Raw genomic sequence first — 56,757 nt, 5'->3', positions numbered from 1 at the left:
GGGCGAGCGGGCCAAAAAGAGAAGCAGCTCATATTCTTTCGGCGTTAAGCTGACTTTCTTGCCGTCGACCGTCACCCGGTGGGCGTCGTTGTCAATCGTCAAATGCGGAAACACAAGCACGTCTTTCGCCGTCGTCTCCACCGGCGCGTAAGCGGCATTCGCCGCGCGGCGCAACAGCGCTTTTACGCGCAGCACGACTTCGCGCGGGCTGAACGGCTTGACAATATAGTCGTCCGTGCCGACTTCAAATCCTTGAACGCGGTTCGACTCCTCGCCTTTGGCCGTCAGCATAATGATCGGCGTCGTTTTTTGCTCGCGAATTTCTTTGCAGACGTCAATGCCGTCTTTGCCCGGCAGCATCAAATCCAGCAATATAACATCGTAGTCGTTGGTCAACGCCTTCACCAACGCTTCATTGCCGTCGCCGGCCTCATCGATCACATAGTTTTCCCGCTCCAAATACATTCTCAACAGCCGGCGGATGCGCTCCTCATCATCCACCACCAAAATACGAACCGGCTTTTCTTGCTTTTCCATGCCAAAGCACCCTCCTTCATCAGCTATATAGATGCAACAAAGAAGTTTAACATATCCTTGACAGAAAAGAGGTTTGCCCATTTTCGACTGTCGAAGGCAAGCGTGTGGCTTGCCTCCGTCACGCCTTAGCGTGACGGAAGACCGAACAACGACTCGCTTCACAGACCCATTCATGGGTCTTTAAGCGGCGTTGTTCGGTCACTCGACAGTTGGATGCAATGACCGGTCAAAACGAAAAATGTTAAAGCATTAAATTGCATCTATATAAGTTGAAACTTTGTTTTACATCCAGTAGAGCGCCCACCGCATTCTATCAAAATGACTTGTTATGAAGGAAAACAGAATCGCACAATCGGAAAATCTTTATTGCAACTTATATATCCTGAAAATACCCGAACTCCAAAATGTGTAAAGTTGTAAAATTCAACATAGAGGTCTTTTCATCCTTCCGATGGTGACGAAATTTTTTTGTCATGGGAGTCTATATAGAAACAGTCCCCCATTTTCTAGTTTACTGAAAAAACGGATGCCCGCCAATAGGACATCCGTTTGCCTTGTGCTTACATTCCAGCGTACGAGTGCAGTCCCGCGATGACGAGGTTGACCGCTACTAAGTTGAACATGATGATGGCAAAGCCGATGACAGCAAGCCATGCCGACTTTTCCCCATGCCAGCCTTTTGACAGCCGGAGGTGCAAAAAAGCGGCGTAAAACAGCCACGTAATGAGCGCCCACACTTCCTTCGGGTCCCAGCCCCAAAAGCGGGTCCAGGCGATTTGCGCCCAAATCATCGCGAAAATGAGCGCCCCGAGCGTAAACACCGGAAAGCCGATCGCCACCGCCCGGTAGCCGATTTCATCGGTCAAATCCAAGTTGACGTTTTTCACAAGCGGCTTGAGCGCGGCGGCGATGCGCTTGCGCAACACAAGACGAAAAGCGGCATACAGCACCGCACCGGCCATGAGCGACCAAATGACCGTGTTCAGTTTTTTCGCGTTGATGATCGCCGGCATTTCAACAAGCGGCTCCATGCGGCCGGCGCTTTCTTTCACCAGCTCTCCTTTATGCGGCCCGACAAGCGCCGGCATATGGTACTCGACTTCGGCCGCCTGGCCGTTTTTATCAACCCACGTGAACTTCGCTTCGTACCCGGAAAGCCTAAACGCTGTTGAGACGATGACAAAGCCGAGCGTCGCCACAAGGCAAAACATGACGACTTCCAGCCAAAACGTGCGCTTGGACGGCTTCGACTGATCGACGACGCGAATCAAATAAATCAAACCCGCGACAAAACTGATCGCCAAAATCGCTTCCCCGGCGGCCGCCGTCGTCACATGGATGTGCAGCCAATCGCTTTGCAAGGCGGGAATGAGCGGCGAAATTTCCCGCGGAAACATGCTCGCATAGGCGATGATCAGCAACGCGACCGGAAGCGCAAACAGGCCGAGCACGCTCAACCGGTAAATGAAATAAACAATGATAAAAGCAGCGACAAGCATCATGCCGAAAAACGTTGTAAACTCGAACAAATTGCTCACCGGAGCATGCCCGGCAGCGATCCAACGCGTGATGAAATACCCGACCTGGGTGAGAAAACCGATGATCGTCACGGCAATGCCAAGCTGCGACCAACGATCCTTTCCTTGCCGCTCCTTCCGTTTGTCGCGAATGGCGCCGCCAAAAAAAAACGTGCCGATCAAATATAACACAAACGAAATATAGAGCAATGTGCTGCTAAGCTGTGTCATGTCCATGAGCTTGCCCCCCTTGTCCGGCCTGTTTCCCTTCTTCGAGCTGATCGGCCGGCATATTCACACCAGTGCCGTCAAGCAAACGGCGCAGCTCGTTTTTCAAGCCGAACCAATTTTTATTTGTGTGCGCGGCGATCCATAGCTCGCCGTTGACCCGTTGCACCCAAATGCGGCGGTGGTTCCAATACATCCCTTGGATGAGCCCGATCATGAAAATCGCGCCGCCTACCCCTAAAATCCAAAGCGTGAAATCGCGGCGGACGGTCAAGCCGGAGACATTGCGCGTCTCAAGCCCCGCGAACGCCATTTTGTACTTGTTGTTGCCAAACGGTTCGATCGTTTGTTGGATGGCGACGAAGCTGACTTCCCCTTTCGGACGGTCCGGCGCGTACATTTTGAACACGAACGCCGGATTGTTCGGCACGCGCGACTTCGTTGACGGATTGCCGTCTTCATCAAACTCAAAATCAGGAAAATAGCTTAATAGCTCAACGCGATACCCATGTCCGAGATTGTACAACTCTTTCGGATCATACAAATCGACCGTCACCGTGCCGAACGTTTTCCCCGACTGCTTGTCCGCCAACTGAAATGACATCGCTTTCGGCTCATTCAAGCGGAAATCGACTTGATAGAGCGCATAATGGTCGAACTCCAGCGGCTCGTTGACGCGAATCGGATACTCCTTCACTTTTTCAAGCTTCGGCTTGGCGCCGGGGATCACAGGACCGACGCGCTTATACAACACAACGTTTGTTTGATAGTTTTTGGCGATCATCCCGTTGCCGACGCGGTCGATGGCAGCGTTGAACACTTCGTTGTCTTTGCCTTTCTCATATGTTTCAAAAATAAATTTTTCACTCTTTAAAAAGTAGCGGCCGTTTGTCCCCGGAATTTCTTTCGTCTCCCCTTCCGGAATCCACATCACCCGATCGATGTACATGCCGGGAACGGAACGAAGCATTGCCCCGATCAAGAAAATGATGAGGCCGATATGATTGACGTACGGCCCCCAACGGGAAAAACGCCCTTTTTCAGCGAGCAAATGCCCGTCTTCCTCACAGACATGGTAGCGCCGCGCAGCCAGCCGTTCTTTCAACACGGCCATCGTTTTGTCGAGATCGCTCACATGCGAGACGCCAAACAACCGCTGCCGCTCCAAGAAATGCGGATGGCGCTTCACCCCTTGCCGCTTCAAGGCGCGATATAGCGGCACGACCCGGTCCAAGCTGCAAATGACAAGCGAAACGCCGATTAAAGCGATGAGCAGGACGTACCACCATGAGCCGTACAAGTTGTTAAAGCCGAGCTCATAATACAGCTTCCCTGCCCAACCGTACTGCTGCTTATAATACTCCGCCGGATCGACGTTCGGCGGAATATACATTTGCTGAGGGAAAATCGTGCCGATCGCCGAAGCAATGAGCGTAATGACGATGAGTGCCACTCCGACTTTGACCGACGAGAAAAACGCCCAAATTTGATCGATGAATGTTCGCTTGTACGTTTGCGACCGGCGCGCGCTTCCTTCGTAGCGCATGTCCAAAAGCGTTTTCCCCGCCCACTCCTCGAGCGGTTTGCCGCATGATTCGCAAAACGCCGTGCCATGCGGGTTGACGTGCCCGCATTCACATTTGACTTGTTTCATGATGCAAAACTCCTTACGGTTTAATGCTTTCCAAATGGCGCTGAATGTCTGCTTTTGTCATCGTGCCGGTGATGATTTTCTTCACTTCGCCGTTTTTGTCAATCAAAAACGTGGTTGGCAGCGGGCCGACATTATAGGCGTTCAACACTTGATCTTGACGGTCGATCACAATCGGAAAGGTCAGACCAAACCGCTCCGCAAATTTCTCGACGCTCAGCTTCGGTTCGCCGACATTGACCGCCAAAATTTCGACACCTTGCTTTTGATAGAGCGGGTACAGTTCGTTCATATACGGCATTTCCCGCTCACACGGTTTGCACCACGTCCCCCAAAAATTCAAAAAGACACCTTTGCCGCGATAGTCTGAGAGGCGGTGCTCCCGGCCTTTCAAGTCGGTCAGCACAAAGTCAGGCGCCGTCGTTCCAACGGCGACTGCCTGTTTCTCAGTAAAAAAGTTGGCGTAAATCGTATAGCCGATCGCCGCGAGCAACACGAGCAAAATCGCTGTCCTCATCACTAAGCGCTGTTGCTTTTTCATCGTTCAAACCCCTTTACGCTTCTCCTCCCCCACAGCCAACGCTAGAGGGGGAGGCAAGCGGTTCACAATCTACCATTTTCCATTATAGCAAAGTCCCTCGCTCGTTTATGCGCAAGGATTGAACGTTATGTGACAATCTTCGTCATTTTCTTCCCCCGGATTGGGCAAGGACGCGCAGCAACTTCACCTCATGCGGTGTCAGCTCGCGGTATTCGCCGGGGCGCAGCCCTTTCAAATCGAGAAACGCGTACCGCTCCCGCTTCAGCTTCAGCACCTCGCAGCCGATCGCCTCAAACATGCGGCGCACTTGCCGGTTTCGTCCTTCGTGGATACGGATTTCCACAATGGCTGTCCCCTTCTTCCGGTCGGCGGAGAGCAGCTTCACTTTGGCTGGCGCCGTCATGCCATCTTCCAACTGCACTCCTTGTTCGAGCCGTTTCAGCTGCTCGTGCGTTGGAATGCCTTTCACTTTGGCAATGTACACTTTTTCAATTTCATACCGCGGGTGCATAAGCAGGTTGGCAAAGTCGCCGTCATTCGTCAACAAAAGCAGTCCAGACGTATCGTAGTCAAGCCGCCCGATCGGATAAATGCGTTTGTCCAGATCTTTGAAAAAATCGGTCACCACTTTGCGGCCTCTGTCATCTTTGACGCTGGAAATCACCCCGCGCGGCTTGTACAGCAAATAATACACCGGCTCTTCGCGCTCGATCGGGATGCCGTCGACTTCGACATCATCGCGCGGCCCGACCTTGACGCCAAGCTCCTTGACGACTCGGCCGTTCACTTTCACCCGCCCTTGCAAAATGAGTTCTTCCGCCTTGCGCCTTGACGCGATGCCGGCGCGGGCGATCACTTTTTGCAACCGTTCCATTCTCTCTCACCTCTTTCATCATCTTACCCTTTCCGTCTAACAGATACAAGTGCGGCACTTTTATTTTTCACCTTTCCCGTCCCCTTTGCAAACAAAAAACCCGCCGGACGGCGGGAACGAAAAAAGGCGCCGCTAGCGCCCGAATACAAACAAAACGATGAAAACAGAAACAATAAAGCTGAGAATGTCGGCCAAAATGCCGACTTTTAACGCATCGCCCATTTTTTTGACGCCGACGGCGCCAAAATAGACGGTGAGCACGTAAAGCGTCGTCTCCGTACTGCCTTGGATCGTAGAAGCAAGGCGCCCGATGAACGAATCCGGGCCGTAAGTAGCGATCAAATCGGTCGTCATGCCGAGCGCCGCCGTGCCGGAAAGCGTGCGGAGAGCCGCAAGCGGAACGACTTCGGCCGGCAGTCCAATGGCATCAGCCAGCGGTTTGATCACTTCCATCATGGCATCAAGCGCCCCTGAGGCTCGGAAAATGGCGACCGACACCAACATGCCGACCAAATACGGGATGAGCGAAAACGCGATCTCGATCCCTTCCTTGCCGCCTTCCACAAACGCTTCGTACGTCGGCACTTTCTTTGCTGTACCGTAAAGCAAAATAAAAGCAATGAGCGCAGGGATCAGCCAAACAGAAAGAAGTTGGACGATAGCCATTATGGCTTCCTGCCTTTCCGCATCCGTTTCCAATAATAGTACCGGTCAATCAATACCGCCCCAATCGTCGAAATCGTCGAAGCGACGATCGTCGTCCCAATGATCTCGCTCGGCGCCGCTGAACCGTACGTCATGCGAATCGAGATGACGGTCGTCGGAATGAGCGTAATGCCTGATGTGTTCATGGCCAAAAACGTCACCATCGACCGGCTAGCCTCGTCGCGGCCGCCGTTGAGCTTTTTTAGCTGCTCCATCGCCTTTATGCCCATCGGCGTCGCCGCATTGCCAAGGCCGAACATGTTGGCGACCATATTCGAGACGATATAGCCGAGCGCGGGATGGCCGGGCGGCACCTCTGGAAACAAGCGGCGTACGAGCGGCATAAACAGGCGCGCCGCTTTGTCAAGCAAGCCGGCGCGTTCAGCGATCGCCATCAGCCCGAGCCAAAACACTAAAATGCTGACCATGCCGATGCTGATCGTCACCGCTTCTTTGGCGCTTTCAAACACCGCTTTGTTCACTTCGTCCATCGTGCCGTTGGCCGCCGCAAAGACGATGCCAATGACCGCCATCATCACCCAAATGAGGTTAACCATCGCTTCTCACACCTAAAAAGCGAAATACTTGCCATAAAAACCCTCGGCCGCTTTCTTCCTTTCCCGGTTCATACAGCAGCGGCACCGAATCAACCGCCTTTTGATGCAAATAAAGCACCGCCTTTCCGACCTCTGTCGGTGCCTTTTCTGGGTATTTTTTCCATTCTTTGCGCGGCTTCAGCAAATACACTTTCACCCGCAGCCCGCTCTCCTCTTTATCGGTCACCGGATATCGCAAATCGCGGACCGCCTGCAGCCGCCCGCGGTAAAACGGATCAGAAATTTTGTCGACCACCCGCTCGCTGCTCACTTTGGCGATGTGATAATGAGAAAATCCATATTCGTACATAGCGATATGGTCATTCCAATCGTCCGGTGCATCCAACGTCACGGCGATCAAATCGATGCCGCCTTTGGACGCCGTTGTCACGAGCGTGCGATGGGCCCGTTTCGTATAGCCGGTTTTGCCGCCGGTGCAATATTCGTAAAGACTTGTCAACAACTTGTTTTTATTTCGCCACACACGCGCGCCGTCTTCGCCGGGCGGAGCGGGGGCGCGGTACACTTTCGTTCCGGAAATGCGGCGAAACTCTTCGTTTTTCATCGCGTATTGCATGAGCAACGCCATATCATAGGCCGTTGAGTAATGGTTTTCCGCATCGTCCAATCCGTGCGGATTGGCAAACTCTGTGTCGCGCATCCCGATTTCAGCCGCCTTTTTGTTCATTAAAAACACAAACCCCTCGACGCTGCCGCCGACATGTTCAGCGATGGCCACCGCCGCGTCGTTGCCGGAACGAAGCATCAGCCCATATACCAAATCGCGCAGTTTGATTTTCTCCCCTTGGCGCAAGTAAATTGACGACCCTTCGGTCCGGACAGCGCGGGCGCTGACCGTCACCGTGTCGTCCATCTTCCCCGATTCAATCGCCAAAATGGCGGTCATAATTTTCGTAATGCTGGCGATGCGCCGTTTTGTATAGGCATCCTTGGCAAACAAAACCCGCCCGGAATGCTGCTCTATCAAAATCGCGCTTTTTGCGCTCACCCCATCCATAGCGTGCATCCGCTCTGGAACAAATGCCATAATCCCCGCAGCGAGTGCAAGAATGAGCGCAATGAGCCGCTTCTTCTTATTCAATCTCATATCGGCGAGGATCCCCCTCCTTTAAGGAGCGGAGAGGAATCGCCTGTTCCTCCTTTCCATTCAACCTGAAATGAGTGCAATAGAGGGAAGATCGCGACATACCAAGGCCATGTTCTGTACAAGTGTATGCGCCGGTGGGACAAATATGATGAAAAATTGCGGCAAAACCTACCGGGGCGGCGCTTCCGGCGAACTACCCCCGAAACGGCCTTCATCTAAAAAAAGAAGCGGGGTCTTCCCCGCTCGGGTGAACTCCCCACCGCCTACGCTTCGCTTAGAGGCGGGGGACTTCAAGCGACTTGTGCGTGTTCGCCGAATGGTAAGCCACACACAATTACGCTTCCCTTCATTCCGAAGGTGTCCGTTCTAACCATATTCAATCGTATGGATTGGCTAAAGCCTACCAACATTCAGCTGAGGCTGTCCCAAAAGATCGTCCTCTTTGAGAGAGATACAATATATCGTGTCACCGAAGTGATTTGTTCCTACCTCTTGTAATAAAAAAAGGTGTCCCGTTGTGTTTGGGACACCCTCAGACTTCTTTCGGAAAGATGTTAAAACGGCTGCCAGCGCAACTTCCGCGCCTCATGAAAACGCGCTTCGACATCGCGCCAATTGACGACGTTCCACCAATGTTCGATGTATGCCGCTCGGTCGTTTTTATATTGCAAGTAATAGGCGTGCTCCCACACATCGAGCACAAGAAGCGGAATCACATCCCATTGCGCCATGTGCTGGTGTTTTTCCGCCTGCAAAATTTCCAGACGGTGCGCTCGCGGCGCCCAAACGAGCAGCGCCCAGCCGACCCCTTCGGCGCTTTTCGCCGCTTCGGTGAAATGACGGCGAAAGGCGGTAAAACTGCCAAAATCGCGCTCGATTTGCGCCCGCAGCTCCCCGCGCGGCTCGCCGCCGCCCTCTGGATGCATATTGTACCAAAAGATTGTATGCAAATAATGCCCGGAGCCGTGGAACGCCGCTTCCCGCTCCCAATGCTTCAGCAGTTCAAAATTGTTCGTCCGGCGCGCTTCGGCCATCATGCGCACCGCCTTGTTCAGACCATCGACGTAGCTTTGATGATGCTTCGTATGGTGAAGGCGCATAATTTCTTCGGAAATATGAGGTTCAAGCGCATCATAGCTGTACGGCAAAGGCGGCAGCACATGCCTGCCGGGCGGGATCGGCTGTTGCCGCTCTTCGTCATGAAGGTCCGAAGGGAGCGACGAAGCCGGTTCTGCCTGTGCTGTTGCCGAATCAAAAGGCTGCTCCGACTCTTCCTCCCGCTTCCCCTCTTCGCCGACGTCCAGCCGTTCTTCCTCGCCGTCTTCGCCAACACCGCCCGATTCAACCAGCGGCGCTTCCTCTTCCAGAAACAGCGCCTCTTCGTCTTTTTCGGCGGCCGAAAAGTCCGCAAGACGGACGGCCCGGTTGTACACGTCGTCAACAAGACGCTGGAGTTCGGAAACCGCTTCCTCTGTCCACGCACCGTTCCGTTCGTCAATATACGCCAACAAGGAAGAAAGGCCAACATCCTCAGCTACCCCACGCACGGACAAGGCATGCTCCACCTGCCTTCCCCATTCGGCCGACTCTTCGGCATAGCGGCAAAGCGCGGCGGCGTATACGTCATCAACAAGGCGCTGAAGCTCGCGGACGGCCTCTTCCGTCCACTCGCCGTCATGCTCGGCAATAAACTCGAGCATCGACGAAGCGCCATCCGTGCTTGCCCCACGCAAAGCGAGCGTCTCCTTGACTTGATTTCCCCATTCGTTCACCCTAGCCACATATTGGGCGAACAACACCTGATCGTCCATTTGGTAAAAACCTCCTCCTGTTTTGTTCGCCATATCGTATGCTGTCATGGGGAAATCGTTCTTGTCCGCATTCACCCAAATTCCCGGCCGCTCATACATAGAGGAGCGAGGGCAGTCATCATAGAAAAGACAGCAAGGAAGAACAGAATCGCCGCAATGCTTCCCTGCGGCGGGTCTGCAAATGAGCCATAGATAAACCGCTCAAAAAAATCGGGCTGACCCAAAACATATTCGCGTTTTGGGTCAGCCCCCCTTTTTTCTGAAAAAGGCAGGCTACTTTGGCAAACCGCCGGCTGCACCAAACGGTTTCCTTGTCCGGACGCACAGAAAACGCGGCGCCAACCGCATTTTCTCGTTACGCCGACCGTTCAGGCAAGCGGCATTCGCCGGTTTCCGCCCATTCGCTGACAAGCGCCTGCAGCGTTTTGGCGTCTACCTCAGCAAAATAACGGCGCAATTCCTCTTCATCATGAATGTAGACGCGCTTTCGCTTCCGATACGCCGGATTTTTCCATAAACAGACAAAAGCAATGATGTCGCGCAAACGAATGTCGCGCCCGTTAGCCGTAAACAGTGGATCGCTTTCATACGGCAGCCAATCAAGCAGCTCCGCCTCAAAATGGCGCAAATACAACACAGACAGCGTCCGCTCTTCGCCGCCGTCGCGGTACGTGACTTCCGATCGGTTGAAGTAGTCCTCAAACGTATTCGACTGCGATTTTTGCAATTCTTCGCCGTGCAGGCGGCAAATGTTCATGAGCGCACCCCTTCCCGGTCAGCCGTTTTTTCTTTAGTTTACCATATTACGGCTGTCCGTCGCTCAAATTTTCCGCCAATTTTCCGAAAAACAAGTCAGCTTCCCGCTCAACCTCGACATCGTCCGTCCATTCTGGCAGCGGCGGCAGTTCTTCAATCGTTTTCAGGCCGAAATAGTCGAGAAATTCGGCCGTCGTCCCGTATAAAATCGGCCGCCCGGTCCCTTCGGCGCGGCCGACTTCTTTAATGAGCGCCCGCGCCATGAGTGTCTGCAGCGGCTTGTCGCTTTTCACGCCGCGGATTTCCTCGATTTCAGCGCGCGTAATCGGCTGGCGGTAGGCGATAATGGCGAGCGTCTCGAGCGCCGCCTGCGACAGCGGCGACGCTCCCGGCGCTTCGACCAGCTTTTTCAAATACGGAGCATACTCTTTCTTCGTCGCCAATAAAAACACGCCGCCCAGCTCGACCAGCTGAATGCCGCGTTCTTCGCGGCAGAAGTCTTCCTGGAGCGCCGCCATCACTGCTTTCGCCTCCGGCTCGCCAATATCCAAAACAGCGGCAATTTGGGCAAGCGACAGCCCCTCGTCGCCAGCGGCAAACAACAGCGCTTCCACGATCGCTTTGAATGGAGCCGGCGCACCAGCAGCGCTGTTTGTTTTCATTTCCTTTTGGTCCATTCTCCCTTCTCCCCTTTCCTTTTTCACCGTTTTGATCGCAACTGCAGCCATCTTGCGGCTTCCCGGCATTTTCCTCGAAAATGCAGGACTGGCGCGTGATTTTCATCCCCGGGTGAAGGGCAAAACGTTGCCCATGAGACTTTTTCATGAAGATGCGCATGCCTTGAGCAGACATTTTCACGCCTGGGCGAAGAGCAAAACTTGCTCATGAGCCTTTTCCGAACCAGCAGCTGTCCGTCTCGCCTTCGCACCGACCATCAGCCGATGGGCCCAGCAGGCAAAAGGAAAGCGGTCCGCCATCGCGAACCGCCTCAACCGGCCAGATGATTGGCGGCGAGAAACAAATCGCTGAAATTCCGCTCTTGCTCAACGATGATTTTATTTTGTTTCATTAATTCCAAAATAGCCAAAAAAGTGACAACGATATACGAACGGTCGCAGGACGGAAATAACTCATAAAAGTTTTTCCGTTCTTTCGCCTGCTGCAGTTCATGCAAAATTTCCGCCATCCGCTTTTCAACGGAAATATCTTGGCGGGCAATTTTCGTCCGCATCGGTTTTTGCAGTTTTTTGCGGCGCAACAGTTTTGACAGGGCGCCGAGCATATCGTAGACGTTGACATCAAGCGGCGCGGACGCTTTTTTTTCATCGGCGTACGCGCTCAAGTCACTCGGGGGTTTTGTAAACAGAAGCGCCCGTTCTTCTTCGCGCCGCTTCAGCTCGCGTGCAGCTTCCTTAAACTTTTTGTACTCAAGAAGCCGCTGCATCAGCTCTTCGCGCGGATCGTCCGCCTCGGCGAATTCCAAGCTGTCGTCTTCGGCGTGTTCGTCGGACACCGGCAGCAGCATTTTGCTTTTCATCGCCAACAGCGTAGCCGCCATAACCAAATATTCGCTGGCGATATCAAGCTCAAGCTCTTGCATGGCGTGAATGTACGCCATATACTGTTCCGTAATTTGCGCCACCGGAATGTTGTAAATATCGATCTCATAGCGGTTGATTAAATGCAAAAGCAAGTCAAGCGGCCCTTCAAACGCTTCAATTTTGACGTTATACGGCACTTGCACATCCATCCCACCATTTTTCCGCAGCCATTCCCCGCGCCGATGCGCACATTGGAGAACCTTGCTGGCAATATACTTATTGTATCATAATTCCGCGGCGAAGCGAACGGAAATGAGACGGTTTTTGCCTCGAACGCCATGAAAACGTATAATACAAGGAGAGCCCTGCCGCAGCGCCGGCAGTTGCACGGCTTTGCCTGGCAACAAGGTCGCCTACCGCGAAACACGCCTCGGCGAAAGGAACGATGGCCCATGTATCCAAAAGCATATATCGACTATTTAGTCCATTTCCATGGCAACCGCGATTATTTCGAATGTCATGAGATTTTAGAAGAACAATGGAAGCGCGACGGACGGAAACGGGAATGGCTCATTCTCATCCAAATTGCCGTCGCCTTTTACCACTACCGGCGCGGCAACAGTTCCGGCGCGCTCCGCCTTATCAAACGGGCGCGGACGTTGCTTGAGGAGGCGCGCGGGATGATCCGCCGGCTCGGCCTTGACGAGAAGGAGTTGGCCGTGCTGCTTGAAGAGGCAGCCGAGCGGATTGCCCGCGGCGAACCGTATGAAAGCATTGAGCTGCCGATTCGCGACCGCTCCCTGTACGAACAGTGCCAAGCCGCCTGCGCCGAGCGGCAGCTTGTTTGGGGGCAGGCGAGCGATCTCACTGATATCGACCTTGTAGACAAACACCGGCGGCGCGACCGTTCGGACGTCATCGCCGCCCGCGAACAAAAAAAGCGGGCGAAAGCAGAAGGGACATAACCCCTCTGCCGCCCGCAACAGCGCGGCGTTGCGCCGATTTGTCTCGTTGGGCTAGCACGTTTGGCATTTATCGAAAAACGAGGCGGTCCACTCGTTCGCGCATAGCCGACGGTCGGGGTACGCCTCTTTCAACGCCTTGACCATCTGTTTTCCGATCCCTTGGTGGCGATGCGATGGATTGACGCTGATGTGCTGGATTTGCACAACATCAGGAGCGCACAACAGGACGCCGATAATGCCGACGATATCGTCCCCTTCCTTCCATAAAAACAGCTGCCAGTCGCTGTTCGTTTCATACTGTTTGATCGTCTGCTGGAGCCGTTTCAAATCTTTTTCCGTCGGCATAAACGACAACAGTCCCATGGCGATTTTCTCATAGTTTTTTCGATAACGGATCAACATAAAAATCCCTCATTATCGACAAACGCTTTTCCGAAAAGGAAAACACGTTGTCATTTTCTCTATACGTATTATAAACATTCTCACTGATATTGTGAACCATTTCATGCCTTTTTACACAAATGTCCGCAAAACGTTCGCCATCTCAATGGCCGAAACGGCCGCTTCCCAGCCTTTATTGCCCGCCTTTGTGCCGGCCCGTTCAATGGCTTGCTCGATCGTATCGGTCGTCAATACGCCGAAAATGACCGGGACGCCGCTTGAGAGCGCGGCGTGGGAGACGCCTTTGGCCGCCTCGCTGCACACGTAGTCAAAATGGCTCGTCGCCCCGCGGATGACGGCGCCGAGCGCAATGACGGCATCAAACTGCTTCGATTCCGCCATTTTTTTCACGAGGAGCGGAATTTCAAATGCGCCCGGCACCCAGGCGACCGTGATGTCATTGTCGCTGACGCCATGGCGCGTCAAACCGTCGATCGCCCCTGACAAAAGCTTGCCCGTAATGAATTCATTAAAACGAGAAACGACGATGCCGATTTTCAACCCGGTGCCGACTAAATTTCCCTCAAGAACCCGCATGTTTTTTCTCCTCCTGTTTTCAAAAATGAAGCATATGCCCTAGTTTTTCATATTTCGTGCGCAAGTATTTTTCATTTTCTTTTTTCGCTGGCATTTGAAGCGGCACCCGTTCGACAACTTCAAGCCCGTGCCCTTTCAAGCCGGCGATTTTGCGCGGATTGTTCGTGAGCAGACGCATTTTCGTGACGCCAAGGTCTTTTAAAATTTGCGCACCAATGCCGTAGTCGCGCAAATCGGCCGGGAAGCCGAGCTTTTCGTTCGCCTCGACCGTATCGTAGCCTTGCTCTTGCAGCTTATAGGCGCGCAGTTTGTTCATCAGGCCGATGCCGCGCCCCTCTTGACGCATGTAAAGCAGCACCCCACGCCCCTCGGCTTCGATTTGCCGCAGCGCCGCATGCAGCTGCGGACCGCAGTCGCACCGATACGAACCGAACACATCACCGGTTAAACACTCGGAGTGGACGCGCACAAGAATCGGTTCGTCGGGAATAATGTCTCCCTTGACGAGCGCCACATGCTCCTTGCCATCAAGCACGTTCGTGTAGCCGACGGCGCGAAACTCGCCGAACTCAGTCGGCAGCCAAATGTCGACCTCGCGCTTCACTAGTTTTTCCCGCTGGCTCCGATAGGCGATCAAATCTTTGATCGTGATCATTTTCAATCCGAATTGGTCGGCGATTTGCCGCAAATCCGGAACGCGCGCCATCGTTCCGTCCTCTTTCATGATTTCGCAAATGACGCCAGCCGGCTTCGCCCCGCAAAGGCGGGCCAAATCGACCGCCGCTTCCGTATGGCCGGCGCGCCGCAGGACGCCGCCTTGTTTGGCAATCAATGGAAAAATATGGCCAGGCCGTTTAAAATCGCTCGCTTTCACATTTGGATCGAGCAACGCCCGAATGGTCGCCGCCCGCTCGTAGGCGCTGATTCCGGTCGTCGTCGTCTTGTAGTCGATGCTGACGGTAAACGCCGTCCCATGAGCGTCGGTGTTATGCGCGACCATCGGCTCAAGCCCGAGCCGCGCCGCCAACTCTTCCGTAATCGGCACGCACACAAGCCCGCGGCCATGGGTGATCATAAAATTAACGACATCCGGCGTCGCTTTTTCAGCCAATGCGACAAAATCGCCCTCATTTTCCCGGTCTTCGTCGTCGCAGACGATGATCACTTCGCCGTTTTTCAGCGCGTCCAGTGCCGCTTCAATCGTGTCAAACATCTGAAGTTGCCCCCTATCCCGTTTATTTATAGCCATGCCGCTCCAAAAATTCGCTCGTCACTCCAGAAGGCAGCTCCTCTTTCGCGGCAAGAAAAGCAGCGACGTATTTGCCGATCATATCGCACTCGATATTGACGAGGTCGCCCGGCTGCTTTTCGCCTAAAATCGTCGCTTCACGCGTATGCGGAATGAGCGAAATGGTGAACGTGCGCTCGCTCAGACCGAAAATCGTCAAGCTCGTCCCATCGACGGCGACCGATCCTTTATAAATCATGTACGGGCGAAGCGGGGGAGGCGCTTCAATTTCATAGTAGACGGCGTTCGCCTTCGGCCATCGGCGGACGATGCGCCCGACGCCGTCCACATGACCGGTGACGAAATGGCCGCCAAACCGCCCGCCAGCCGCCATCGCCCGCTCTAAGTTCACTTTCGATCCCGGCTTCAATGTTTTGAGCGCCGTCGCCTTGACGGTCTCCGGCATGACATCGACGGTAAACCGCCGGTCAGTAAACGACGTGACGGTCAGGCAGACGCCGTTGACGGCGATGCTGTCGCCGAGGCGAACGTCTTCGAGCACCCGGCGGGCGCCAATCGCCATCACGATGGCGTCGCCCGTTTGCCTCATTTGTTCAACCGTGCCGACCTCTTCAATAATACCGGTAAACATCCTTACTCCCCCCTCTTTTTCACCGCAGCAACGACTTTTATATCCGGGCCGACCATCTCCAACTGCCGGATGTCAAGCTCCATCGCCTCTTCAAGGCGCGAGAAGCCGAGGCCGCCGACCGGCGTCGGCGCTTCGCGGCCGCCGATCAGCTTCGGGGCGATGTAGGCGACCACTTCATTGACCGCCCCTGCCCGGAGGAAACTGTCATGAACGCGCGAGCCGCCTTCCACAAACAGCGACGTAATGCGCTGCTCACCGAGCAGCCGGAGCACGTCGCGCACATGAATGTGCGCAGCCGCCATCGGGATGATGCGCACCCCGAGGCGCTCGTATGCCTCGGCCTTTTCCCAGCTGATGCCGCTCCCGGTGATGATCCACGTTTCCGCCTCCCGGTCGGTGACGACATGGGCGTCAAGCGGCGTATGCAAGTTTGTATCCAAAATGATGCGGAGCGGATTTTTCCGTTGCTCCCCGATGCGGACCGTCAACTTCGGATTGTCCGCCAACACGGTGTTGACGCCGACCAAAATGGCGTCATGCTGGGCGCGAAGGCGGTGCACATCTTGGCGCGCCGCCTCGGACGTAATCCATTTGCTTTCCCCGGTCGCCGTCGCAATTTTCCCATCGAGGCTGCACGCGTATTTTAACGTCACAAACGGCGTTTTTGCCGCGATATAGTGAAAAAACACCCGGTTGAGCTCATCCGCCTCTTCTTTCAGCAGCCCGACATCGACCTCAATGCCCGCCCGTCGCAGCTTGTCGATCCCTTTCCCGGCGACGAGCGGATTCGGGTCGGTTGTCGCGATGACGACGCGGCGGACGCCGGCTTGAATGAGCAAATCCACGCATGGAGGCGTTTTGCCGTAATGGCTGCACGGCTCAAGCGTCACGTACACCGTTGCCCCGCGCGCCTTCTCGCCGGCCATGCGGATCGCATGCACTTCCGCATGCGGCTCTCCCGCTTTTAAATGGGCGCCAAGCCCGACGACCGCTCCGCCATTGACCACAACAGCACCGACGACAGGATTGGGGGATGTTTGCCCGATTCCGGCTTTCGCGACATCGAGCGCAAGCCGCATATAATGTTCATCGCGATACACCACACTCCCCCCTTTTTTCTAAAAAAATAAACCCCCGGAACTTCCCCGGGGGTTCGTTGATGAGAGAATGAACCATGATGTGCAGCCAAACAAACAAGAACACTTGTTCGTTAACTATGTCATACCGACCGACACAAAGCGGCCGCCGCTACACCAAACCGGCGCCGGCCGTCCAGGCCGGCCGAAAACAACCGTGCGCACATCGCCATCCTTCTCCCATCCAGACTATACTGTCGGCTCCGGAATCACACCGGATCGTGCCGATACGGCTCGCGGGCTGAGAGGCATAGCGCCTCATCACCGCCGGTCGGGAATTTCACCCTGCCCCGAAGGAGGCTTCACTATATTGTTAGGTTTATTATACCACAAGAGCGGCCGGAAATCATCATTGTACGACCCAAAACCAGTACGCCGCTCCCCACAATAGGCTCATCCCCAGCAAAATGAAAAACAAAAGCCAATTGTTCCGGCTTGTCCGCTCCTCGTCTTCCGTCCGTTGCTTACGGTTCGTCAAATACTTTCACTTCTTTCATCACGTCGCCGTTTTTCATCGTCTTCACGACGTCCATGCCCGATGTCACTTGGCCAAAGACGGTGTGCACCCCATCCAAGTGCGGCTGCGGCTCGTGGACGATAAAGAACTGGCAGCTGCCGGTGTCGCGGCCGCGGTGCGCCATGGACATCGCGCCGATGACATGTCGGTGTGGATTGTTGTCCGTCTCGCACGGGATCGTATAGCCGGCATCGCCCGTTCCATTGCCGCGTGGACATCCTCCTTGGCTGACAAATCCAGGGATGACGCGGTGGAACGTCAACCCGTTATAAAAGCCTTCGTTTGCGAGCTTCTCAAAATTGGCCACCGTCACCGGCGCTTCGTTCGGGAATAGTTCAAATTCGATTTTCCCACCGTTTTCCATCAAAATATATCCTTTTTTCGCCATGGTACTTCAGCTCCTTTTTTACGCTTCAACCGCTTTTATCATATCATGATTCGAAAGGGAAAGAAAGCCAAAATGCCGCCTCGTCGAACTGCTCATTGTTTTTTTAATATAATATATTTATTATAATTATTTATATGGAATCGGAATGGGTACACTAGTGATGAATGATAGACGTAGCAAAACTGGCAAGGGGGCGTCCGACGGTGTTGTTGATGGCGGTGACGGTAATCGTCTTTTCTGTTTCGTTTCTCCTCATGCCAAAACGGCTTTCAGGCCTTGAAATGTATACAACTTCGCTGTTTGCGGTTTTCTTCGGCCTTTCAACGGATTTGTTTCTCGATGTCAAGTACCATTTATACGGGTATTTTGATGTTGGAGTCGACGGACTGGCCTATGTATTTATTGTTTTCATTTACGTCACCGTCAACCTCCTTGTTTTTAAACGGATACCCGATACATCATCCGATTTGGGTGCAGGCCGCCTATATCGGCGGATGGTCGCTCTTTTCCTTTTTGTATGAAATGGGGCGCTGAGGACAGAAATTTTTTACTACCACGGCTGAAAGCTTTCCTATTCAGCCGCCTTATATCCGCTTCTGTTTCTGATTTTGCTTTGGCATTTGTTGTTCGTGCGCCGCTTGGCGGCGAAGGCAAAGCGCCGTTCCGAATAGAAATTCACGCCAGCGTACGTTATAATGGTAGTGCATGGTTGGTAGATAGGAGGCGAGCAATGTGAAACGAACGATTGCTTCATCGCTGCTTTGGGCGATGCTGCTGGCGTTTCCGGCCATCGCAGCCGCCGATGCCGCGCCGGGTGATGTCATCGTCACGCTTGGTGAAAATTTGACCGCTGAACAAAAACAAAAAGTGCTGGAAGAAATGAAAGCGCCGGACGGAGCGCAGACAATCACGGTCTCGAACGCCGAGGAGCATAAATATTTGGATGGACTCATCCCGAAGGCACAAATCGGCACGCGCGCCATCTCATCGTCCATGATCACCATCGGTGAACCGGGCTCAGGGCTTCACGTTGAGACGCACAACATCACATGGGTGACGAAAGAGATGTATACAAACGCCTTGATCACCGCTGGGGTGAAAGATGCCGATATTTATATCACGGCTCCGTTTCCGGTTTCCGGCACCGCAGCGCTGACGGGGCTGATGAAGGCGTACGAAATTTCGTCCGACAAGGTGATTCCAGATGACGTAAAAAAGGTAGCCAACGAGGAAATGGTGCAAACGGCCAAGCTCGCTGATTCGATCGGCGCGGACAAAGCGGTCGCCTTGCTGGCGAAAATCAAAGAGGAAATCGCCAACAACCCGCCGCAAACGGACGCTGACTTGCGCGCCTTGATTGAAAAAATCGCCAATGATCTTGGCATCACATTAAGCGCCGATGAAATCAACGCTCTCGTCTCCCTTTTTCACAAAATGCAAAACGCCGACATCAATTGGGACCAAGTGAACGACCAGCTGAGCAAGGCGAAAGAGCAGCTGTCTGCGTTTTTGCAGTCAGAAGAAGGGAAAACATTCATCCAAAATTTGATCGACATCCTCAAAGAAATTTGGAATGCCATCAAATCGGCCTTTTCCGCCAACCAACAATGAGAGAAGGCGCCCTGCTGCATTAGGGCGCCTTCTCTTCTTGGCGGCGGCCGTTCTTTTCCAGGGCCGCCTTCATTGGTTGACTTTCGCCTTCAACGGCAAGTCATATTGGATCAAGTCTTCATACGTTTCCCGTTTGACGACGAGCTGGGCGTCGCCGTTTTCGACGAATACGACCGCCGGACGCGGCAGACGGTTGTAGTTGTTCGCCATCGAATAGCCATAAGCACCGGTGCAAAAGACGGCTAAATAATCGCCCGGTTTCGCTTCCGGAAGTGCGATGTCCCAAATGAGCATGTCGCCTGATTCACAACACTTCCCTGCAATGGACACAACTTCCATCCGATCGCCCAACACCCGGTTGGCCAGCACCGCTTCGTATTTCGCTCCATACAGCGCCGGGCGGATGTTGTCGCTCATGCCGCCGTCAACGGCGATATAGGTGCGGACGTTCGGCACCTCTTTTCGCGAGCCGATCGTATAAATCGTCGTTCCGGCATCCCCCACGAGCGAGCGGCCGGGCTCAATCCAAATTTCCGGCATCGGAAGTTGATGCACTTCCGCCTGTGTTTTCACCTCATCCACGATACAGTCGACATACGCTGACACCGGAATCGGGTCGTCTTCATCCGTATAGCGGATGCCAAAGCCGCCGCCAAGGTTGACGACCGCAGGAACGAACCCACACGTTTTGTGCCATTCGGCCAGCTTCGCAAACACTTTTCGTGCGGCGAGCACAAAGCCGGTCGTTTCAAAAATTTGCGATCCGATATGGCAATGGACGCCGAGCAGTTGAAACGCAGCCGACGCCATGACGCGCCGGAACGCTTCATCCGCTTGACCGTTATTCAAATCAAAGCCGAACTTCGAGTCTTCCTGTCCGGTTAAAATGTAATCGTGCGTATGCGCCTCAACCCCTGGCGTCACGCGAAGCAAAACCGGAACCGCTCGACCGGATGGCCCCACCAATTGTTCAATCAGCTCGAGCTCGTAAAAGTTGTCGGCCACGATGCAGCCGACCCCGTGTTCAAGCGCCATCGCCAGTTCATCCCAACTTTTGTTGTTGCCATGGAAATGGATGCGCTCCGGCGGGAACCCGCCGGCCAAAGCCGTATACAGCTCTCCGCCTGAGACGACATCGAGCGACAATTGTTCCTCAGCGGCCAGCTGCACCATGGCAACTGAAGAAAACGCCTTGCTGGCGTAGGCGACTTGCGCCTGCACGCCATGGCGGCGGAACGCTCCCTTAAACGCGCGCGCCCGCGCGCGGATCAAAGCAACGTCATAAATATAAAGCGGCGTTCCATACGTTTTCGCCAACTCGACCGTATCGACGCCGCCAATTTCCAAGTGCCCTTTTTCATTGACGCGGCTCGTCCCATGAAAAAACATTGAAATCCCTCATTCCTCATCAAAGTGGCGCAAACATGCATACCAAAAGCAAAAAAGACAGTTTCGCAACCGGCGCCTGCCTTGAAAAAAACAAAGCCGCAGAGCAATCAGCCCCGCCGCATGGCAGGCTGTCATACAGCCGCGTGCGCCCTCTGCATCGAGCGCCCGCCCTCCTTAGGCGGACGGACGACTTGCCAATGGCGCTTGCAAAGGTGCGAAACGTCAAGTATAACGTATCATAATTATAAAAAAGTTTCAATAGCGCCAAAAGGGAGAAAGCGGCCGTCCATATATGCCAATGGAAACGGCCGCTTGTGCGATGACGACCTGCGTCATGTCGGTTGCTTTCGCACGTCCTGCGGATGAACGATGCTCGGACGCACTTTCGCCCCGGCCGCCGAGCGGCGGACGACAATTTGCATAAATGCCGCCGGGTCAAACGGAATGAACGGCCATAAGTACGGCGTGTTGAGGGAACGGATGCTAACGAGCCAAAGCAAATAAACCGTCGCGCCGATGACGAATCCGGGCACCTTAAACAAGAAGACGAGCACGACGAGCGCCAGGCGGGAAATTTTATTGGCCACGCTCAGCTCATAGCTCGGCGTTGCAAATGAACCGATCGCCGCGACGGAAACATACAAGATGACTTCCGACACAAACAGCCCAACGTCAATCGCGATTTGCCCGATCAAGACAGCGGCGATCAAGCCCATCGCCGTAGAGAGCGGCGTCGGCGTATGAATGGCTGCCATCCGCAAAAGCTCAATTCCAAAATCAGCGATCAAAATTTGCACGATGATCGGAATATTCGTTTGCTTGTTCGGACCGATGAACCCCCACTCTTTCGGCAGCAGTTCAGGCTCAAGGACAAACAGCACCCAAAGCGGCAGCAAAAACAACGACGTTAAAATGCCTAAAAACCGCACCCAGCGCACAAACGTCCCGACCCCTGGCGACTGCCGGTATTCCTCGGCATGCTGGACGTGGTGAAAAAATGTTGTCGGCGTGATGATGACGCTTGGCGATGTATCAACCATAATGAGCACGTGCCCTTCAAGCAGGTGCGTCGCTGCTACATCTGGCCTCTCGGTGTAACGGACGAGCGGGTACGGGTTGTATCCTTGCTTGACTAAAAACTCTTCAACTGTTTTGTCGCCCATCGTCAGTCCATCGACGTTGATTTGCTGCAACTCTTTCTTGACGAGTTCAACAAGCCCCGGGTCAGCGACGTCTTTAATATAGGCGATGCATACGTCCGTTTTTGACCGCTCGCCGACTTGCAAAATTTCAAAGCGCAGCCGCTCGTCGCGGATGCGGCGGCGGGTGAGCGCCGTGTTGACAATGATGTTCTCGACATAGCCGTCGCGGGCACCGCGCACAACTTTTTCCGTATCCGGCTCTTGCGGCTGCCGACCCGGATAGCTGCGGACGTCGACAGCAAATCCGGTCGATTCGCCTTCAATTAAGACGATGATCAAGCCCGACAGCAGCTTGTCAACCGCTTCGTCGAGGCTCGTCACCGGACTGACTTGCTGATGAACGAGTCGATTTTCGATGATCTGCCACGCTTGGGACGCCTGGCGTTCATCATCGTTGACGTGCACAATTTGTTTTAACAATTCGATAATGTATTGCGTATCGCATAAACCGTTGCAGTAGTAAATATGTACTTCCCGGTTTAGGATATAGATTTTCCGCACGCCTAAATCAAAGCTTGTCCCGACGCCGATCCGCTGTTGCAAAAACTTCGCGTTGTCAACGAGCCGCTTCGCGATCGGCGCTTTCGGTTTCTTTTCTTTTTCCGGCATGTCCACCACTCCTTTCGAGAATCAACTCGACCGCCTTGCGCGTAATCGGCGCTCCGTATTTCGCATGGTCTCGATATCCCATTTTGCCGATGTCGCCGATGCCGACGATGAGCGGAATGTTCAGCCGGTCAAGGCAGTAGACGGTATCGCCATTGATCCGCCCGATCTCGAGGTCCCGGACGCCTTCTTTATCGACCCCATATTCGGTCATCACGCCGTCACGGTCGATGCTCACATGCACTTTTGTCCATTCATGCTGGTGCGTATTGGAGGCAACCGCCAGCGCCCCGAGCACTTGGATTTGCTCATGCGTCGCCACATAGCGAAGCGCCTGCTCTCCGGCCCCCTCCCCGAGGGCGCCGCAATCGTCAAACATGACAAACACTGGATCGTGCGGCGTTTGCAAAATGAGTTCGACCAACTGTTCACCGCTCAGTTTCGTCGGATTGCCTTGCGAGCGAGAAATGCAACGGCCGCCGATTTCGGCTGCAACCCGCTCAATCGCCCGGCAGGCGAACTCGTCCCCATCCGTTACTAAAATGACTCGTCGTTTTTCCATCATCTCTACCCTTTCGGTTTGCAAGTGAGCGCCGCGGCAAAAGAGCCAGCCACGATAAAAGCGAACAAGGCGCCGGCAAATCGGAACACCGCTGCTCCGGTTTCGACAAATCCCTCCGGCCGCGGTTCTACCATGGCCCCTTTCGCCAACCAATACCCAAATCCGCATAGCGGCATCGTCGCCCCGGCGCCAGCCCAAGCGACGAATGGATCATAGACGCCGCCAAAGCCAAGGAGTACGCCAAAGACGACAAGCGAACCGGCGACGCCAGCCGGCGTCCATTTGCCGCGGTCGATGATGAGCTGAACGATGGCGCACAGCAGCCCGCCGGCGAGAAAGGCACGGACGTATTCCATATCACATTCCCTCCTGATCGTTCCCAAATAAAAGACGTCCTACGGCGGCAAATCCGACTCCTGTCGAGCCGCTTCGATGACGACGCCGTGAGCGATCGCTGGGATCGACTGTTTTTGCTGCACCATCGTTTGACTCAAGAGCGCCCCGGTAGCGACGACAAACAGGCGTCGAAACGTTCCGCGGGCGAGCTCTTGAAGCAAATACCCGTACGTGACGACCGCCGAGCAGGCGCAGCCGCTGCCGCCGGCGAACACCTTTTGATCTGGCCGGTAAATCATCATCCCGCAATCGTTGTAAACGTCGGTCACATCGTAGCCTGATTCAGCAAGCAACTCGCGGACGATGACGCTGCCGACGCGCGACAAGTCGCCGGTGACAATCAAATCGTAATCGCCCGGCGAGACGCCTAAGTCACGGAAATGCTGCTCGATCGTATCGGCCGCCGCCGGGGCCATCGCCGCCCCCATGTCGAGTGGGTTTTTCAGCCCGGCGTCAACGACTTTGCCGATCGTCGCCGCCCGGACGCGCCAACGTCCCGGCGCGCGGCCAACGAGCGCGGCACCGGCGCCCGTGACGGTGAACGTCGCCGTTTTCGGCTTTTGCACCCCCAGTTCAGTCGGGTAGCGAAACTGCCGTTCGGCCGTCGCGTTATGACTGCTTGTCGCCGCAAGCGCCCGATCAGCCAATCCACCAGCGACAAACGCAGCGGCTGCCGCCAACGTTTGCATCGAGGTCGAACAGGCGCCGAACAAGCATAAAAACGGAATCGGCAGCTCGCGGGCGACATAGTTCGATGTCGCATTTTGGTTTAACAAATCACCGGCCAAAAATAGATCGACTTCTTCGGCAGAGACGCCCGCCTTTTGCAAGCAGCAATCCACCGCCTCCCGCATCAGCCTCCGCTCGGCCAGCTCCCACGTCGCTTCGCCGCAATATAAGTCGCGATGACAAACATCAAAATAACTTCCGAGCGGCCCGTCGGCTTCAAGCGGCCCGACTGCGGCAGCGGCCGCTTGGATGTAAACACCATCGTCAAACACCCATGTCTGCTTTCCGACACGTTTCATGGCCAATCCCTCTTTTCGTCACGGCCAAACAAGGCCAAGCACATAGGCGGCAATCAGACCATAAATGACCGCTGCCCCACCGGCTTTCAACATCTGCCCGGCCACCCCGGCCGTCCATCCTTCGCTGCGATGTTCGATGGCAGCGCTCGCGATGGCATTGGCCAGCCCTGTAATGAGCATCGTCGCCCCCGCACCGGCAAATTGGCTGAAATCATCATATTTCCCGACGGCCGTCAGCACAATCGCCAATCCGGCCATCACCATAGACGCCCACAGATGAGCCTCGAGCGGCGAAGCGGCAAACGTGCCGCCATACCAATCAACGAGCCATTGCGCCAACGCACAAAGCGCCCCGCCGACAAGAAACGCTTTTACCGCATTGGCGGCGTATGGGGGAGAAGGCTGAAACGCCTTCACCTCGCGGACATAATCGGACTTTAATCCCACGTTTCCTTCCCCCTTTGTCAGCGAAAGTGATCGACAAAATAAAGCCAATGAAACAACGAACCGGCCACTTTGCCAAAGGCGATGGCCATAAGTAAAATGACGATTTTATCATCGACGCCGATCCGCTTCGCTAAAATCGGCCAAACGTTCAACACCTCTGTTAAAGCGGCAGCGAGCATTCCGATAAACACACCATGAAACAATCCGATCGGCACAAGCCAATATTTGGATAAATGCCACACCGAATGGCACAGGCTCATCCAGCCGCCGACAATGGCACCCGCGACAGCACTCCACTCATAGGCGTGAATGCGCTTCGTCGTTTTCGTCAGCTGCGTCAAGCGCGGAATGACGCCAAGCACAACCAAAAAGGCGACAAACCCGGTTCCGACCGCCAGCCCTCCAGCAAAGCCGACGAACACTACCAGCAACACCTTAAGCGTCGTCAAGATGCCTCATGCTTTCTTTGTTTTCGTGCAAAATGACGTATTGATCGATCGCCTGCTGGTAGTTGAACATTTCGACTTCAAGAGGGCTGGGCTCCTCGTTGATTCGTTTGCGGAACCAATGGTTGAAAAATAAAATCATCCCGATGCCGAGCCCAAGCGAATATGGAATTTGCAAAAGCAGCGGTTTATCGACCGATTGGCCGGTCATCATCTGGTAAAGATGGCGATGCGCTTGCTGCATGCTCACATCTTCGTGGAAATTCATGATCGCCATGGCTGAACCGACGAACAAAAGAAGCCAAACGAGAAGAAAAGAAGCCATTGAAAACCGCCGTTTTTCGTACACAACTTCCACGATCGTCTGTGAGGGGCCGACCATCTGCACATCAAGCGACGGGTCGGCATCAAGCACAGCTCGAACAATGTGCATCATATCGATAATGACGATGTTCTTGTCGCTCGGCTGGATGCGGTAGAGCGGAATCGCCTTCAGCCGGCGAATCAGCCCGCCATCTCCTCCCGTCATTTGGGCCACTTCTCCGAGCGTGACGACCGCTCCCGGTTTCACTTGCACGCGATGGCGCGGCTTAATAAACACAGTGGTTGCCATCTGCTTCACACCTTTATCCCCATTTTGTTTTTCTTTAGTTTGGTTGGCAAAAACACCGATCATGCGGCCTGTCGACGTTCACCATCGATTTCATAAAAATAGAAAAGAATGGGCAAAAAATGCCCATTCTTTTCTAGACTTTTGTTGCTTGCTCTGGAAAAAGCGTTCCAAAATGCGCTTACAGACCAAAAGACGGATGCGATTCATGGTTCACCGCCGATGAATTGACATCCGTCCATTTTGGGAACACCTTGTGCAGACAAAATGGACTATCCGTCCATTTTGTTGCCCACTCCGTGCGGACAAAATGGACTATCCGTCCATTTTGTTGCCCACTCCGTGCGGACAAAATGGACTATCCGTCCATTTTGTTGCCCACTCCGTGCGGACAAAATGGACTATCCGTCCATTTTGTCCTTTATGTGCTGCAATATTTTCTTTTCCAGCCGGGATACTTGCACTTGAGAGATGCCGAGCCTCGATGCCACTTCGGACTGGGTTTGGTCTTTGTAATAGCGCAAATAGACGATCAGCCTCTCACGCTCGTCGAGTTCTTCGATCGCTTTTTTTAAGGCGATTTTGTCAAACCATGACGCCTCGTCGGCGTCAGCAATTTGATCAAGCAACGTAATCGGATCGCCGTCGTTTTCGTACACCGTTTCGTGAATCGATGTCGGCAAGCGGACCGCCTCTTGAGCCAGAACAACGTCTTCTGGCGAAATGCCTAAATGGTCGGCGATTTCCGTAACCGTCGGCGCCCGCCCGCGCGTTTTCGACAGCTCATCTTTCGCCTTGCGGATTTTGTTGCCCATCTCTTTCAGCGAACGGCTCACTTTGACGGTGCCGTCGTCGCGAAGAAACCGCTGAATCTCCCCAATGATCATCGGCACGGCGTACGTCGAAAACTTGACGTCATATGACAGGTCAAACTTGTCGACCGACTTTAACAAGCCGATGCAGCCGATTTGAAACAAGTCATCCGCTTCATAGCCGCGGTTTAAAAAACGTTGAACGACCGACCAGACGAGGCGCATGTTTTTTTCAATAATTTCATCACGCGCTTCTTGATCGCCTTCTTGGCTGCGGCGGATCAGCTCTTTCATCTCCTGATCTTTGATTGGCGACTGACCTTGCTTGACATCGACATCCATAGGCATGTCTCCCTCAGTTACATAACGCTTTGCTTTTCACAATATGCTTTTTCAAATACACAGTCGTCCCTTTATTCACTTCCGATTCGACGATGACTTCGTCCATGAAGTTTTCCATAATGGTAAAGCCCATCCCTGACCGCTCGAGCTCGGGCTTTGTCGTAAACAACGGCTGGCGCGCTTCTTCGATGTCAGGAATGCCGACTCCTTCGTCTCTCACCGTCAAATGGACGACACCGTCTTCAATGATGACCGAAATGGAGACGATGCCGTTCGGATCGTTGTTGTAGCCGTGAATGATCGCGTTTGTCACCGCCTCAGAGACAACCGTTTTAATTTCCGTCAGTTCGTCCATCGTCGGGTCAAGCTGGGCGACGAACGCCGCCACAGTCACACGGGCGAACGATTCATTTTCGCTGCGGGCAGAAAATTGGAGGTGCATTTCGTTGCGCATTTACGCCACCCCCAATGCTTGCAAGGCGAATTGCTCATCCGCCTCAACGCGGATGATTTTAAACAGACCCGACATGTCAAACAGCCGTTTGACGGCCGGCGATACGGCGCATACAACCATCTGCCCGCCGACGTTTTTGATTTGTTTATAGCGTCCGAGAATGACGCCGAGGCCAGAGCTGTCCATGAACGTCAATTGTCCTAAATTGAGCACGATATGGCGGATCGCTCGGTTTTCGAGCACATCCGTCACTTGTTCACGCAATTCTTCGGCTGTATGATGGTCAAGCTCCCCAGACAGGCGAACGATGAGCACGTCTTGCTTCACTTCCAAGTCGATCGCGAGACTCACAGCGTGTTCCCCCTTGTCCATTTCAGGATATGGAGACATTTCGCTGCTGTCCGCCCGAAATCCTGCCGCCCGACAAAACTAGTGGTCGTTCGCCAAAGAGAGCGAAAAGACCGCAAAACTTGACATTATCCCACTTGCACGAAGCGGCCAAACACCCGCTTAAACAAATCCCAAAAGCTCGCTTCTTCGACCGTTTGCTTGGCGACGATCGGGCTGTGCAAAATTTCTTTTCCATCCTGTTTTAAAATGAGGACGCCAAGCTCATCGCCTTTGCGAACGGGTGCTTTCACATTGTCTTTCACTTTGATCACTTTTTCGATCTGCTCGACCGACTGTCCTTTTTTCGTCAGCACCGACACCGACTCCGACGTCACCGCTTCGACGGATGACCGTTTGCCTTTGCTTATGTTGACGCGGGCGACTGTTTCATTCCGTTTGTACACCTGGTGAGTTCGATATTGGGAAAACGCGTAATCGAGCATCTTCGTAATTTGCGCATTGCGCGATTTCGGCGTCGGTGCTCCAAACACAACAGCGATGACGCGCATGCCGTTCTTTTTCGCCGTGGCGGTCAAACAATATTTCGCTTCGGCTGTATATCCGGTTTTCAGGCCGTCAACGCCCGGATAAAATTTGACAAGCCGGTTCGTATTGACGAGCCAAAATTTTTTGTCCGTATTTTCGCGCAAATAGTCTTCGTACTTGCTCGTATATTTCGTAATATCTTCATATTTCAACAGTTCGCGCGCCATCATGGCCATATCATAAGCGCTACTGTAGTGATGTTCCGCCGGCAGGCCGGTCGCATTGGCGAAATGGGTGTTTTTTAAGCCAAGCTGTTTCGCTTTTTTATTCATCATCTCGACAAATGCTTCTTCCGACCCGGCGATCTGCTCAGCCATAGCGACCGACGCGTCGTTGGCCGAACCGATGGCAATGCCGTGCAGCATCTCATCGACGGTCATTTCCTCGCCCGGCTCGAGGAAAATTTGCGATCCACCCATTGACGCGGCGTATTCGCTCGCCCGCACTTTTTCATCGTAGGACAGCTTTCCTTCATCGATGGCTTCCATGATCAACAGCATCGTCATAATTTTCGTCATGCTCGCCGGCGGCAATGGTTCATGGGCATTTTTTTCATACAATACTTTGCCGGTGTCGCGTTCAATCAAAATGGCTGATTTCGCCTCATCGGCCAGCTTCACTTTCGCCTCCTTCATCTCTTTCGCCTCGGCATGGGCAGAAAGAGGAAGAAAAAGAAGAAACGGCAATAAAAGAAGACGAGTGACTTTCGTTTTCATCTCCCAAACCTCCATTCTTTATACATGCCATTTTTTCCAGGCGAGATATTTTTATACAAAAAACAGCTCATTTTCCAAAAAACAAAAAAAAAAAACGCCCGAAACACGCGTTTCAGGCGTCTTCTACTTGAACAACTGCTTTTTTCCTTGCGGATCGCCAGCGTCCCTCTCTATACGATGGTCTCATAAATGAGCGGCGGCCGAGCAACCGGCTGCGGCGACAGACGAATAGCCGCCTCGATCTTTTCTTTCACGTCAAGCACATCTGGCCGGTTGCTGTGAATCGTGGCGAGCGCTTCCCCTTTCTGCACGCGATCGCCGATTTTTTTATGGAGCACAATGCCGACCGCCAAATCGATCACGTCTTCTTTTTTCGCCCGGCCGGCGCCGAGCCACATGGCGGCCGTGCCGATGTCATCGGCGGCCATCTCGGCGACATAGCCGTCGGCAGCCGCCGTGACGGTCGACGTATAGGCCGCCTTGGGCAATTTATCCAGATCGTCGACGACCGATGCATCTCCACCTTGAGCGGCCAAAAACGTTTTGAACGCCGCGATGGCGGCCCCGCTGCGAATCGCCTCTTCAAGCAAACGGCGCGCCTCATCAAGCGATGGCGCCTTCTCCGCCAAATAGACCATATGGCTGCCGAGCGTCAAACAAAGTTCGGTTAAATCGTGCGGCCCGTTTCCTTTTAACGTTTCGATGGCCTCTTTCACTTCCAAGGCGTTGCCGACGGCATAGCCGAGCGGCTGGCTCATGTCAGAAATGACCGCCATCGTCCGGCGGCCGACGCGCTTGCCAATGTCGACCATCACTCGAGCGAGCCGGCGCGCCTCGTCAAGTTTCTTCATAAACGCTCCGGCGCCCGTTTTCACATCCAAGACGATGGCATCAGCCCCAGCGGCGATTTTTTTGCTCATGATCGACGAGGCGATGAGCGGAATGCTGTTGACGGTCGCCGTCACATCGCGAAGCGCATATAGCTTTTTGTCAGCCGGTGTCAAATCGCCCGTTTGGCCGATAATGGCGATTCCGTTTTCATTCACGAGTCGAATGAACTCGTCTTTGCTGATCTCGACATGAAACCCGGGCACGGACTCGAGTTTGTCGATCGTGCCGCCCGTATGGCCGAGGCCGCGCCCAGACATTTTCGCCACCGGCACGCCGACAGAAGCGACAAGCGGCCCTAAAACGAGCGTCGTCGTATCGCCGACCCCGCCGGTCGAATGTTTATCGACTTTCACGCCGCGAATACTCGACAAATCGAGCATTTCGCCGGATTGCACCATCGCCATCGTCAGCGCGGCCGTTTCTTCCTCGGTCATGCCGCGAAAATAAATCGCCATCGCGAGCGCGCTCATTTGGTAATCGGGAATGTCCCCGTTTGTATACCCTCGGACGATCCACTCAATTTCTTCCTTCGTCAGCGCCTTTCCGTCGCGCTTTTTCGCAATCAAATCGACCATTCGCATCGCGGTCACCTTTTTCGTTTTGATTTCGCCATTTCGGCGACAATCGCTTTCACAAGCCGCAAAAAGTCCGTCTTCACCCGCTCGGCCGTTTCAACCACTTCGTCGTGGTGAAGCGGAGCATCCGACATCCCTGCAGCCATATTCGAAATGCACGAAATGCCGAGCACCTCAATGCCGCCGTGGCGGGCGACGATCACTTCCGGGACGGTCGACATGCCGACCGCATCGCCGCCGAGCGTACGAATCATGCGGATTTCCGCCGGCGTTTCGTACGACGGCCCCGTATTGGCGACATATACTCCTTCATGCACGCAAACGCCAAGTCTCGCCGCCGTTTCCTTGGCGAGCTCGCGCAGCCGCCGGCTGTACGCTTCCGTCATGTCTGGAAAGCGAGGACCAAGCTCCGGATCGTTCGGACCAATGAGCGGATTTGTGCCCAGCAAGTTGATATGGTCGGAAATGATCATGAAATCGCCGGGCTGGAACCGTTCGTTGATGCCGCCCGCAGCGTTTGTCACGATCAATTCGCGGACGCCAAGCGCCTTCATCACCCGGATGGGAAACGTCACTTCTTGAAGCGAATACCCTTCATAATAATGAAACCGCCCTTGCATGGCGACAACGGTCGCCCCCTCAAGCCGCCCATATACGAGCCGTCCAGCGTGTCCTTCAACGGTCGACACTGGAAATCCGGGAATATCTTCATACGGAATGCGAACCGCCTCTTCGATTTCATCAGCGAGCACGCCGAGCCCCGAGCCGAGAATGAGACCGATTTCAGGCGGAGTTGGCATCAATGGGCGCAAATGACCGGAGGTTTTTTCAATCGCTTGTCGATCCATTCTTTTCCCCCTCATCGTTCTTTATGAAGTTAGGCCAAATCAGCCAAAAAGCTTGTTCCGTACGGCGGCCGGTTGACTTGGAAGTTATCCGCAATCGTTGCGCCGACATCGGCAAACGTCTCGCGGACTGGGAGCGGCTTGCCGCCGCGAAATCGCGGGCTGTACACAAGAAGCGGCACATATTCGCGCGTATGGTCAGTTCCATGGTGAATCGGGTCGTTGCCATGGTCAGCGGTGATGATAAGCAAGTCGTCCGCTGTCAAGCGCGGCAACACATCGGCAAGCCGGGCGTCAAACTCTTCGAGCGCATCGCCGTAACCTTTTGGGTCGCGGCGATGGCCGTATTTAGCGTCAAAATCGACGAGATTGACGAAACTCAACCCGGTAAAGTCCATGCCGAGCGTGTCGACGAGCTTATCCATTCCGTCCATATTGGATGTCGTTCGCAACGACTGGGTAACTCCTTCATTGTCGTAAATATCGGCGATCTTCCCGATGGCAATCACTTCATAACCGGCGTCTTTCAATTCATTCATCACCGTTTTGCCAAACGGCTTAAGCGCATAGTCGTGCCGGTTGGCGGTTCGCTCAAAATGGCCGGGTTTGCCGATGAACGGTCGGGCAATGACGCGCCCGACCATATACGGCTCGTCGCGCGTCAATTCACGAGCGATTTCGCAAATGCGGTACAATTCATCAAGCGGCACAACTTGTTCATGGGCGGCGATTTGCAAGACGGAGTCGGCTGATGTATAGACGATGATCGCCCCTGTTTTCATATGCTCTTCGCCAAGCTCTTCGATGATCGCTGTTCCGCTCGCCGGTTTGTTGCCGATCACGTTCCGGCCGGTGCGCCGCTCGAGCTCAGCGATCAATTCATCTGGGAACCCGTTCGGAAAGACGCGGAACGGCTTGTCGATGCGAAGGCCCATCAGCTCCCAATGGCCTGTCATCGTATCTTTTCCAGCCGATGCTTCCTTCATTTTTGTATAGTACGCGAGCGGGCGCTCGACTTTCGGCACCCCTTTGATCTCACGAATATGGCTTAGGCCGAGCTTCGCCATGTTCGGCATATAGAGGCCGCCGCGATACTCAGCGATATGGCCGAGCGTATCCGCTCCTTTGTCGTTGTATTTCTCGGCATCCGGCGCCTCACCGATGCCGACTGAATCCATCACAATCAAAAAAACACGCTGGTATGTCGTTTTCACATTCATTCCCCCTGCCTGCAATGAAAAATGGAGTCTCTTTCTATCGTTCCCGTATTTTCGCGAAAACACGCCTATGGCCAATTGGTCAGAAGTCTGACAACTAAAACGACAGGCAAGCGCCTAGCATACGGCAGCTGCTAGGCGCGCGGGTGGTACTGTTTGTACACGTCTTTTAGGCGCGTTTTCGTAACATGCGTATACATTTGCGTCGTCGAAATGTCGGCATGCCCAAGCAACTCTTGCACAGCGCGCAAATCGGCTCCGTTCTCAAGCAGATGCGTCGCAAACGAATGCCGAAGCGTATGCGGCGTCAATTCTTTTTCGATGCCGGCTTCTTTCGCGAGCCGCTTTAAAATTTTCCAAAACCCTTGCCGTGTCAACCGCTGGCCATAATGGTTCAAAAACAGCGCCTCCGTTGCCCGTCGTCGCAGATTGACAAGCTGCGGGCGCCCTCGCTCCAAATAGTGGGCAAGCGCTTCAATCGCCATGCGCCCGATCGGCACGATCCGCTCTTTCCGCCCTTTTCCATAGCAGCGGACAAACCCCATCGTCAAATGCACGTCGCTTAAGTTGAGCTGCACAAGCTCACTGACGCGCATGCCGGTCGCATACAACAGCTCCAGCATCGCCTTGTCGCGCAACCCAAACGGTGTGCTCACTTGCGGCGCTGCAAGCAGCGCCTCGACTTCCTCGACCGACAGCACTTTCGGCAGCGTCCGTTCAAACTGCGGCGTTTCGATATGGACGGTCGGGTCTTGCGCCGCGATTTTCTCCCTTAGCAAAAACTGATGAAACGAACGGATCGACGCCAAATGGCGGGCGATCGTCCGCGCCGATTGCCCTTGTTCGCTTAAAAACTTTAAAAAATGGAGAATATGGAGGCGCTCCACTTCGCCCCACGCCTGAAGCTGCTCGACTTGACGCAAATAGCGGACGTATTTTTTCAAATCGCGTTCATACGAAACGATCGTATTGTGCGCCAAATTCCGCTCCACCGTCAAATAATGCAGAAAATCTTTCAACTCGTATTCCAACGCTCTCTACTCCCCGTCGCGATAAAAAAATATCAGCCGGTCGAGCCAACTTGGCGGCGCACTCTCCGCCGCCGATACTTTGACCGCCGATCCCTTCGGCTCATCGTATCGGTGGTAATACTCGTACTCGCGGTTAAACCATACAAGACTATAATAAAATAAAATGGTGCATCCCGTAAATAAAAGAAACACTTTCACCATTTGCCAAACGGTTTTCATGGCATCCTCCCTATCAGCTGCTTGTCAGCTTGCTAGTATGAGGATATGCCATTTGTTTCGTTGTTTATACGCAAAAAACCTTTCCCGTTGGAAAAGGTTTTATTTTTCTTCATGCTTTTGCTGGCAACGGTGACAAATGCCGTGGAACGTCAAACGATGGTCTTTAATTTTAAATTTCCACTTCTCCTCAACAATCGCTTCGACATTCTCAAGCAAATCTTCTTGAATTTCCGCCACCGACCCGCATTCTAAGCAGATGAGGTGGTGATGAAAATGGGCCGCTCCTTCCTTGCGGAGGTCATAGCGCGACACCCCGTCCCCGAAATTGATTTTATCGACAATTTTCAACTCGGTGAGCAGCTCGAGCGTCCGATATACGGTCGCCAGTCCGATCTCTGGGGATTTTTCTTTCACGAGGAGGTAGACGTCTTCCGCGCTTAAATGGTCTTCTTCATGTTCAAGCAGGACTCTTACTGTCGCTTCCCGCTGTGGCGTCAGTTTATAGCCGGCTGAGTGCAGCTGCTTCTTAATTCGTTCCACACGATCTTCCATGTTTTCATTCCTCCCTCGCCATTCACCTCCCATTATAACAAATGTGCGCAGGAAGGTTCAAAGTATAATTACTATCACAAAAAAACAAAAATGATTACTACATAATAATTATTATTAAATTAGCGACCCATTTCACCACCTGTTTCATCAAGACCGGCGAAAGGTACGCTTCCACCGCCGAAGAGACAAGCAGCCCGAAGGCGGCCGCGGCCATCGCCGCGGCATAGCGCATCACCATCGGGAACACTGGCTCGTGCGGCCGTTTCATAAACTGATTGCGCACCATCCGCAAGGAAAACGATATCGACATCACACCCATCACAATCATGAGCGGAATGACAAGCAAATTTTGCGGCATCACCGAAACAAATGACAATAAAAACCCTTTCCAGCCCATTTGATTGACTAAAAAGCCGACGGTGAAGCCGACGACAATGCCTTTTAAAAACAGTAAAACCAAAATGACCGGCAGTCCGATGACGGAAATGCCGAGCACCCACATGAGGATCATATATTTGACGTTATGCATGTAGCTTTGACGGAACATGTCGTGGGCGCTTGCCACGTTGTCTTTTGATACTTGTCCAAAAAATTGCGCCAAGTAATAATACAAATCTTGCTTTTGGCTGAAGCCGAGGCTGTTGACGACAATGGCGCCGAAAATGACGCCCATGAGAAACAGGACGATGACAAACACGTACAGCGAAGCATGTTCACGCCAATGAACAGCGATAGCCGATTTCAGCGGATGGGTTCTCATTGTGCTTCGTCCTCCTACTTTGTCTCTTAGTAGATTGTATGTCCATCCGCTTTCGGTATGACTGTTTTTCTAAAAGGCTGGTGATGGAATAAAAAAGCAGCTCAACACCGACGTGTGACCAACTCCACGGGCGGCACGCCGCCTCGGTCCATTGGCGCATGGCTGGGCCAAGCAGCACGCACGGCATGATGATGAACGGCAGGAGCGCTGCCCGAGTGGTTACCCCTCCCACACTTTCCCGTATCTCCCACCGCCCCCGGCCTCGATATGGAGCGCACCGCTGCGGGCAAGGACGATCAGTTGGGCCAACTTTTCTCCCACCGTCTCCGCGATCTCTTCCTCCGCCGCCTCATGAAGAACGCTCATTTCCGTGCCAAAACGGGCGAGCAGCTTTTCATACGCTTTTGAACCAAGGCCGGGGATGAATTCAAGCGGCACTTGATAAATGTACGGCGGCCGTTTCGGCCCGCGTTCCGCCGTTTTCAGCTCCGCAAGCCGGTCAAACACGCCTTTCACGAAGCGATGATGGCCGCATGCCGCACAGCGGTCGACGTCCGGTACAACCGGCGCAAGGCAGCGCTCGCACACCGTCTGGTGATATTTTCCGAGTTTGGGATTTAAACCGTAGTTGGCGACAATCGCGCGCCCGTCTTCACCGCGCAGCGCTTTTTCCAATTCAGCAAACGTCGGGGCGGCGAGCCGCACTTCTTCATATTCGCGGGCGATTTTCCGCAGCGAATGGGCATCGGAATTCGTCAAGTACGGGTAGCGATGCAATTCGGCGATCTGGTCCGCCATCGCCGTGTCGGCGCTTAACCCAAGTTCAATGGCATCAATCCAATCCGGGTCAAACACTTCTGTCAGGCTGTGCTTGACCCCTTTTCCGTACAAGCTTTTAAACGGGGTGAACGCGTGCGCGGGAATGAACCAGCCGCCCTGCTCTTTCGCGGCAGCTTGCAGCTCGCGGCCGGAGGCGTAAACGCGCTGTGAACTGAGCGACATGTTCTTTACCCGTTTGCCAAGCCAGCCGGAAAACGTGCGCATCGTCTGCACAGTCGGCAAAAAAACGAGCACGTGGATCGGTCCATGGCAATGGTCGTCATATACTTCGATTTCACTGCCTAACAAAAGCGTCACTTTCCCAGCGCTGACGCCGCCCCCCTCATGTTCGCGCCAACCGTGCTTCTCCATTGCCCGCTCGAGCTCGTCCAGCACTTCGGGCACATGGCTGTCAATGACGCCGACGAGGTCGATCCCTTTCACCTCAGCCGCCTCATGCAAGATGTTCTCAAGCGTCAACGTCCGCGCCCCAGTAATTTTCACCGGGCGGCCCGAGGCGGTGCGGCCGATGTGAATATGTAAATCAGCATAATAACAGCCGAGGCCGCGCTCGTTTTTTTTATTCGGCATTTTGCTCCCCTAGCGCGCGGCGCAGCTGCAAATATTGCAAGGCGTATGCCGTTTTCGCATCGTAAATGTCGCGTTGTTGAAGCATCTCAAGCGCCTCCTCCAATGTCACTTCCAACAGCTCGACAAACTCATCTTCATCCAAACCGGCGCCGTCCTCCGCTTTTTCCAGCCCCTCGGCGACATACAAATGGATGAGTTCATCGGCAAACCCTGGGGATGTATAAAAGGAAATGAGATGGCGCATCGAATGGGCGCGGTAGCCGGTTTCTTCTTCGAGCTCGCGGTGTGCGGAAGCGAGCGGCTCTTCCCCATGTTCTAGCTTGCCCGCCGGAATCTCGACTAATGCGCGCTCCAGCGCTTTTCGGTACTGGCGGACAAGAACGATTTTCCCGTCCGGCAACAGCGGCAGCACCGCCACCGCCCCCGGATGTTTGATCACCTCGCGCCGGCTCGTTTTCCCATTTGGCAGCTCGACTTCCTCGATATACAAGTCAATGATGCGGCCGCTGAACAGCTTCTCTTTGCGGATCGTTTTTTCATACAGCTCCATGTTCATTCTCCCCTATCAAATTGGATCGATTCTTTTCCATTGTACTACATGTTTGGCCATTTTTTCGCTTCCGTTGTACAATGGACGTGTCATTGATCGCGAAAGGAGGCGCAAAAAATGAACAAACGCCGCATCGGCACATCGGATTTGTATGTGAGCGAAATCGGCCTCGGCTGCATGTCGCTCGGCACTGATGAAAACCATGCCATCTATCTCATCCATGAAGCATTGGAGCGCGGCATCAACTACTTGGATACAGCCGATTTATACGACCGCGGCTTAAACGAGGAATTTGTCGGCAAAGCGGTGAAAGGAAAACGCGACCAAGTCATCATCGCGACAAAAGTCGGCAACCGTTGGCGCCGAGACGGAAGCGGCTGGGACTGGGATCCGTCAAAAGCCTATATCAAACAAGCGGTCAAAGAGAGCCTGCGCCGCCTGCAAACGGACTACATTGACTTATACCAGCTCCACGGCGGCACGATCGACGACCCGATCGATGAGACGATTGAAGCGTTCGAAGAGCTGAAGCAAGAAGGCGTCATCCGTTGGTACGGCATCTCCTCGATCCGCCCAAACGTCATTCGCGAATATGTGAAGCGCTCGAACATCGTCAGCGTCATGATGCAATACAGCTTGCTTGACCGGCGGCCGGAAGAATGGTTCCCGCTTCTTCGCGAACATCACATCAGCGTGATCGCCCGCGGTCCGGTCGCTAGAGGCTTGCTCACGAGCCGCTCGCTTGAACAAGCGAGCAGCGCGGTGAAAGAACATGGATACCTCGATTATTCCTACAAAGAACTGCAGGCGCTCATCCCGAAGCTGAAGGAAAAAACGGCCGGGCGCCGTTCATTGACCGCGACCGCGCTGCAATTTTGCCTGTATGACCCGGTCGTTGCCGCCGTCATTCCGGGCGCAAGCCGGCTTCGGCAGCTTGAAGAAAACATCGCCGCCGCTTCCGCCCCGCCGCTTGATGCCGACGAATACGAATGGCTGAAACAAACGACAAAACGCTCGGTGTACGACGTGCATCGGTGAACTACCCCCACTTAATTTTCTAGCGAAAATTTGAAGTGGGGGCTTCCAAAGAAGTTTGACTGCTTCAAGCAATCCTTATTCTTTGAGGCGTGTCCACTTCGCCGCTAGAGCATAAGACACTCAGGTCTACAGCTTTACTTTTCTTTAAGATGTTTAATGCGCCATTGACATCAGCATTAATTAGTTCAGGCATTTCATATTTGTACTGAATCTCAAAGAACCTGGCATGATGCTTAGGAATGATTTCAATCTGCTTAATCTTTTTGTCCAGTAACACAGGCGGAATCGTTATCGTGATAGGCTTGTGAGTCTTTTTAAATAGGCGAGAATACGGTATCGTGAATTTGTTGCCGTCTATACGAATCTGGCCAATGATCAGTGAATGAAAGCCATCTTTTTTAAGATATTTTGGAATACTGATAGCCTTGTRGTCATATTTTCCTTGTTTGGCAAGACTGATCAAACCAAAGAAAGATTTAAAGGCTTCATTGACCTTTTTTAAAATTTGCTGTGCCATGTTGCTGTTTAACAGCTTATAGTTTTCGTTAGTTTTKGCAAGATGATAATTTTTCTCATAATTAAGAAATTCCTTGTGTTCAAAATAGTATTGTCTGACATTGTACAATCCGACGTTGTACATGTTCTTGGCAATATGGCACAGTTCTCGAAGAGTCAAGTATTCTTCTTTGGTCAAACCATTTAGCTGTTGTTTGATACAAAAATACATGTTTTCACCTCCCATCTAACTATATTATACTATATTTTACTGAATCTATCCTATTTTCAGCAAAATATAGTTAAGGCGATTCATCTCCCACTTACTCCGCTTTGCTTCGTTGAAGTGGGAGTCTTCTCGCCTAATTAAGATAAATGTATTGAACCCCTTTTTGCGCCAAAGAACGGATGTAGCCGCTGGTCAGCCGTACGCCGCGCGAGAGCAACACGCTGCCGTTGGCGGCGAATAAGTCGACAGCGAGCACGTCACCGCTTTTCGCATGGGAAATATGGATTTTTCGCATCGTTTCCACACTCCGTACTTTCCACACCAATTAAGAAAAAACACCCATGCCTGTTTTACCATATTTTTCTATAGTTTTCACAAAATCTTCGAAAATATTTTTGATTGAAGCAGGGGTTTGATGGGTAATGAAAGAATGTAGGGATCTATAGTTTAAAAATAAGGAGTGGTCAGCGATGATGTATTACATTCGCGGGGAAAACATTGAAGTCACGCCAGCGCTGCGCGAGTACGTGGAGAAAAAAATCGGCAAGTTGGAGCGCTATTTCGACCGCACCGATGACGTGAATGTCCATGTCAATTTAAAAGTCTACAACGATGGACAAGGGAAAATCGAAGTGACCATTCCGATGCCGCATTTGTTGCTTCGGGCGGAAGAGCGCCATAACGATATGTATGCGGCGATCGATTTAGTGACGGATAAACTGGAGCGGCAAATCCGCAAACATAAAACGAAAGTCAATCGGAAGCTGCGCGACCGCGAGAAAGAAGCGAAGCTGGCCGCCCCTGTGCCAAGCGGCGCTGCTGCGGCGGAGAACGACGAGGAATTTGAAATCGTGCGCACGAAACACTTCAGCTTGAAGCCGATGGACAGCGAAGAAGCGATTTTGCAGATGAATTTGTTGGGGCACAACTTCTTCATTTTTACGAATGCCGAGACGAACCGGACGAACATCGTCTACCGCCGCAAAGACGGAAAATACGGATTGATCGAGGCGAATTAAACGGTTGCCTCTTGTGCGCATCCCCTGCTTTTTTGGGCAGGGGATGTTATAATATGCATGAGAAAAATCAAAATGGGGGAGAGCAATGGAGGAATTGTTGCGTCAAATTTTGTCCAAGTTGGACAACATGGAAAAAGGGTTTTTGGTGTTCCAAGAAGAAACTCGCCAACGGTTTGAGCAGATGGATGGCCGTTTGACGGAGATGAACGGACGCCTCGTCGGCCTCGAACGGGAAATGGGCGCGGTGAAAGAGCGGTTAGACCGTGTGGAAACGCGGTTGAAAGGCGTAGAGGCCCGGTTGGATGGTGTAGAGTTCCGATTGGACGGCGTGGAAACTGAATTGACGGAAGTGAAAGAAACGCTTTATCGCGTCGAAACGCAGCTTGTGGATGATGTGCAAATCTTGCTTCGCAAAATTCACGAAAAAGTGGAGGAGAAAAGTTTTGAAATGGATGCGCTGAATCGTCGCCTTCACCATGCGGAAGCGGCGATTGAGCAACTTCAGTCCAAGTGTGATCCCCTCTCTTGGACATGCCCCCTCTTGAAGCCTGTGCAACAGTTGTCACTGATCCCTGTATAATGATATGATGAAGAAGTGAGTCCATGAAAAATAAGGAGCGTTTCCTATGCTTGGAGTCTTAAAAAAAGTATTTGACCCGAACAAGCGTCATTTGGCAAGGCTTGAGAAAATTGCCGATCAAGTCGACGCGCTCGGTCCGGAGATGGCCCGACTGTCCGATGAACAGTTGCGGCAAAAAACCGAGGAATTCAAAGCCCGCTACCAACAAGGCGAATCGCTCGATGATTTGCTTGTCGAGGCGTTTGCCGTTGTGCGCGAAGGGGCGAAGCGCGTCCTCGGTTTGTACCCATATAAAGTGCAAATTATGGGCGGCGTCGTTTTGCATGAGGGCGACATCGCCGAGATGAAAACGGGTGAAGGGAAAACGTTGACGGCGACGATGCCCGTCTATTTGAACGCCTTGACGGGGCGCGGCGTGCATGTCGTGACGGTCAACGAATACTTGGCGACGCGCGATGCGACGGAAATGGGCAAACTGTATGAGTTTTTAGGCATGACTGTCGGGTTGAACTTAAGCGGCATGTCGCGCGAGGAGAAGCAAGCGGCGTACAACGCCGACATTACGTACGGGACGAACAACGAGTTTGGCTTTGACTATTTGCGCGACAACATGGTGCTTTATAAGGAGCATATGGTGCAGCGGCCGCTGCATTTTGCCGTGATCGACGAGGTTGACTCGATTTTGATCGATGAAGCGCGGACGCCGCTCATCATTTCAGGGACGGCGCAGAAGTCGACTAAGCTGTATGTGCAGGCGAACGCGTTTGTCCGCACGCTGCGCAAAGATGTCGATTACACATACGATGAAAAATCGAAAAGCGTCCAGCTGACGGAAGAAGGAATGAACAAAGCCGAGCGGGCGTTTGGCATCGACAACTTGTTTGATTTGAAGCACGTGACGCTCAACCACCATATTCAGCTGGCGCTGCGGGCGCATGTTGTGATGCAGCGCGATGTCGACTACGTCGTGCAAGACGGAAAAGTGATCATCGTCGACCCGTTCACCGGGCGCTTGATGCATGGCCGCCGCTACAGCGATGGGCTTCATCAAGCCATTGAGGCGAAGGAAGGGCTCGAGATTCAAAACGAGTCGATGACGTTGGCCACGATTACGTTCCAAAACTATTTCCGCATGTATGAAAAACTCGCGGGGATGACGGGGACGGCGAAGACGGAAGAGGAAGAGTTCCGCAACATTTACAATATGCGCGTCGTCGTCATTCCGACGAACCGCCCGGTCATTCGCGAGGACCGTCCGGATTTGATTTATCGGACGATGGAAGGGAAGTTCCGCGCCGTGGTCGAGGACATCACCGCCCGCCATGCGAAAGGGCAGCCGGTGTTGGTCGGCACGGTGGCGATCGAGACGTCGGAGATGTTGTCGGAGATGTTGAAAAAACGCGGCATCCCGCACAACGTCTTAAACGCGAAAAACCATGCGAAAGAGGCGGAGATCATCGCCCAAGCAGGACAAAAAGGCGCGGTGACGATCGCGACGAACATGGCCGGGCGCGGGACGGACATTAAGCTTGGCGAAGGGGTCAAGGAGCTTGGCGGATTGGCCGTCATCGGCACGGAGCGGCATGAAAGCCGGCGGATTGACAACCAGCTGCGCGGCCGCTCGGGACGCCAAGGCGACCCTGGGGTGTCGCAGTTCTATTTGTCGCTTGAGGATGAATTGATGCGCCGCTTCGGTTCCGAGAGCTTGATGGCGATGATGGACCGCCTTGGAATGGACGACTCGCAGCCGATCCAAAGCAAAATGGTGACACGGGCCGTTGAGTCGGCGCAAAAACGGGTCGAAGGCAACAACTTCGACGCCCGCAAGCAACTGCTTCAATATGACGATGTCCTGCGCGAGCAGCGGGAAATCATTTACCGCCAGCGCTATGAAGTGCTTGATTCCGACAACTTGCGCGGCATTATCGAAAAGATGATCCAATCGGTGATCGAGCGCGTCGTCAACGCTCATACGCCGAAAGAAGAGGTTCCGGAAGAATGGAATTTGAAAGGGCTCGTTGAGTATCTCAACGCCCATCTGCTTCCGGAAGGGGATGTAACGGAAGCTGACTTGCGCGGCAAAGAGCCCGAAGAGATGATCGAGCTCATTTGGTCGAAAGTGAAGGCGCGCTATGATGAGAAAGAAGCGCAAATCCCGCCTGAACAGATGCGCGAGTTTGAACGCGTCGTCGTCTTGCGCGCTGTCGATATGAAATGGATGAACCATATCGACGCGATGGAGCAGCTCCGCCAAGGCATCCATTTGCGCGCCTACGGGCAAGTTGACCCGCTGCGCGAATACCAAATGGAAGGCTATGTGATGTTTGAAAACATGATTGCTGCGATTGAAGAGGAAGTCGCCACCTATATCATGAAGGCGGAAATCCACCATAACCTTGAGCGCCAAGAGGTGGCCAAAGGCGAAGCGGTTCACCCGAAAGAAGACGGCGAAGAGCCGAAGAAAAAACCGGTCCGCAAGGCGGTGCGCGTCGGCCGCAACGACCCGTGCCCGTGCGGGAGCGGGAAGAAATATAAACATTGTTGCGGAAGAACGGTGTAACGGTTTATAAATAATAGGGGGGCGCTGCCTCCCTTTTGAATGGCAGATATGAACCATTGACATACTATATTCATGATGAGGTGAGGACAACATGATCGATTTGGTGGAAATTAAGCAAGAGCTTGAGAAAATGGCTAAGCGATTAGCGGAAATTAGGGGGTCTCTTTGACCTCGAAGCGAAGCAGGCGCGCATTCGCGAATTAGAGGAGCAAATGGCCGCGCCCAACTTTTGGGATGATCAAAAGGCGGCGCAGGCGGTTATTTCGGAAGCGAACGCGCTTAAAGATCTCGTCGAGGAATTTTCTTCACTGGAAGAACGGTTTGACAACTTGGAAGTGACGTACGAATTGCTCAAGGAGGAGCCGGATGACGAGCTCCAAGCTGAGCTGGTCGAGGAAGCGAAAAAGCTGACAAAAGACTTCAGCGAGTTTGAGTTGCAGCTGCTGCTCAATGAGCCGTACGATCAAAACAACGCTATTTTGGAGCTCCACCCGGGCGCGGGCGGCACGGAGTCGCAAGACTGGGCGTCGATGTTGTTGCGTATGTACACGCGCTGGGCGGAGAAAAAAGGGTTCAAAGTCGAGACGCTCGACTACCTCCCGGGCGAGGAAGCGGGGATTAAAAGCGTCACGCTGCTCATTAAAGGGCATAACGCTTACGGCTACTTAAAAGCGGAAAAAGGGGTGCACCGCCTTGTGCGCATCTCCCCGTTTGATGCCTCGGGCCGCCGCCATACGTCGTTCGTCTCGTGCGAAGTCGTGCCGGAGATGGATGATAACATTGAAATTGAGATCCGGCCGGAAGAGCTGAAAATCGACACGTACCGCTCGAGCGGAGCGGGCGGGCAGCACGTCAACACGACCGACTCGGCCGTGCGCATCACTCACTTGCCGACTGGCATTGTCGTGACGTGTCAGTCGGAGCGGTCGCAAATTAAAAACCGCGAAAAAGCAATGAACATGTTGAAGGCGAAGTTGTACCAAAAGAAACTCGAGGAACAGCAGGCCGAACTCGCTGAGCTGCGCGGCGAGCAAAAAGAAATCGGCTGGGGCAACCAAATTCGTTCGTACGTCTTCCATCCGTATTCGCTTGTCAAAGACCATCGGACGAACGTCGAGGTCGGCAATGTGCAAGCGGTGATGGATGGGGAAATTGATGTGTTTATTGACGCGTATTTGCGTGCGAAGTTGAAGTAAAGGGCGATCATCGGATCGTCCTTTTTTTCGCTTCAAAATCGTGTTTTGGCCTTTTGACGCATCTATGCTTTCGTGATACGCTGAAGGTAATGATAAGGAAAAAGGAGGGCGATGGCTTTGGCTGTGCGCAAACAATTGCTTTACGAACTGATTGACCGGTTGGATGAAACGGATCATCAAACCGCGTACGATTTTTTGATGTACTTGCTTGATCGATCCAGAAAGGAACGAATGGTATGGGAGCGGATTGACGAAACAGATGAAGAAGTGTTGACGGAAGAAGAGCGCCAGCAGCTGCAAAGCGATGAAGGATATATCACCGGGGGAGAAGCCAAGCGTGAATTCGGACTACAAGTTGATTTACCGTAAGGCTGCGGTCAAATTCATCCTATTTCGCGCAGGAGACTCCCACTTCAACGACCAAAGGGAGTAAGTGGGAGAGGAATGCGCGTTCCCCTTTTCTTTTGTGTATGATATAATAAAGGCGTGGAGAAAACCGTTTAATAAAGGCACTCCAATAACGGCTACTCGATGTATGGAGTTGGTTACAGGAAACGTTGTAACCGTAAAACATCGAGCGTAGGTCCGTCTGTTGTGTGTGGAAGCCAAGTACTGCCAACAGACACACCGAGAGAATCGGTAACGATGCAGGCATGACCTGCGTCGTTGGGTAGTCGTCAACCTGCCCTGATGCAACCCCAAGTCAAGGAAGGAGGACGAAGTCCGCTTGTACTTCTGGGGAGTTGCAAGCCCCCACTTCAAGCGTTAGCTAAGTGGGGGTAGTTGACCGCTAGGCAAGAAAAAGAGGTTCAAGAACGGTTGGCCTCTGGGTTGCAAGGTCTGCTTGCGATCCCACCACAGGGGGATATTAAAAAGTTGAAGGGGCAGGATGGATTATATCGGCTGCGAATCGGAACATATCGTGTGTTGTTTCGCATCGATCATGATGAACGAATCATCTATATTAAGGCGATCGGCAACCGTGGCGATGTGTATTGAGGCTTGTATGTTTTGGCTAGGGCGATCATCGGATCGTCCTTTTTTCCTTTAGCATAGCAGACCATTATCGCGTTAATCGGCTGTCATTTACTTGCCAAAACGGGCATGCTATACTCACAGAGGAAGGTGGGGAAGCATGCGGAAGCGAAGAGAGAAGACCATGCCTCCGGCGGTGGAGGCGGCTTTGGAGTATGCGTATGTTCTGATCGGCGCGGCAGTTGTCGCGGTGGCGTTTAACGTGTTTTTGCTGCCGAATCGGATCGCCTCGGGCGGGGTAAGCGGCGTGAGCACGATTATGCACGCGCTGTTTGGCATTGAGCCTGCCTACGTCCAATGGGCGCTCAACATTCCGCTCTTTATCGCTGGCGTTGTGCTGCTAGGCCGGCAGTTTGGCGTCAAGACGTTTGTCGGGACGGTGTTTTTGCCGCTGGTCGTCTACATGACGAAAGGGATGGAGCCGGCGACGACGAATCCGCTTCTTGGCGCGATCTTTGGCGGTATCGGTGTCGGGCTCGGCCTTGGCATGGTATTTCGCGGCCGCGCTTCGACGGGTGGCACCGATTTGGCGGCGCAAATCATCCATAAATATACCGGGCTGTCGCTCGGCATGTGTGTGATTTTGATTGACGGCTTGATCGTGTTGACCGCGGCGTTTGTGTTTGATATTGAACGGGCGCTCTACGCGTTGATCGCGTTGTATGTGACGAGCAAAACGATCGACCTCGTCCAAGTCGGGCTTGGCTATTCGAAAATTGCCTTGATTATTACCAATGAAGAGGAAAAAGTGCGCCGCGCCATTTTGCACGAAATCGATCGCGGGGTGACGCGGCTGCCGGCGTACGGTGGTTACACCGAACACGAACGGCCGGTACTGATGTGCGTCGTCGCGCAATCCGAGTTCACGAAATTGAAACAATTGGTCCGAACCATTGATCCGACAGCGTTTGTCGTCGTGGCCAACGCCGTCGAAGTGCTTGGAGAGGGATTTCAACGTACGTAAAACGGAAAAAATCGGTTATAATAAAAGAGAATGAAATTTTTGTTTTCTGGGGGGAGTTCGCCATGAAGTGGAAGTTGGCTGCGATGTTCCTTGGCGTTTCGCTCGCGCTTGCCGCGTGCGGCGGTGGCGGGGACAACGCTGGGAACAACAACGGCAACAATGGTGGAGGAGATACCGCCGCGTCCGCCGAGCAAATTTATAAACAAAACTGTGCGTCCTGTCATGGACAAGACTTGTCGGGCGGGGTCGGCCCGAACTTGCAAAAGGTTGGAAGCAAGTACTCCAAAGAGCAGATCAAAGAGATCATTGCCAACGGCCGCGGCGCCATGCCGGCCGGAATCATTAAAGGGGAAGACGCTGATAAAGTGGCGGAATGGCTCGCTTCGAAAAAATGAAAAGGATCACCGCATGTGCACCGTCTGGTTGAACCGAAAACCAGACGGTGTTTTTTTGGGCTGTTTTTCCTACTCTTGCTTTTGTTGGCCATTTGAAATATAAATGTAAAATTCGACAATAGAAAATCGTGTTATAATAATCTTTGCGGAATTTTGCAAGATTCATTCGAAACAGCTCGAGAAAGGGCAACAGGAAAGTCGAAAATAGGTGATGATGATGATTGAAATGCAAGATGTATACAAAACGTATCCAAACGGCGTTGTGGCGTTAAACGGCATCAACGTTCGCATCAAGCAAGGAGAATTCGTCTATGTCGTTGGACCCAGCGGAGCTGGAAAGTCGACGTTTATTAAGATGATGTACCGCGAGGAAAAGCCGACGAGCGGCAAAATCATCGTCAATGGCGTGAACCTCGCTAAAATCAAAGACAGCAAAGTCCCGTTGCTGCGCCGCAACATCGGCGTTGTGTTTCAAGATTTCAAGCTGCTTCCGAAGCTCAATGTCTATGAAAATGTGGCGTTTGCGTTGGAAGTCATTGAAGAATCACCGAAAGCGATCCGCAAAAAAGTGATGGAAGTACTCGACTTAGTCGGCCTCAAACATAAAGTCCGCTCTTACCCGAACGAACTGTCCGGGGGCGAACAGCAGCGCGTTTCGATTGCCCGCTCGATTGTCAATTCCCCCAAAATCGTCATTGCCGATGAACCAACAGGGAACTTGGATCCAGAAACGTCATGGGGCATTATGGAGTTGTTTGAGAAAATCAACGACCGGGGCACAACGATTGTGATGGCGACTCACAACAAAGAGATCGTCAACGCGACTCGGCGGCGCGTCATCGCCATCGAAAACGGAAAAATTGTCCGTGACGAGGCGAAGGGGGAATACGGTTATGACGCTTAATACGTTCAAGCGCCACGTTCGGGAGAGCATGAAAAACCTCGGCCGCAACGGTTGGATGACATTTGCGTCCGCGAGCGCCGTCACGGTGACGTTGTTGCTTGTCGGTGTCTTTTTTGTCGTCATGTTTAACATCAACCATTTCGCCAAAAAAGTCGAAAACGATGTCGAAATTCGCGTCCATATCGAGCTGACCGCTGACAGCCGGCAAAAAGACGCCTTGCGCCGGCAAATTGAAGCCATTCCAAACGTGAAGGAAGTGCGCTATTCATCAAAGGACGAAGAGCTGAAGCGGCTGATCAAAAGCATGGGGGAGGAAGGCTCGTCGTTCCGCTTATTTGAACAGGACAACCCACTAAGCGATGTATACGTCGTGAAAGCGACCCATCCGCAAGATACAGTGAAAATCGCCAAACAAATCGAAACATTGCCGTTCGTTCATAAAGTCAATTATGGCCAAGGGACGGTCGAGAAGCTGTTTGACGCGCTGAAAGTGGCGCGCAACGTTGGGCTCGTACTCATTCTCGGATTGTTGTTTACGGCGATGTTTCTCATTTCCAACACGATCAAAATTACGATTTTCGCCCGCCGCCGCGAGATTGAAATCATGCGGCTCGTTGGCGCGACGAACGGGTTTATCCGCTGGCCGTTTTTTTTGGAAGGGCTATGGCTTGGAATGCTCGGCGCTCTCTTCCCGATCGCGGCGCTTTCGATCGTGTACTACAACGTGTATCAGGTGTATGAACAGTGGGTTTCCTTGCCGTTTTTTGAACTTCTTCCGTTTTCGCCGTTTATGTGGCAGTTAAGCGGGCTGCTGCTAGTGATTGGCGCCGGCATCGGCGTCTGGGGAAGCGTTATGTCTGTGCGCAAGTTTTTAAAAGTATAAATGATAGAAAGGGAGAGGGGAAAGATGAAAAAGAAACGCATGTTGGCGCTCGCTGTTGCCGGGGCGCTTGGGCTGGGCATTCTCCCGCCGGCAGCGAACGCCGTCAGTACGCGCGACATCGAGCAGAAGCGAGATGAAATGAATTCGCTGCGTTCGAAGCGGTCCGATGTCGAGCAAAAAATCAATGAGGCGCAAAAAACGATCGAATCGCTTCGCTCGCAACAGCGCCAAGTTGCCAATGACATTCAAAAACTCAACGTGGCGATTGACGAAACGAGCGGCAAAATCCGCAACGTCAGCAAAGATATTGATGAAACCGAGCAGGCGATCGAGACACTGAAACAAGAGATTGCCGAAATTCAAGAGCGGATTGAAAAGCGGAACGAAATTTTAAAAGGGCGGATGCGTTCGCTTCAGGAAAGCGGCGGGGCGATCAGCTACTTGCAAGTATTGCTTGGCGCCCAAAGCTTCAGCGACTTCATCGACCGGATGAGCGCTGTCACCACGATTATGGAAGCGGACCAGCAAATCATCCGTGAACAGGAAGCGGACAAAGCGCTGAAAGAAAAAAAGGAAACAGAATTGACCGAAAAGCGGAACAAGCTGCAGGCGGATTTGCAAGAATTGAAGCAGCTGCAGGCTGAACTGGCTGGCCAGCTGGAACAAAAAAATCGCCTGATGGCCGATTTGAAGCAAAAAGAGGAAGAAGAGCATGATCATAAGATGGCGCTTGAAGAAGAAAAAGAACTGATCGCCAAACAAGAAGCGGCGGTGAAAGAGCAGCTTGCCGAACTCGAACGGCAAAAACGGGCCGAAGAAGAAGCGAAACAGAGGGGACGTACATATACCGCGCCAAACGATGGAGGATCGTCATCAGAAGAAGCGCCATCGGGCGGCAGCACACCGCCTGTGTCGAGCGGGGCCTTCACCCGTCCAGCCAACGGTCCGATCACCTCGGGCTTTGGCTACCGGTTTGGCGGCACGGACTTCCATCCCGGGGTCGACATTGGCAAGCGAGCTCCTGTTGTGCCGGTTGTCGCGGCAGCGGACGGCATTGTGTTCCGCTCCTACTATTCTAGCAGCTACGGCAACGTCATTTTCGTCAGCCATGTGATTAATGGGCAAACCTATACGACCGTGTATGCTCATTTAGAAGCGCGTCTTGTCGGCGAAGGGCAGCACGTTCGCAAAGGACAAGTCATCGGTTATATGGGTAATACTGGGAATTCGACCGGTCCGCACCTTCATTTTGAACTGCACCGCGGCGGCTGGAACCCAGGAAAAACGAATGCGGTCGATCCGCGTAATTACATCGCTTTCTAAATTCTGCTATACGCAACTTGTCTGTCTATGAGGCGGACAAGTTGCGTATTTTTTTGATTGATTGGACATCAAGGAAAATGGTTTGGCTGCACCACATCCCCCCTTGACTCTGTACCTTAGTACACTGTTTATCTTTCCGATTTGGAAGCCGGGCATGAGCTGACGTTTACCCAGCCGGAAGGGCGGAACATCTTTGTCTTTGTCATTGAGGGGGATTTGGCGTTAAACGGCGAGGCCCATCTCGAACGGCGCGATGCGGCCCGTATTACGGACACGCCGGCGCTTCGCTTGGTGACGAACGAAGGAGCGCAGTTCATGCTCATTGATTTGCCCAAAGAGGAGTAAGAGCATTTCGTTTTTGTGCGGTTCATTCGTTTGACGGCCACTTCGGATGCGGCTAAGAAGACGAATCAAAAAGAGGCATCGTTCGCCAAAATGGCGGGGGGTGCCTCTTTTTTCCGCGCCCGTATGAGTTGAGAAATCAAAACGCAGCGTGTAAACTAGTAAAGGATAGACAACGAATGAGCATACTCGGTACAAGCCTAACATATGATGGAGATAAAGGCATGGCACGGCGTTTGGGCGGTGCTTTTCCTTTTCTCATTGGCGTCAGAGGCATCCGCTTGTTTCGCCGAAGGAGAACGAAGAGACCCCCTTTCCCTTCCGTTGCAGGCAATGGAAAGGGCAGGTTTAGGGTGAGGAGGAAACAACGTGAAGAAAACGACAACGGCCGCACTCATGGCCATCTCAATGCTCATCGGGGCCGGCGGAACGTATGCCGGTTTGCAGCTGGCTGGCGGAGCAGAAGACGGGCCGATGCCGGAGGCCATTTCTGAGGAACTGTCCAAGACGGCCAGCGATCATGACGAAATGAAAAAAATCCGCCAGGCGTACGAACTCATTAAAAACCGGTATGTGGAAAAAGTGGATGAAGAAACATTAACGGAAGGCGCCATTCAAGGGATGATCGACACACTCCATGATCCGTATTCCGTCTACATGGATGCGGAAACGACGGAGCAGTTCAATGAGTCGCTCGACTCGTCTTTTGAAGGAATCGGCGCCGAAGTGAGCATGATCGACGGCAAGGTGACGATCGTCGCTCCGATCAAAAATTCGCCGGCGGAAAAAGCGGGGCTGAAGCCGAACGACCAAATTTTGCGAGTGAACGGGGAAAGCCTAGAGGGGCTTGACTTGTATGAAGCGGTGCTGAAAATCCGCGGCAAAAAAGGGACGACAGTGGAGCTTGACATTTTGCGCCCGGGCGTCAAAAACGTGATGAAAGTCAAAGTCGTCCGCGACGAAATTCCGATTCAGACGGTGTATGAGTCGGTCAAAACGTATGAAGGCAAAAAGGCTGGCTATTTGCAAATTACATCATTCTCGGAAAACACGGCCGCCGATTTTAAAAAGAAACTGGCGAAGCTTGAGGCCGAACATATTGATGGCTTGATCATCGATGTGCGCGGCAACCCGGGCGGCTATTTGCAAAGCGTTGAGGAAATTTTGAAGCAACTCATCCCGAAAGGCAAACCATATGTGCAAATTGAAGAACGCGATGGCGATCGGCAAAAGTTTTATTCCGATTTAACGGCGAAAAAGCCATACCCGATCGTCGTGCTCATCGACAAAGGAAGCGCATCGGCGTCAGAGATTTTGGCCGGAGCGATGAAGGAAGCGGGCGGCTACAAGCTGGTCGGCGAGGCAACGTTCGGCAAAGGGACGGTGCAGCAGGCGATCCCGATGGGCGACGGCAGCAACATCAAATTGACGCTGTACAAATGGCTGACGCCAGATGGGCATTGGATCCATAAAAAAGGGATCAAGCCGGATGTCGCGGTGGCGCAGCCGGATTATTTCCACGTCGCTCCGCTTCATGTCGAAAAACCGCTTCGGTATGACATGAACGACGAGCAAATCGCCAATGCGCAAAAAATGCTCAAAGGGCTTGGCTTCAACCCGGGCCGCACGGACGGCTACTTCAGCAAAGACACCGAGCAAGCCGTCCAAGCGTTCCAAAAAGCGAATCAGCTCCCGGTTACGGGGCGAATCGATGAGACGACGGCGGATGTGCTGCAAACGAAAATCATGGAAGCCGTCCGCGATCCGAAGCATGATGTGCAGTTGAAAAAAGCGCTTGGCGTGTTGTTTCCGTCGCGAGCGAGCCAATGATGACGAGTAAAGAGAAAAGGGTGCCTCTGACAACGCAGAGGCACCCTTTTCTTTGTGACTGATTTGCCTGTGGACTATCGCTGGCTTCCTACAAATGGGCTGGTGTTTTCTCCTTTTCTGATGGAAGCGGCAGCTGCACGGTTTTTTCGACCGCAAACCGGGGCCGCCGTTTCACCTCTTGATATATTTTGCCGATGTATTCCCCGATGAGGCCGAGGCTCATGAGCACCAGCCCGCCGATGAACCAAATGGAGATCATGAGCGACGTCCAGCCTGATTCGGCGTGCCCGAGAAGTTTGCTGATGAGGGCGTACAGCCCGGCTGCACCGCTCGCGAGAAAGGCCAAAAAACCGATGAGCGTAATGGCGCGAATCGGTGCGACGCTCAAGGACGTGATGCCGTCAAAGGCGAAGGCAAGCATCTTTTTGAGCGGGTATTTCGACTGTCCAGCCCACCGCTCATGCCGGTCGTAAAAGACGCACGTCGAGCGGAAGCCGACGAGCGGAACCAACCCGCGCAAAAAGAGATTGACTTCCGTATAACGGCTCAGTTCATCGAGCGCCCGCTTGCTCATCAGCCGGAAGTCGGCATGGTTGTAAATCAGCTCGATTCCGATGGCCCTCATGAACCGATAAAAGGCTTGGGCGGTCGTACGCTTGAACCACGTGTCTGTCTTTCGGCTCCGCCGCACGCCATACACGATGTCATATCCTTCGCGGTATTTTTGCACAAATTCGCGGATCGCCTCCACATCGTCTTGCAAATCGGCGTCAATGGACACGGCGCAATCGGCGTACGCGCGAACCGTTTCGAGTCCAGCGAGCAGCGCCCGCTGATGGCCGACGTTGCGCGCGAGCTTGATGCCCGCCACGAAAGGATTTCGCTCGCTTTCTTCTTCAATGAGCGCCCATGTCCGGTCGCGGCTGCCGTCGTCGACAAACACGATATGGCTGCCGATGGCGACCGCTCCTTCTTCGAGCAGCTGCTCAAGCAAAGCGGTCAGCCGCCGGGCCGTTTCTGGTAGCACTTCTTCTTCGTTGTAGCAGGGGACGACGATGGCTAACAATGGTTTGTCCACCATGTTTCTTGCCTCCCTTTCACTCCACTTCGTACACATAAATTTTCCAGACTGACTGTCGATCAGTGAACGCCCGCAAGAAGCGGAGATGGATGTCGCGGGCGTTTTCGATCGGAACGGAGGAAAAAATGTACTTGCCGCCAAGCTGTTTGAACGCCTTTGTGTCGATCTCGAAATGACGGATGACCTTATGCGAGCGTTTCGTGAACATGTAATGTTTCCCGAGCTCTGCCGAAAACAAATAGACGCGGTTGCCCCAATGGTCGAAATAGTCTTTCAGCACGGGGCTTTTGTCTAATTCTTTGGCAATGATGCGGCGGAACTTCCGCTTATACGATAACGGGTAAAAATTGTTGTACGTATCGAGCGTATAAAACCCGTTGTATTGGGCGATGGCCGGGTGAAGTCCAACGCTGGCGACGCGGTAGGACGATACCGGCTTGCCGATGTATTGCTTGATTTTGGTAAATAAATGTTCGGAATAAAACTGCTCGAACGATGGGGTGCCAGCGAAGCGATAGCGGATTTCTTCATTAAACCCGCCAAGCAAAAGCAACTGCAGCGCCAAGGCGATCGGCACGAGGCGCCGCCATGCGGTCCGTTCCTTGGCTAAGATTTGCAAGGCCAAGGCAAAATCGATGTAAATGACCATCGGCCGCAAAAAATGGAAGCGGGCGAAATTGAACGTATTCAAAAGGGAAATTCGTTCTTTCAGCGGCTGCCACCCTTTGTAAAACCAAAACGCATACCAAGCCGATAAGGCGATGTTCAACCAAAACAACAAAAGGAAGCGTCGCTCCAATGGCCCGCGCTGATGGCGGCGCAAAACGAGAAAAAACGCCGCCCAAAGCACCGGCAAGATGATCGGCCCATGGACGGTCATCACATGCGTATGGCCGAGCACATAATTTTTCAACGTTAAACGAAGGCAATGGACGAAGCTGAGCCGCGAGGAGAGGAACTCGTTCCGGCTCGTCGGTTCGCCGCTGAAGACAAGCGAGTACACGAGGCGGTACTCGATGGCCAAAAAGATGCCGGTCATGAGGGCGATCGCGGCGAAAAACCGCTTGTTCCATTGCTTGCGGACAACGCCGTCAAACAGCCACACCGCCGTCATCGCGGCGAGGAAAAAGAAAAATCCGAGCACAAAGCTGGCGTAAAACGGGAGCAAGATGATCGCCAGCCATTCTTTCCATGTCGCTTCTCCGTTGCGGATCGACAGAAACGCCCAAAGCGCCAGCGGCATGCCGAGCGTGCTTAACATGCCGGACGGCCAAAACGGTGTCAGCGCAAAAGCAAGCGCCGCCCCGACGCGAATGAGCCATGATTCCGGTGAAGACAAAAAGTGGCGCCTGAGCAGCCAATACATGCCTAAAAAGGCGAATACCCTCGTGATCGTTTGGCTGATGGCGTACGCCACCATGGAGGGAAACAAAGCGTGCAGCCACACGATGCCGCTGAATTCAGTGCCGAAGGCGTTGCGCGGCAACCCGTTGATCACTTGCGGAATCACGGCGTCAAGCGGGCCAAACAATTGTCCACTTCGGGCAAGCACGCGGTACCAGGCGATGTTTGAGTCCATATTGTCATGGACACGAATGTGGGCATGCTCGCCGAGAAGGTAAAGCGGGGAAAGATAGAGCGCTAAGATAAGAAAGGAAGCGGCGATGGCCCTGCGTTCAATCTGTTTCACTTGTTGCTCCCCCTTTTTGGACAGGTGTAGCATTGGCAACACGGGACATTATATATTATAAAGAACGATGATTAAAAAAGAATGAAAAAAGAGTAAAGAAGCAGTGAAGAGAAGGAAAGGGACGGATCATAAGGAAGGGCAGAAAAAACGCCCTGCCTAAGGCAGAGCGCACGATAAACTCGTTGCCTGTTTGGTGGGGCTGATTGTGCCTTTGCACGGTTAGACAAACAAGTTCATCACCCGCCCGAGGCCGCGCCGTTTCCGCTTCGGTTCTTCGGACGGATTGTGCGGGGCGGGCGGCTGGTGATTCAGCTGTTGCTCGAGGCGGGCGACGAGCTGTTCCAAGGCGGTCAGGCGGGCGGTGATTTCTTCCATCTCCCGTCGGTGGTGCAGCAATTGAACGGAAACGACGTCATCCGCTTTTTGTTCCAGTTGCTGCTCGAGTTGATCAAGGCGCAGGGAGACGCGGCTGATTTCCGGTCCGACATATTCTTGAAACAGGGCATGAATAGGAACGTTCGGCGGCGATGTTGAAGGACGGCTAGGGGCCGGCGGTGTTTTCGGTTCTGCTTTCGGCTGCGTTTCCAGCGCGGCGCCTTGTTCAAATTTGACCCGCTCAAGCAGGGCGATCGTTTTTTCGTCAAACAAGTAGTGGCCGGCTTCATTTTTTTGCAGCGGAATGTTGTATTTCCGCACCCAGCGCTGGATCGTTTTTGACGACACTCCGAGACGGGCGGCAACGTCGGGTGTTTTTAACTCCATCGTTCCACTCCTCCTTTTTTGTCTTCTTCTATATCCCTTTTTTCATTGGCATAAGAAATCCTGCCCGGGCGACAAAACTAGTGTCCATTCGGCAAAGAAAGTGGAAAACAGCGCAAATTCGCCATTCAGGCAAAAAAGATGGCGGCAGGCATGGGATTTGTCCCAGTCATTTGGTAGAATAGAAGATAAAGAATGGGGAACGAAGTGAGGGGGAAGGCGGATGGCAACTTGGGGATTGGAATGGTTGGAAGGCGTCGCCGATGTGTGGCGGCAGCCGCTCTTGTATTACGGCCTGCTGTTGGCCTGGGGTGCCGGCTGGCGGCGGGTGAAGCGGGAGCGCCGCGATTTTCATGTGCGCGTCTATCGGCTGGGGCAAGAATGGCGTGGGCTTTGGACGTGGGGATGGGTTGCGGGCGCTGTGCTGTCTGTCATTGCGTCCGGCATCGGGCTCGCGTTGCCGCCGGATGCGGTGTGGGCGGTGACGGGGTTGACGATCCTGCTTGGCCTGACGATGGAGGCGCGCCTCCTTTCACCGGCTTATACAGTGGGCGGAGCGCTCGTCTTGCTCGGCTTGGCGGGGCCAAGCGGACTTGCCGCTCATCTGTTGTCAGACGGTGCGGCGGATGGAGGGGCGCTTGCCGCCCTGCTTGTGTTGTTGCTGTTGGCGGAAGGATGGCTGATTCTCCGCTCGCGAAATGGGGCGGCCTCGCCGCAGCTTGCGAGAAGCAAACGTGGAATGATTGTCGGCATGCAGTGGACGCAACGGTTTTGGTTTGTGCCGGTTGTGCTGCCGATATCCGACGGCGCGTTGCCGTCGGTTTCGTGGTGGCCGCTCATTCCAGCTGGGGACGGCTATTCGTTTTGGCTTGTGCCGTTTCTTCTCGGCTTTTCGCAGCGCCGGCAGCACGTGCTGCCGGCGGAAGCAGCTCGTGAAGAAGGGCGGCGCGTGCTTCGCCTCGCTTGGCTTGTCGCCGTGCTTGCCGTCTTTGGATTATGGCATCCGTTGCTAGGGGCTGCCGCAGGAGCTGCAGCCATCATTGGGCGGGAGTGGATTGCCTTTTCCGGTCACCGCGCTGACCGCGCCCGCCCGCCCCG

62 protein-coding genes, 2 pseudogenes and 1 riboswitch (2 of these 65 running past the window's edge) are annotated in these 56,757 nt (G+C 53.4%); of the genes and pseudogenes, 18 read left to right on the top strand and 46 right to left on the bottom strand.

All coding sequences use genetic code 11. The features are described 5' to 3' along the window. The 13 genes from AP057_RS15185 to AP057_RS15125 form a co-directional block, all read right to left on the bottom strand. Positions 1-537, bottom strand: the 5' portion of a protein-coding gene (locus AP057_RS15185) for a response regulator transcription factor (RefSeq protein WP_055359123.1). The gene continues 189 nt to the left of window position 1, outside the view; only the first 537 of its 726 coding nucleotides appear in the window; it begins with the start codon at positions 535-537; its stop codon lies beyond the left edge, outside the window. Between the two features lie 560 nt (positions 538-1,097). Beyond that, on the bottom strand, positions 1,098-2,285 hold the full coding sequence (gene ccsB / locus AP057_RS15180; RefSeq protein WP_055359133.1) for a c-type cytochrome biogenesis protein CcsB: 1,188 nt from the start codon (positions 2,283-2,285) through the stop codon (positions 1,098-1,100). Beyond that, complete coding sequence (locus AP057_RS15175) at positions 2,272-3,936, bottom strand: cytochrome c biogenesis protein ResB (protein WP_055359122.1); 1,665 nt, start codon at positions 3,934-3,936, stop codon at positions 2,272-2,274. The genes ccsB and AP057_RS15175 overlap by 14 nt, the downstream gene beginning before the upstream one ends. 13 nt (positions 3,937-3,949) lie before the next feature. After that, entirely contained in the window at positions 3,950-4,474 is a 525-nt protein-coding gene (gene resA / locus AP057_RS15170; RefSeq protein ID WP_055359121.1) for a thiol-disulfide oxidoreductase ResA, read from the bottom strand. A gap of 142 nt (positions 4,475-4,616) precedes the next feature. Next, the gene (locus AP057_RS15165; RefSeq protein WP_011231765.1) at positions 4,617-5,348 is read right to left on the bottom strand and encodes a pseudouridine synthase; all 732 of its coding nucleotides are present in this window, start codon (positions 5,346-5,348) and stop codon (positions 4,617-4,619) included. Between the two features lie 132 nt (positions 5,349-5,480). Further along, on the bottom strand, positions 5,481-6,014 hold the full coding sequence (locus AP057_RS15160; protein ID WP_011231766.1) for a spore maturation protein: 534 nt from the start codon (positions 6,012-6,014) through the stop codon (positions 5,481-5,483). Continuing rightward, positions 6,014-6,610 carry a nucleoside recognition domain-containing protein gene (locus AP057_RS15155; RefSeq protein WP_055359120.1) on the bottom strand — a complete coding sequence of 199 codons (597 nt, stop codon included), beginning with the start codon at positions 6,608-6,610 and terminating at the stop codon, positions 6,014-6,016. The genes AP057_RS15160 and AP057_RS15155 overlap by 1 nt, the downstream gene beginning before the upstream one ends. Beyond that, positions 6,603-7,751 (bottom strand): D-alanyl-D-alanine carboxypeptidase family protein, encoded by a 1,149-nt coding sequence (locus tag AP057_RS15150; protein WP_081106602.1) that lies wholly within the window; start codon positions 7,749-7,751, stop codon positions 6,603-6,605. The genes AP057_RS15155 and AP057_RS15150 overlap by 8 nt, the downstream gene beginning before the upstream one ends. 560 nt (positions 7,752-8,311) lie before the next feature. Beyond that, on the bottom strand, positions 8,312-9,568 hold the full coding sequence (locus AP057_RS15145; protein ID WP_055359118.1) for a superoxide dismutase: 1,257 nt from the start codon (positions 9,566-9,568) through the stop codon (positions 8,312-8,314). Positions 9,569-9,639: 71 nt separating this feature from the next. Continuing rightward, the gene (locus AP057_RS15140; protein ID WP_055359117.1) at positions 9,640-9,867 is read right to left on the bottom strand and encodes a hypothetical protein; all 228 of its coding nucleotides are present in this window, start codon (positions 9,865-9,867) and stop codon (positions 9,640-9,642) included. Between the two features lie 56 nt (positions 9,868-9,923). Further along, a complete protein-coding gene (locus tag AP057_RS15135; RefSeq protein WP_055359116.1) occupies positions 9,924-10,325 on the bottom strand; it encodes a hypothetical protein in 402 nt (133 codons plus the stop codon). Between the two features lie 46 nt (positions 10,326-10,371). Further along, positions 10,372-11,001 (bottom strand): SMC-Scp complex subunit ScpB, encoded by a 630-nt coding sequence (scpB, locus tag AP057_RS15130; RefSeq protein ID WP_055359115.1) that lies wholly within the window; start codon positions 10,999-11,001, stop codon positions 10,372-10,374. A gap of 311 nt (positions 11,002-11,312) precedes the next feature. Beyond that, positions 11,313-12,074 carry a segregation/condensation protein A gene (locus tag AP057_RS15125; protein WP_033017133.1) on the bottom strand — a complete coding sequence of 254 codons (762 nt, stop codon included), beginning with the start codon at positions 12,072-12,074 and terminating at the stop codon, positions 11,313-11,315. A gap of 243 nt (positions 12,075-12,317) precedes the next feature. Here AP057_RS15125 and AP057_RS15120 point away from each other — a divergent pair, with 243 nt between their 5' ends. After that, positions 12,318-12,830 carry a DUF309 domain-containing protein gene (locus AP057_RS15120; RefSeq protein WP_049624248.1) on the top strand — a complete coding sequence of 171 codons (513 nt, stop codon included), beginning with the start codon at positions 12,318-12,320 and terminating at the stop codon, positions 12,828-12,830. A 51-nt stretch (positions 12,831-12,881) separates the two neighbouring features. On the opposite strand, the gene AP057_RS15115 is transcribed toward AP057_RS15120, so the two are convergent. The 7 genes from AP057_RS15115 to AP057_RS15090 all read right to left on the bottom strand — a co-directional run bounded on the left by AP057_RS15115 (position 12,882) and on the right by AP057_RS15090 (position 17,729). Then, positions 12,882-13,232, bottom strand: a complete 351-nt coding sequence (locus AP057_RS15115; RefSeq protein ID WP_033008266.1) for a GNAT family N-acetyltransferase — start codon at positions 13,230-13,232, stop codon at positions 12,882-12,884. Between the two features lie 111 nt (positions 13,233-13,343). Continuing rightward, positions 13,344-13,808, bottom strand: a complete 465-nt coding sequence (ribE, locus tag AP057_RS15110) for a 6,7-dimethyl-8-ribityllumazine synthase (RefSeq protein ID WP_049624247.1) — start codon at positions 13,806-13,808, stop codon at positions 13,344-13,346. 19 nt (positions 13,809-13,827) lie between these two features. After that, the gene (locus AP057_RS15105) at positions 13,828-15,021 is read right to left on the bottom strand and encodes a bifunctional 3,4-dihydroxy-2-butanone-4-phosphate synthase/GTP cyclohydrolase II (protein ID WP_033017135.1); all 1,194 of its coding nucleotides are present in this window, start codon (positions 15,019-15,021) and stop codon (positions 13,828-13,830) included. A gap of 22 nt (positions 15,022-15,043) precedes the next feature. Beyond that, a complete protein-coding gene (gene ribE, locus AP057_RS15100) occupies positions 15,044-15,688 on the bottom strand; it encodes a riboflavin synthase (RefSeq protein WP_033017136.1) in 645 nt (214 codons plus the stop codon). Positions 15,689-15,690: 2 nt separating this feature from the next. Then, the gene (gene ribD / locus AP057_RS15095; protein WP_080985682.1) at positions 15,691-16,788 is read right to left on the bottom strand and encodes a bifunctional diaminohydroxyphosphoribosylaminopyrimidine deaminase/5-amino-6-(5-phosphoribosylamino)uracil reductase RibD; all 1,098 of its coding nucleotides are present in this window, start codon (positions 16,786-16,788) and stop codon (positions 15,691-15,693) included. 204 nt (positions 16,789-16,992) lie between these two features. Then, positions 16,993-17,126, bottom strand: a riboswitch (FMN riboswitch). A gap of 47 nt (positions 17,127-17,173) precedes the next feature. After that, on the bottom strand, positions 17,174-17,302 hold the full coding sequence (locus AP057_RS18085) for a hypothetical protein (protein ID WP_255350139.1): 129 nt from the start codon (positions 17,300-17,302) through the stop codon (positions 17,174-17,176). Beyond that, positions 17,289-17,729: a peptidylprolyl isomerase gene (locus AP057_RS15090; protein WP_033017138.1), complete on the bottom strand. Its 441-nt coding sequence runs from the start codon at positions 17,727-17,729 to the stop codon at positions 17,289-17,291. Before AP057_RS15090 ends, AP057_RS18085 begins: the two co-directional genes overlap by 14 nt. Positions 17,730-17,932: 203 nt before the next feature. Between AP057_RS15090 and AP057_RS15085 the strand changes: the two genes are divergently transcribed. Continuing rightward, positions 17,933-18,250: a hypothetical protein gene (locus AP057_RS15085; RefSeq protein ID WP_049624996.1), complete on the top strand. Its 318-nt coding sequence runs from the start codon at positions 17,933-17,935 to the stop codon at positions 18,248-18,250. A 211-nt stretch (positions 18,251-18,461) separates the two neighbouring features. Further along, a complete protein-coding gene (locus AP057_RS15080) occupies positions 18,462-19,340 on the top strand; it encodes a DUF1002 domain-containing protein (RefSeq protein WP_049624997.1) in 879 nt (292 codons plus the stop codon). Positions 19,341-19,409: 69 nt separating this feature from the next. Here the strand turns inward: AP057_RS15080 and lysA are convergent, their stop codons facing one another. The 21 genes from lysA to AP057_RS14975 form a co-directional block, all read right to left on the bottom strand. Continuing rightward, positions 19,410-20,729, bottom strand: a complete 1,320-nt coding sequence (gene lysA / locus AP057_RS15075; RefSeq protein WP_033017140.1) for a diaminopimelate decarboxylase — start codon at positions 20,727-20,729, stop codon at positions 19,410-19,412. Positions 20,730-21,061: 332 nt separating this feature from the next. After that, complete coding sequence (locus AP057_RS15070; RefSeq protein ID WP_055359114.1) at positions 21,062-22,540, bottom strand: spore germination protein; 1,479 nt, start codon at positions 22,538-22,540, stop codon at positions 21,062-21,064. Next, the gene (locus AP057_RS15065; protein ID WP_020278271.1) at positions 22,488-23,099 is read right to left on the bottom strand and encodes a stage V sporulation protein AE; all 612 of its coding nucleotides are present in this window, start codon (positions 23,097-23,099) and stop codon (positions 22,488-22,490) included. Before AP057_RS15065 ends, AP057_RS15070 begins: the two co-directional genes overlap by 53 nt. Before the next feature lie 5 nt (positions 23,100-23,104). Next, complete coding sequence (locus tag AP057_RS15060) at positions 23,105-23,455, bottom strand: SpoVA/SpoVAEb family sporulation membrane protein (protein ID WP_033017142.1); 351 nt, start codon at positions 23,453-23,455, stop codon at positions 23,105-23,107. Between the two features lie 39 nt (positions 23,456-23,494). Beyond that, on the bottom strand, positions 23,495-24,523 hold the full coding sequence (spoVAD, locus tag AP057_RS15055) for a stage V sporulation protein AD (protein ID WP_055359113.1): 1,029 nt from the start codon (positions 24,521-24,523) through the stop codon (positions 23,495-23,497). Positions 24,524-24,541: 18 nt separating this feature from the next. Then, positions 24,542-24,970: a SpoVA/SpoVAEb family sporulation membrane protein gene (locus AP057_RS15050; RefSeq protein ID WP_011231787.1), complete on the bottom strand. Its 429-nt coding sequence runs from the start codon at positions 24,968-24,970 to the stop codon at positions 24,542-24,544. 17 nt (positions 24,971-24,987) lie between these two features. Continuing rightward, positions 24,988-25,419: a stage V sporulation protein AB gene (locus AP057_RS15045; protein ID WP_033017146.1), complete on the bottom strand. Its 432-nt coding sequence runs from the start codon at positions 25,417-25,419 to the stop codon at positions 24,988-24,990. Continuing rightward, a complete protein-coding gene (locus tag AP057_RS15040) occupies positions 25,406-26,029 on the bottom strand; it encodes a stage V sporulation protein AA (protein ID WP_033017149.1) in 624 nt (207 codons plus the stop codon). The genes AP057_RS15045 and AP057_RS15040 overlap by 14 nt, the downstream gene beginning before the upstream one ends. Before the next feature lie 398 nt (positions 26,030-26,427). Then, positions 26,428-27,180, bottom strand: coding sequence for an RNA polymerase sporulation sigma factor SigF (gene sigF, locus AP057_RS15035; RefSeq protein WP_033017150.1), 753 nt, complete (start codon positions 27,178-27,180; stop codon positions 26,428-26,430). 13 nt (positions 27,181-27,193) lie between these two features. Then, positions 27,194-27,634, bottom strand: a complete 441-nt coding sequence (gene spoIIAB / locus AP057_RS15030; RefSeq protein ID WP_033017151.1) for an anti-sigma F factor — start codon at positions 27,632-27,634, stop codon at positions 27,194-27,196. Continuing rightward, on the bottom strand, positions 27,635-27,985 hold the full coding sequence (gene spoIIAA, locus AP057_RS15025; protein ID WP_011231792.1) for an anti-sigma F factor antagonist: 351 nt from the start codon (positions 27,983-27,985) through the stop codon (positions 27,635-27,637). It lies immediately after the preceding gene. A gap of 125 nt (positions 27,986-28,110) precedes the next feature. Beyond that, positions 28,111-29,286, bottom strand: coding sequence for a D-alanyl-D-alanine carboxypeptidase family protein (locus AP057_RS15020; RefSeq protein WP_033017168.1), 1,176 nt, complete (start codon positions 29,284-29,286; stop codon positions 28,111-28,113). Positions 29,287-29,456: 170 nt separating this feature from the next. Further along, complete coding sequence (locus tag AP057_RS15015) at positions 29,457-30,758, bottom strand: pyrimidine-nucleoside phosphorylase (protein ID WP_033017153.1); 1,302 nt, start codon at positions 30,756-30,758, stop codon at positions 29,457-29,459. A 5-nt stretch (positions 30,759-30,763) separates the two neighbouring features. Then, on the bottom strand, positions 30,764-31,600 hold the full coding sequence (locus AP057_RS15010; protein WP_033017154.1) for a purine-nucleoside phosphorylase: 837 nt from the start codon (positions 31,598-31,600) through the stop codon (positions 30,764-30,766). Between the two features lie 29 nt (positions 31,601-31,629). After that, on the bottom strand, positions 31,630-32,817 hold the full coding sequence (deoB, locus tag AP057_RS15005; RefSeq protein ID WP_183083998.1) for a phosphopentomutase: 1,188 nt from the start codon (positions 32,815-32,817) through the stop codon (positions 31,630-31,632). A 131-nt stretch (positions 32,818-32,948) separates the two neighbouring features. Then, complete coding sequence (gene xerD / locus AP057_RS15000; RefSeq protein ID WP_033017155.1) at positions 32,949-33,845, bottom strand: site-specific tyrosine recombinase XerD; 897 nt, start codon at positions 33,843-33,845, stop codon at positions 32,949-32,951. A gap of 6 nt (positions 33,846-33,851) precedes the next feature. Beyond that, a complete protein-coding gene (locus tag AP057_RS14995) occupies positions 33,852-34,064 on the bottom strand; it encodes a YqzK family protein (protein ID WP_033017156.1) in 213 nt (70 codons plus the stop codon). 99 nt (positions 34,065-34,163) lie between these two features. Beyond that, entirely contained in the window at positions 34,164-34,616 is a 453-nt protein-coding gene (locus AP057_RS14990; RefSeq protein WP_033017157.1) for a Fur family transcriptional regulator, read from the bottom strand. A 97-nt stretch (positions 34,617-34,713) separates the two neighbouring features. Further along, positions 34,714-35,376, bottom strand: a complete 663-nt coding sequence (gene spoIIM, locus AP057_RS14985) for a stage II sporulation protein M (protein WP_055359112.1) — start codon at positions 35,374-35,376, stop codon at positions 34,714-34,716. 219 nt (positions 35,377-35,595) lie between these two features. Further along, positions 35,596-36,786: an endonuclease Q family protein gene (locus AP057_RS14980; protein ID WP_049625004.1), complete on the bottom strand. Its 1,191-nt coding sequence runs from the start codon at positions 36,784-36,786 to the stop codon at positions 35,596-35,598. Beyond that, on the bottom strand, positions 36,776-37,336 hold the full coding sequence (locus tag AP057_RS14975) for an NUDIX domain-containing protein (protein ID WP_049626213.1): 561 nt from the start codon (positions 37,334-37,336) through the stop codon (positions 36,776-36,778). Before AP057_RS14975 ends, AP057_RS14980 begins: the two co-directional genes overlap by 11 nt. 117 nt (positions 37,337-37,453) lie before the next feature. Between AP057_RS14975 and AP057_RS14970 the strand changes: the two genes are divergently transcribed. Next, positions 37,454-38,374, top strand: a complete 921-nt coding sequence (locus AP057_RS14970; RefSeq protein WP_033017162.1) for an aldo/keto reductase — start codon at positions 37,454-37,456, stop codon at positions 38,372-38,374. Between the two features lie 115 nt (positions 38,375-38,489). Here the strand turns inward: AP057_RS14970 and AP057_RS14965 are convergent. Together AP057_RS14965 and AP057_RS17210 are read right to left on the bottom strand one after the other, a co-directional pair. Further along, a pseudogene (locus AP057_RS14965) lies at positions 38,490-39,101 on the bottom strand (RNA-guided endonuclease TnpB family protein); the annotation flags it as partial. A 130-nt stretch (positions 39,102-39,231) separates the two neighbouring features. Further along, a complete protein-coding gene (locus AP057_RS17210; RefSeq protein ID WP_235468614.1) occupies positions 39,232-39,393 on the bottom strand; it encodes a hypothetical protein in 162 nt (53 codons plus the stop codon). Positions 39,394-39,568: 175 nt separating this feature from the next. Here AP057_RS17210 and hpf point away from each other — a divergent pair, with 175 nt between their 5' ends. From hpf to AP057_RS14900, 13 genes and pseudogenes are all read left to right on the top strand, one after another. Beyond that, positions 39,569-40,117, top strand: a complete 549-nt coding sequence (gene hpf / locus AP057_RS14960) for a ribosome hibernation-promoting factor, HPF/YfiA family (protein WP_055359110.1) — start codon at positions 39,569-39,571, stop codon at positions 40,115-40,117. Between the two features lie 85 nt (positions 40,118-40,202). Then, on the top strand, positions 40,203-40,697 hold the full coding sequence (locus AP057_RS14955) for a hypothetical protein (RefSeq protein WP_235468613.1): 495 nt from the start codon (positions 40,203-40,205) through the stop codon (positions 40,695-40,697). 46 nt (positions 40,698-40,743) lie between these two features. Then, on the top strand, positions 40,744-43,257 hold the full coding sequence (gene secA / locus AP057_RS14950; protein WP_055359109.1) for a preprotein translocase subunit SecA: 2,514 nt from the start codon (positions 40,744-40,746) through the stop codon (positions 43,255-43,257). Positions 43,258-43,348: 91 nt separating this feature from the next. Beyond that, a protein-coding gene (gene prfB, locus AP057_RS14945) for a peptide chain release factor 2 (RefSeq protein ID WP_145956593.1) occupies positions 43,349-44,453 on the top strand; the annotation gives its coding sequence in 2 pieces (ribosomal slippage) (positions 43,349-43,423 and positions 43,425-44,453; 1,104 coding nt in all). A 111-nt stretch (positions 44,454-44,564) separates the two neighbouring features. Continuing rightward, positions 44,565-44,822 (top strand): hypothetical protein, encoded by a 258-nt coding sequence (locus AP057_RS14940; RefSeq protein ID WP_082432223.1) that lies wholly within the window; start codon positions 44,565-44,567, stop codon positions 44,820-44,822. A 414-nt stretch (positions 44,823-45,236) separates the two neighbouring features. Then, positions 45,237-45,452, top strand: coding sequence for a type II toxin-antitoxin system RelE/ParE family toxin (locus AP057_RS14935; RefSeq protein WP_055359108.1), 216 nt, complete (start codon positions 45,237-45,239; stop codon positions 45,450-45,452). Positions 45,453-45,588: 136 nt separating this feature from the next. Continuing rightward, positions 45,589-46,452 (top strand): YitT family protein, encoded by an 864-nt coding sequence (locus AP057_RS14930; RefSeq protein ID WP_055359107.1) that lies wholly within the window; start codon positions 45,589-45,591, stop codon positions 46,450-46,452. A 62-nt stretch (positions 46,453-46,514) separates the two neighbouring features. After that, positions 46,515-46,847 (top strand): cytochrome c551, encoded by a 333-nt coding sequence (gene cccB, locus AP057_RS14925; RefSeq protein WP_033015007.1) that lies wholly within the window; start codon positions 46,515-46,517, stop codon positions 46,845-46,847. Between the two features lie 217 nt (positions 46,848-47,064). Further along, positions 47,065-47,751 (top strand): cell division ATP-binding protein FtsE, encoded by a 687-nt coding sequence (ftsE, locus tag AP057_RS14920; RefSeq protein WP_033015009.1) that lies wholly within the window; start codon positions 47,065-47,067, stop codon positions 47,749-47,751. Continuing rightward, on the top strand, positions 47,741-48,634 hold the full coding sequence (gene ftsX, locus AP057_RS14915) for a permease-like cell division protein FtsX (RefSeq protein WP_033015010.1): 894 nt from the start codon (positions 47,741-47,743) through the stop codon (positions 48,632-48,634). Before ftsE ends, ftsX begins: the two co-directional genes overlap by 11 nt. A 24-nt stretch (positions 48,635-48,658) precedes the next feature. Further along, on the top strand, positions 48,659-49,957 hold the full coding sequence (locus AP057_RS14910) for a murein hydrolase activator EnvC (RefSeq protein ID WP_055359106.1): 1,299 nt from the start codon (positions 48,659-48,661) through the stop codon (positions 49,955-49,957). A 123-nt stretch (positions 49,958-50,080) separates the two neighbouring features. Further along, positions 50,081-50,302, top strand: a pseudogene (locus tag AP057_RS14905) (pirin-like C-terminal cupin domain-containing protein); the annotation flags it as partial. 366 nt (positions 50,303-50,668) lie between these two features. After that, on the top strand, positions 50,669-52,129 hold the full coding sequence (locus AP057_RS14900) for a S41 family peptidase (RefSeq protein ID WP_033015012.1): 1,461 nt from the start codon (positions 50,669-50,671) through the stop codon (positions 52,127-52,129). 88 nt (positions 52,130-52,217) lie between these two features. Here AP057_RS14900 and AP057_RS14895 read toward each other — a convergent pair whose 3' ends face one another. The 3 genes from AP057_RS14895 to AP057_RS14885 form a co-directional block, all read right to left on the bottom strand. After that, positions 52,218-53,210 carry a glycosyltransferase family 2 protein gene (locus AP057_RS14895; protein ID WP_055359105.1) on the bottom strand — a complete coding sequence of 331 codons (993 nt, stop codon included), beginning with the start codon at positions 53,208-53,210 and terminating at the stop codon, positions 52,218-52,220. Positions 53,211-53,226: 16 nt separating this feature from the next. Beyond that, positions 53,227-54,900 (bottom strand): DUF6044 family protein, encoded by a 1,674-nt coding sequence (locus AP057_RS14890; RefSeq protein WP_081106615.1) that lies wholly within the window; start codon positions 54,898-54,900, stop codon positions 53,227-53,229. A 219-nt stretch (positions 54,901-55,119) separates the two neighbouring features. Further along, positions 55,120-55,662: a MerR family transcriptional regulator gene (locus AP057_RS14885; RefSeq protein ID WP_055359103.1), complete on the bottom strand. Its 543-nt coding sequence runs from the start codon at positions 55,660-55,662 to the stop codon at positions 55,120-55,122. A 220-nt stretch (positions 55,663-55,882) separates the two neighbouring features. On the opposite strand from AP057_RS14885, the gene AP057_RS14880 reads away from it, so the two are divergent. Then, positions 55,883-56,757, top strand: partial view of a PDZ domain-containing protein gene (locus AP057_RS14880; protein WP_033015020.1) — the 5' portion only. 298 nt of this gene lie beyond the right edge of the window; only the first 875 of its 1,173 coding nucleotides appear in the window; its start codon is at positions 55,883-55,885; its stop codon lies off the right edge, out of view.

Source organism: Geobacillus sp. Sah69 (assembly GCF_001414205.1).
GTDB classification, from domain to species: Bacteria; Bacillota; Bacilli; order Bacillales; family Anoxybacillaceae; genus Geobacillus; species Geobacillus stearothermophilus.
Note: the sequence above shows the minus strand (reverse complement) of the source record. Positions and strands in the feature narration are given on the sequence as shown.

Bases quoted from the DNA above. Each gene is read 5' to 3' on its own strand.
- spoVAD (WP_055359113.1), bottom strand. From the start codon at position 24,523: ATGAAACGTGTCGGAAAGCAGACATGGGTGTTTGACGATGGTGTTTAC.
- AP057_RS15120 (WP_049624248.1), top strand. From the start codon at position 12,318: ATGTATCCAAAAGCATATATCGACTATTTAGTCCATTTCCATGGCAAC.
- AP057_RS14990 (WP_033017157.1), bottom strand. From the start codon at position 34,616: ATGGAAGATCGTGTGGAACGAATTAAGAAGCAGCTGCACTCAGCCGGC.
- AP057_RS15040 (WP_033017149.1), bottom strand. From the start codon at position 26,029: ATGGCAACCACTGTGTTTATTAAGCCGCGCCATCGCGTGCAAGTGAAA.
- ribE (WP_049624247.1), bottom strand. From the start codon at position 13,808: ATGCGGGTTCTTGAGGGAAATTTAGTCGGCACCGGGTTGAAAATCGGC.
- AP057_RS15165 (WP_011231765.1), bottom strand. From the start codon at position 5,348: ATGGAACGGTTGCAAAAAGTGATCGCCCGCGCCGGCATCGCGTCAAGG.
- cccB (WP_033015007.1), top strand. From the start codon at position 46,515: ATGAAGTGGAAGTTGGCTGCGATGTTCCTTGGCGTTTCGCTCGCGCTT.
- AP057_RS14885 (WP_055359103.1), bottom strand. From the start codon at position 55,662: ATGGAGTTAAAAACACCCGACGTTGCCGCCCGTCTCGGAGTGTCGTCA.
- resA (WP_055359121.1), bottom strand. From the start codon at position 4,474: ATGAAAAAGCAACAGCGCTTAGTGATGAGGACAGCGATTTTGCTCGTG.
- ribE (WP_033017136.1), bottom strand. From the start codon at position 15,688: ATGTTTACCGGTATTATTGAAGAGGTCGGCACGGTTGAACAAATGAGG.
- AP057_RS15010 (WP_033017154.1), bottom strand. From the start codon at position 31,600: ATGGATCGACAAGCGATTGAAAAAACCTCCGGTCATTTGCGCCCATTG.
- AP057_RS15090 (WP_033017138.1), bottom strand. From the start codon at position 17,729: ATGGCGAAAAAAGGATATATTTTGATGGAAAACGGTGGGAAAATCGAA.
- scpB (WP_055359115.1), bottom strand. From the start codon at position 11,001: ATGGACCAAAAGGAAATGAAAACAAACAGCGCTGCTGGTGCGCCGGCT.
- AP057_RS14995 (WP_033017156.1), bottom strand. From the start codon at position 34,064: ATGAAAACCGTTTGGCAAATGGTGAAAGTGTTTCTTTTATTTACGGGA.
- AP057_RS14910 (WP_055359106.1), top strand. From the start codon at position 48,659: ATGAAAAAGAAACGCATGTTGGCGCTCGCTGTTGCCGGGGCGCTTGGG.
- AP057_RS15135 (WP_055359116.1), bottom strand. From the start codon at position 10,325: ATGAACATTTGCCGCCTGCACGGCGAAGAATTGCAAAAATCGCAGTCG.
- AP057_RS17210 (WP_235468614.1), bottom strand. From the start codon at position 39,393: ATGCGAAAAATCCATATTTCCCATGCGAAAAGCGGTGACGTGCTCGCT.
- AP057_RS14955 (WP_235468613.1), top strand. From the start codon at position 40,203: ATGGAGGAATTGTTGCGTCAAATTTTGTCCAAGTTGGACAACATGGAA.
- sigF (WP_033017150.1), bottom strand. From the start codon at position 27,180: ATGGATGTCGATGTCAAGCAAGGTCAGTCGCCAATCAAAGATCAGGAG.
- AP057_RS15145 (WP_055359118.1), bottom strand. From the start codon at position 9,568: ATGGACGATCAGGTGTTGTTCGCCCAATATGTGGCTAGGGTGAACGAA.
- deoB (WP_183083998.1), bottom strand. From the start codon at position 32,817: ATGAATGTGAAAACGACATACCAGCGTGTTTTTTTGATTGTGATGGAT.
- AP057_RS14975 (WP_049626213.1), bottom strand. From the start codon at position 37,336: ATGGAGCTGTATGAAAAAACGATCCGCAAAGAGAAGCTGTTCAGCGGC.
- hpf (WP_055359110.1), top strand. From the start codon at position 39,569: ATGATGTATTACATTCGCGGGGAAAACATTGAAGTCACGCCAGCGCTG.
- AP057_RS15160 (WP_011231766.1), bottom strand. From the start codon at position 6,014: ATGGCTATCGTCCAACTTCTTTCTGTTTGGCTGATCCCTGCGCTCATT.
- AP057_RS15115 (WP_033008266.1), bottom strand. From the start codon at position 13,232: ATGTTGATCCGTTATCGAAAAAACTATGAGAAAATCGCCATGGGACTG.
- AP057_RS15105 (WP_033017135.1), bottom strand. From the start codon at position 15,021: ATGTTTGACACGATTGAAGCGGCACTGGACGCGCTGAAAAACGGCGAA.
- spoIIM (WP_055359112.1), bottom strand. From the start codon at position 35,376: ATGAGAACCCATCCGCTGAAATCGGCTATCGCTGTTCATTGGCGTGAA.
- AP057_RS15015 (WP_033017153.1), bottom strand. From the start codon at position 30,758: ATGCGAATGGTCGATTTGATTGCGAAAAAGCGCGACGGAAAGGCGCTG.
- secA (WP_055359109.1), top strand. From the start codon at position 40,744: ATGCTTGGAGTCTTAAAAAAAGTATTTGACCCGAACAAGCGTCATTTG.
- spoIIAB (WP_033017151.1), bottom strand. From the start codon at position 27,634: ATGCGCAACGAAATGCACCTCCAATTTTCTGCCCGCAGCGAAAATGAA.
- lysA (WP_033017140.1), bottom strand. From the start codon at position 20,729: ATGTTTTTTCATGGGACGAGCCGCGTCAATGAAAAAGGGCACTTGGAA.
- AP057_RS15175 (WP_055359122.1), bottom strand. From the start codon at position 3,936: ATGAAACAAGTCAAATGTGAATGCGGGCACGTCAACCCGCATGGCACG.
- AP057_RS14930 (WP_055359107.1), top strand. From the start codon at position 45,589: ATGCGGAAGCGAAGAGAGAAGACCATGCCTCCGGCGGTGGAGGCGGCT.
- AP057_RS15125 (WP_033017133.1), bottom strand. From the start codon at position 12,074: ATGGATGTGCAAGTGCCGTATAACGTCAAAATTGAAGCGTTTGAAGGG.
- AP057_RS14980 (WP_049625004.1), bottom strand. From the start codon at position 36,786: ATGCCGAATAAAAAAAACGAGCGCGGCCTCGGCTGTTATTATGCTGAT.
- AP057_RS14940 (WP_082432223.1), top strand. From the start codon at position 44,565: ATGGCTTTGGCTGTGCGCAAACAATTGCTTTACGAACTGATTGACCGG.
- AP057_RS15070 (WP_055359114.1), bottom strand. From the start codon at position 22,540: ATGCCGGAAAAAGAAAAGAAACCGAAAGCGCCGATCGCGAAGCGGCTC.
- AP057_RS15155 (WP_055359120.1), bottom strand. From the start codon at position 6,610: ATGGTTAACCTCATTTGGGTGATGATGGCGGTCATTGGCATCGTCTTT.
- ftsE (WP_033015009.1), top strand. From the start codon at position 47,065: ATGATTGAAATGCAAGATGTATACAAAACGTATCCAAACGGCGTTGTG.
- AP057_RS15065 (WP_020278271.1), bottom strand. From the start codon at position 23,099: ATGGAAAAACGACGAGTCATTTTAGTAACGGATGGGGACGAGTTCGCC.
- AP057_RS15020 (WP_033017168.1), bottom strand. From the start codon at position 29,286: ATGAAAACGAAAGTCACTCGTCTTCTTTTATTGCCGTTTCTTCTTTTT.
- AP057_RS14970 (WP_033017162.1), top strand. From the start codon at position 37,454: ATGAACAAACGCCGCATCGGCACATCGGATTTGTATGTGAGCGAAATC.
- ftsX (WP_033015010.1), top strand. From the start codon at position 47,741: ATGACGCTTAATACGTTCAAGCGCCACGTTCGGGAGAGCATGAAAAAC.
- AP057_RS15060 (WP_033017142.1), bottom strand. From the start codon at position 23,455: ATGGAATACGTCCGTGCCTTTCTCGCCGGCGGGCTGCTGTGCGCCATC.
- AP057_RS14895 (WP_055359105.1), bottom strand. From the start codon at position 53,210: ATGGTGGACAAACCATTGTTAGCCATCGTCGTCCCCTGCTACAACGAA.
- ccsB (WP_055359133.1), bottom strand. From the start codon at position 2,285: ATGACACAGCTTAGCAGCACATTGCTCTATATTTCGTTTGTGTTATAT.